Origin of the sequence: Bacillus sp. IS1, from assembly GCF_032461585.1 — a bacterium.
Classification (GTDB): Bacteria; Bacillota; Bacilli; order Bacillales; family Bacillaceae; genus Bacillus; species Bacillus velezensis.
The window spans coordinates 1-57,671 of sequence record NZ_JAWCWR010000006.1 but is presented as its reverse complement, the minus strand read 5'-3'; the positions used below and the strand labels follow the sequence as shown (position 1 = coordinate 57,671).

General features: G+C 49.1%; 55 protein-coding genes (1 of these 55 running past the window's edge). 20 read left to right on the top strand and 35 right to left on the bottom strand.

Translation table 11 applies throughout. The features are described 5' to 3' along the window. The 3 genes from RUW00_RS18300 to RUW00_RS18290 form a co-directional block, all read right to left on the bottom strand. Nucleotides 1-51, bottom strand: the start of a protein-coding gene (locus RUW00_RS18300; RefSeq protein ID WP_012116817.1) for a PTS mannitol transporter subunit IIA. Its footprint begins 381 nt before the window's first position; 51 of the gene's 432 nt are visible here — the first part of the coding sequence; it begins with the start codon at nucleotides 49-51; its stop codon lies beyond the left edge, outside the window. A 25-nt stretch (nucleotides 52-76) separates the two neighbouring features. Further along, nucleotides 77-1,516 (bottom strand): PTS mannitol transporter subunit IIBC, encoded by a 1,440-nt coding sequence (locus RUW00_RS18295; RefSeq protein ID WP_014720723.1) that lies wholly within the window; start codon nucleotides 1,514-1,516, stop codon nucleotides 77-79. A gap of 175 nt (nucleotides 1,517-1,691) precedes the next feature. After that, on the bottom strand, nucleotides 1,692-2,033 hold the full coding sequence (locus tag RUW00_RS18290; protein WP_003156306.1) for a hypothetical protein: 342 nt from the start codon (nucleotides 2,031-2,033) through the stop codon (nucleotides 1,692-1,694). A 176-nt stretch (nucleotides 2,034-2,209) separates the two neighbouring features. On the opposite strand from RUW00_RS18290, the gene RUW00_RS18285 reads away from it, so the two are divergent. From RUW00_RS18285 to RUW00_RS18275, 3 genes are read left to right on the top strand one after another with little or no spacing between them, the layout of a single operon-like run. Further along, nucleotides 2,210-2,782, top strand: coding sequence for a DeoR family transcriptional regulator (locus RUW00_RS18285; RefSeq protein ID WP_007609432.1), 573 nt, complete (start codon nucleotides 2,210-2,212; stop codon nucleotides 2,780-2,782). 32 nt (nucleotides 2,783-2,814) lie between these two features. After that, nucleotides 2,815-4,443: a copper resistance CopC/CopD family protein gene (locus tag RUW00_RS18280; protein ID WP_209387891.1), complete on the top strand. Its 1,629-nt coding sequence runs from the start codon at nucleotides 2,815-2,817 to the stop codon at nucleotides 4,441-4,443. Nucleotides 4,444-4,455: 12 nt separating this feature from the next. Beyond that, nucleotides 4,456-5,067, top strand: coding sequence for a YcnI family copper-binding membrane protein (locus RUW00_RS18275; protein ID WP_315956724.1), 612 nt, complete (start codon nucleotides 4,456-4,458; stop codon nucleotides 5,065-5,067). 45 nt (nucleotides 5,068-5,112) lie between these two features. Here the strand turns inward: RUW00_RS18275 and gdh are convergent, their stop codons facing one another. From gdh to gabT, 4 genes are all read right to left on the bottom strand, one after another. Continuing rightward, a complete protein-coding gene (gene gdh, locus RUW00_RS18270; RefSeq protein WP_007609424.1) occupies nucleotides 5,113-5,898 on the bottom strand; it encodes a glucose 1-dehydrogenase in 786 nt (261 codons plus the stop codon). A 20-nt stretch (nucleotides 5,899-5,918) separates the two neighbouring features. After that, the gene (locus RUW00_RS18265; RefSeq protein WP_014416913.1) at nucleotides 5,919-6,782 is read right to left on the bottom strand and encodes a RhaT/GlcU family sugar-proton symporter; all 864 of its coding nucleotides are present in this window, start codon (nucleotides 6,780-6,782) and stop codon (nucleotides 5,919-5,921) included. Nucleotides 6,783-6,937: 155 nt separating this feature from the next. Beyond that, complete coding sequence (gabD, locus tag RUW00_RS18260) at nucleotides 6,938-8,326, bottom strand: succinate-semialdehyde dehydrogenase (RefSeq protein WP_007410282.1); 1,389 nt, start codon at nucleotides 8,324-8,326, stop codon at nucleotides 6,938-6,940. Nucleotides 8,327-8,431: 105 nt separating this feature from the next. Continuing rightward, nucleotides 8,432-9,739, bottom strand: coding sequence for a 4-aminobutyrate--2-oxoglutarate transaminase (gene gabT / locus RUW00_RS18255; RefSeq protein ID WP_094296379.1), 1,308 nt, complete (start codon nucleotides 9,737-9,739; stop codon nucleotides 8,432-8,434). A gap of 107 nt (nucleotides 9,740-9,846) precedes the next feature. On the opposite strand from gabT, the gene gabR reads away from it, so the two are divergent. After that, nucleotides 9,847-11,256, top strand: a complete 1,410-nt coding sequence (gabR, locus tag RUW00_RS18250; protein WP_280144847.1) for a MocR-like transcriptional regulator GabR — start codon at nucleotides 9,847-9,849, stop codon at nucleotides 11,254-11,256. 26 nt (nucleotides 11,257-11,282) lie between these two features. Here gabR and RUW00_RS18245 read toward each other — a convergent pair whose 3' ends face one another. Further along, nucleotides 11,283-11,597 carry an ArsR/SmtB family transcription factor gene (locus RUW00_RS18245; protein WP_012116810.1) on the bottom strand — a complete coding sequence of 105 codons (315 nt, stop codon included), beginning with the start codon at nucleotides 11,595-11,597 and terminating at the stop codon, nucleotides 11,283-11,285. 141 nt (nucleotides 11,598-11,738) lie between these two features. On the opposite strand from RUW00_RS18245, the gene RUW00_RS18240 reads away from it, so the two are divergent. From RUW00_RS18240 to RUW00_RS18225, 4 genes are all read left to right on the top strand, one after another. Then, on the top strand, nucleotides 11,739-12,026 hold the full coding sequence (locus tag RUW00_RS18240; protein WP_014416909.1) for a putative quinol monooxygenase: 288 nt from the start codon (nucleotides 11,739-11,741) through the stop codon (nucleotides 12,024-12,026). Between the two features lie 16 nt (nucleotides 12,027-12,042). Beyond that, nucleotides 12,043-12,789, top strand: coding sequence for an oxygen-insensitive NADPH nitroreductase (gene nfsA / locus RUW00_RS18235; protein WP_014416908.1), 747 nt, complete (start codon nucleotides 12,043-12,045; stop codon nucleotides 12,787-12,789). Between the two features lie 160 nt (nucleotides 12,790-12,949). Beyond that, a complete protein-coding gene (locus RUW00_RS18230) occupies nucleotides 12,950-13,825 on the top strand; it encodes a TetR/AcrR family transcriptional regulator (RefSeq protein ID WP_015239157.1) in 876 nt (291 codons plus the stop codon). A 17-nt stretch (nucleotides 13,826-13,842) separates the two neighbouring features. After that, nucleotides 13,843-15,267 (top strand): MDR family MFS transporter, encoded by a 1,425-nt coding sequence (locus RUW00_RS18225; RefSeq protein ID WP_280144846.1) that lies wholly within the window; start codon nucleotides 13,843-13,845, stop codon nucleotides 15,265-15,267. A 41-nt stretch (nucleotides 15,268-15,308) separates the two neighbouring features. Here the strand turns inward: RUW00_RS18225 and RUW00_RS18220 are convergent, their stop codons facing one another. Genes RUW00_RS18220 through RUW00_RS18205 form a run of 4 tightly spaced genes read right to left on the bottom strand, consistent with a single transcriptional unit; the run spans nucleotide 15,309 to nucleotide 18,917 of the window. Continuing rightward, the gene (locus tag RUW00_RS18220) at nucleotides 15,309-16,253 is read right to left on the bottom strand and encodes a siderophore ABC transporter substrate-binding protein (protein ID WP_012116805.1); all 945 of its coding nucleotides are present in this window, start codon (nucleotides 16,251-16,253) and stop codon (nucleotides 15,309-15,311) included. Between the two features lie 21 nt (nucleotides 16,254-16,274). Then, nucleotides 16,275-17,033: an iron ABC transporter ATP-binding protein gene (locus RUW00_RS18215; RefSeq protein WP_012116804.1), complete on the bottom strand. Its 759-nt coding sequence runs from the start codon at nucleotides 17,031-17,033 to the stop codon at nucleotides 16,275-16,277. Then, entirely contained in the window at nucleotides 17,027-17,974 is a 948-nt protein-coding gene (locus RUW00_RS18210; protein WP_014416905.1) for an iron chelate uptake ABC transporter family permease subunit, read from the bottom strand. The genes RUW00_RS18215 and RUW00_RS18210 overlap by 7 nt, the downstream gene beginning before the upstream one ends. Further along, nucleotides 17,964-18,917, bottom strand: a complete 954-nt coding sequence (locus RUW00_RS18205) for an ABC transporter permease (RefSeq protein ID WP_015239156.1) — start codon at nucleotides 18,915-18,917, stop codon at nucleotides 17,964-17,966. The genes RUW00_RS18210 and RUW00_RS18205 overlap by 11 nt, the downstream gene beginning before the upstream one ends. A gap of 413 nt (nucleotides 18,918-19,330) precedes the next feature. Between RUW00_RS18205 and RUW00_RS18200 the strand changes: the two genes are divergently transcribed. Continuing rightward, the gene (locus RUW00_RS18200) at nucleotides 19,331-20,695 is read left to right on the top strand and encodes an aspartate kinase (RefSeq protein WP_072177353.1); all 1,365 of its coding nucleotides are present in this window, start codon (nucleotides 19,331-19,333) and stop codon (nucleotides 20,693-20,695) included. 79 nt (nucleotides 20,696-20,774) lie between these two features. Further along, nucleotides 20,775-20,885 carry a YjcZ family sporulation protein gene (locus RUW00_RS18195; protein WP_369878517.1) on the top strand — a complete coding sequence of 37 codons (111 nt, stop codon included), beginning with the start codon at nucleotides 20,775-20,777 and terminating at the stop codon, nucleotides 20,883-20,885. A gap of 150 nt (nucleotides 20,886-21,035) precedes the next feature. On the opposite strand, the gene phrC is transcribed toward RUW00_RS18195, so the two are convergent. From phrC to yclJ, 4 genes are all read right to left on the bottom strand, one after another. After that, the gene (phrC, locus tag RUW00_RS18190) at nucleotides 21,036-21,155 is read right to left on the bottom strand and encodes a phosphatase RapC inhibitor PhrC (RefSeq protein WP_003156334.1); all 120 of its coding nucleotides are present in this window, start codon (nucleotides 21,153-21,155) and stop codon (nucleotides 21,036-21,038) included. Beyond that, the gene (locus tag RUW00_RS18185) at nucleotides 21,139-22,287 is read right to left on the bottom strand and encodes a Rap family tetratricopeptide repeat protein (RefSeq protein ID WP_014304340.1); all 1,149 of its coding nucleotides are present in this window, start codon (nucleotides 22,285-22,287) and stop codon (nucleotides 21,139-21,141) included. The genes phrC and RUW00_RS18185 overlap by 17 nt, the downstream gene beginning before the upstream one ends. Before the next feature lie 158 nt (nucleotides 22,288-22,445). Further along, on the bottom strand, nucleotides 22,446-23,873 hold the full coding sequence (gene yclK / locus RUW00_RS18180) for a two-component system sensor histidine kinase YclK (protein ID WP_088056326.1): 1,428 nt from the start codon (nucleotides 23,871-23,873) through the stop codon (nucleotides 22,446-22,448). Continuing rightward, a complete protein-coding gene (gene yclJ / locus RUW00_RS18175; RefSeq protein WP_014416901.1) occupies nucleotides 23,860-24,543 on the bottom strand; it encodes a two-component system response regulator YclJ in 684 nt (227 codons plus the stop codon). Before yclJ ends, yclK begins: the two co-directional genes overlap by 14 nt. 212 nt (nucleotides 24,544-24,755) lie before the next feature. Between yclJ and RUW00_RS18170 the strand changes: the two genes are divergently transcribed. Then, the gene (locus tag RUW00_RS18170; protein ID WP_061861849.1) at nucleotides 24,756-26,189 is read left to right on the top strand and encodes an ABC transporter permease; all 1,434 of its coding nucleotides are present in this window, start codon (nucleotides 24,756-24,758) and stop codon (nucleotides 26,187-26,189) included. Between the two features lie 14 nt (nucleotides 26,190-26,203). Further along, nucleotides 26,204-26,887, top strand: coding sequence for an ABC transporter ATP-binding protein (locus RUW00_RS18165; RefSeq protein WP_022552585.1), 684 nt, complete (start codon nucleotides 26,204-26,206; stop codon nucleotides 26,885-26,887). 103 nt (nucleotides 26,888-26,990) lie between these two features. On the opposite strand, the gene RUW00_RS18160 is transcribed toward RUW00_RS18165, so the two are convergent. The 10 genes from RUW00_RS18160 to gerKA all read right to left on the bottom strand — a co-directional run bounded on the left by RUW00_RS18160 (nucleotide 26,991) and on the right by gerKA (nucleotide 37,777). Next, complete coding sequence (locus RUW00_RS18160; RefSeq protein WP_061861848.1) at nucleotides 26,991-28,337, bottom strand: MmgE/PrpD family protein; 1,347 nt, start codon at nucleotides 28,335-28,337, stop codon at nucleotides 26,991-26,993. After that, nucleotides 28,334-29,485, bottom strand: a complete 1,152-nt coding sequence (locus RUW00_RS18155) for a M20 peptidase aminoacylase family protein (protein ID WP_061861847.1) — start codon at nucleotides 29,483-29,485, stop codon at nucleotides 28,334-28,336. Before RUW00_RS18155 ends, RUW00_RS18160 begins: the two co-directional genes overlap by 4 nt. Before the next feature lie 16 nt (nucleotides 29,486-29,501). Continuing rightward, entirely contained in the window at nucleotides 29,502-30,251 is a 750-nt protein-coding gene (locus RUW00_RS18150) for an amino acid ABC transporter ATP-binding protein (RefSeq protein WP_003156349.1), read from the bottom strand. A gap of 13 nt (nucleotides 30,252-30,264) precedes the next feature. Continuing rightward, nucleotides 30,265-30,939, bottom strand: coding sequence for an amino acid ABC transporter permease (locus RUW00_RS18145; protein WP_007410261.1), 675 nt, complete (start codon nucleotides 30,937-30,939; stop codon nucleotides 30,265-30,267). A 22-nt stretch (nucleotides 30,940-30,961) separates the two neighbouring features. After that, nucleotides 30,962-31,753 carry an amino acid ABC transporter substrate-binding protein gene (locus tag RUW00_RS18140; RefSeq protein WP_014416894.1) on the bottom strand — a complete coding sequence of 264 codons (792 nt, stop codon included), beginning with the start codon at nucleotides 31,751-31,753 and terminating at the stop codon, nucleotides 30,962-30,964. A gap of 28 nt (nucleotides 31,754-31,781) precedes the next feature. Then, nucleotides 31,782-32,273, bottom strand: a complete 492-nt coding sequence (locus RUW00_RS18135; RefSeq protein WP_315956723.1) for a GNAT family N-acetyltransferase — start codon at nucleotides 32,271-32,273, stop codon at nucleotides 31,782-31,784. Nucleotides 32,274-32,286: 13 nt separating this feature from the next. Beyond that, nucleotides 32,287-33,612 (bottom strand): LLM class flavin-dependent oxidoreductase, encoded by a 1,326-nt coding sequence (locus RUW00_RS18130; RefSeq protein WP_172869109.1) that lies wholly within the window; start codon nucleotides 33,610-33,612, stop codon nucleotides 32,287-32,289. 168 nt (nucleotides 33,613-33,780) lie between these two features. After that, nucleotides 33,781-34,899, bottom strand: coding sequence for an endospore germination permease GerKB (locus RUW00_RS18125; protein WP_014416891.1), 1,119 nt, complete (start codon nucleotides 34,897-34,899; stop codon nucleotides 33,781-33,783). Between the two features lie 24 nt (nucleotides 34,900-34,923). Next, nucleotides 34,924-36,150, bottom strand: a complete 1,227-nt coding sequence (locus RUW00_RS18120; RefSeq protein ID WP_021495126.1) for a Ger(x)C family spore germination protein — start codon at nucleotides 36,148-36,150, stop codon at nucleotides 34,924-34,926. Beyond that, on the bottom strand, nucleotides 36,137-37,777 hold the full coding sequence (gene gerKA, locus RUW00_RS18115; RefSeq protein WP_280144845.1) for a spore germination protein GerKA: 1,641 nt from the start codon (nucleotides 37,775-37,777) through the stop codon (nucleotides 36,137-36,139). The genes RUW00_RS18120 and gerKA overlap by 14 nt, the downstream gene beginning before the upstream one ends. A 121-nt stretch (nucleotides 37,778-37,898) precedes the next feature. Here gerKA and RUW00_RS18110 point away from each other — a divergent pair, with 121 nt between their 5' ends. Further along, nucleotides 37,899-38,120, top strand: a complete 222-nt coding sequence (locus RUW00_RS18110) for a YczF family membrane protein (RefSeq protein WP_014720711.1) — start codon at nucleotides 37,899-37,901, stop codon at nucleotides 38,118-38,120. Nucleotides 38,121-38,212: 92 nt separating this feature from the next. Here the strand turns inward: RUW00_RS18110 and RUW00_RS18105 are convergent, their stop codons facing one another. Further along, entirely contained in the window at nucleotides 38,213-39,958 is a 1,746-nt protein-coding gene (locus tag RUW00_RS18105) for a right-handed parallel beta-helix repeat-containing protein (protein ID WP_280144844.1), read from the bottom strand. 278 nt (nucleotides 39,959-40,236) lie between these two features. Between RUW00_RS18105 and RUW00_RS18100 the strand changes: the two genes are divergently transcribed. Then, a complete protein-coding gene (locus RUW00_RS18100) occupies nucleotides 40,237-41,715 on the top strand; it encodes a peptide MFS transporter (protein ID WP_012116786.1) in 1,479 nt (492 codons plus the stop codon). A 42-nt stretch (nucleotides 41,716-41,757) separates the two neighbouring features. Here RUW00_RS18100 and RUW00_RS18095 read toward each other — a convergent pair whose 3' ends face one another. Genes RUW00_RS18095 through RUW00_RS18080 form a run of 4 tightly spaced genes read right to left on the bottom strand, consistent with a single transcriptional unit; the run spans nucleotide 41,758 to nucleotide 44,502 of the window. Next, nucleotides 41,758-42,219, bottom strand: coding sequence for a hypothetical protein (locus tag RUW00_RS18095; protein ID WP_021495129.1), 462 nt, complete (start codon nucleotides 42,217-42,219; stop codon nucleotides 41,758-41,760). Further along, a complete protein-coding gene (locus RUW00_RS18090; RefSeq protein ID WP_007410250.1) occupies nucleotides 42,219-42,446 on the bottom strand; it encodes a non-oxidative hydroxyarylic acid decarboxylases subunit D in 228 nt (75 codons plus the stop codon). The genes RUW00_RS18095 and RUW00_RS18090 overlap by 1 nt, the downstream gene beginning before the upstream one ends. Before the next feature lie 17 nt (nucleotides 42,447-42,463). Beyond that, the gene (gene bsdC / locus RUW00_RS18085; protein ID WP_012116784.1) at nucleotides 42,464-43,885 is read right to left on the bottom strand and encodes a phenolic acid decarboxylase BsdC; all 1,422 of its coding nucleotides are present in this window, start codon (nucleotides 43,883-43,885) and stop codon (nucleotides 42,464-42,466) included. Nucleotides 43,886-43,887: 2 nt separating this feature from the next. After that, complete coding sequence (locus RUW00_RS18080) at nucleotides 43,888-44,502, bottom strand: non-oxidative hydroxyarylic acid decarboxylases subunit B (protein ID WP_088005476.1); 615 nt, start codon at nucleotides 44,500-44,502, stop codon at nucleotides 43,888-43,890. A gap of 91 nt (nucleotides 44,503-44,593) precedes the next feature. On the opposite strand from RUW00_RS18080, the gene RUW00_RS18075 reads away from it, so the two are divergent. The 6 genes from RUW00_RS18075 to RUW00_RS18050 all read left to right on the top strand — a co-directional run bounded on the left by RUW00_RS18075 (nucleotide 44,594) and on the right by RUW00_RS18050 (nucleotide 49,342). Next, nucleotides 44,594-45,466, top strand: a complete 873-nt coding sequence (locus RUW00_RS18075) for a transcriptional regulator BsdA (RefSeq protein WP_003156371.1) — start codon at nucleotides 44,594-44,596, stop codon at nucleotides 45,464-45,466. A 129-nt stretch (nucleotides 45,467-45,595) separates the two neighbouring features. After that, the gene (gene tcyA, locus RUW00_RS18070; protein WP_020955311.1) at nucleotides 45,596-46,393 is read left to right on the top strand and encodes a cystine ABC transporter substrate-binding lipoprotein TcyA; all 798 of its coding nucleotides are present in this window, start codon (nucleotides 45,596-45,598) and stop codon (nucleotides 46,391-46,393) included. Then, on the top strand, nucleotides 46,380-47,084 hold the full coding sequence (locus RUW00_RS18065) for an amino acid ABC transporter permease (protein ID WP_003156375.1): 705 nt from the start codon (nucleotides 46,380-46,382) through the stop codon (nucleotides 47,082-47,084). Before tcyA ends, RUW00_RS18065 begins: the two co-directional genes overlap by 14 nt. Nucleotides 47,085-47,096: 12 nt before the next feature. Next, nucleotides 47,097-47,840, top strand: coding sequence for a cystine ABC transporter ATP-binding protein TcyC (gene tcyC, locus RUW00_RS18060; protein WP_121984539.1), 744 nt, complete (start codon nucleotides 47,097-47,099; stop codon nucleotides 47,838-47,840). A gap of 117 nt (nucleotides 47,841-47,957) precedes the next feature. Then, entirely contained in the window at nucleotides 47,958-48,569 is a 612-nt protein-coding gene (locus tag RUW00_RS18055) for a YczE/YyaS/YitT family protein (RefSeq protein ID WP_014416881.1), read from the top strand. 98 nt (nucleotides 48,570-48,667) lie between these two features. Then, nucleotides 48,668-49,342, top strand: a complete 675-nt coding sequence (locus RUW00_RS18050; protein WP_014416880.1) for a 4'-phosphopantetheinyl transferase family protein — start codon at nucleotides 48,668-48,670, stop codon at nucleotides 49,340-49,342. 35 nt (nucleotides 49,343-49,377) lie between these two features. On the opposite strand, the gene RUW00_RS18045 is transcribed toward RUW00_RS18050, so the two are convergent. The 4 genes from RUW00_RS18045 to RUW00_RS18030 form a co-directional block, all read right to left on the bottom strand. Then, a complete protein-coding gene (locus RUW00_RS18045; RefSeq protein WP_280144843.1) occupies nucleotides 49,378-50,688 on the bottom strand; it encodes an aminotransferase class I/II-fold pyridoxal phosphate-dependent enzyme in 1,311 nt (436 codons plus the stop codon). Between the two features lie 121 nt (nucleotides 50,689-50,809). Next, nucleotides 50,810-51,541 (bottom strand): surfactin biosynthesis thioesterase SrfAD, encoded by a 732-nt coding sequence (srfAD, locus tag RUW00_RS18040; RefSeq protein WP_014416878.1) that lies wholly within the window; start codon nucleotides 51,539-51,541, stop codon nucleotides 50,810-50,812. Nucleotides 51,542-51,560: 19 nt separating this feature from the next. Next, the gene (gene srfAC, locus RUW00_RS18035; protein WP_280144842.1) at nucleotides 51,561-55,397 is read right to left on the bottom strand and encodes a surfactin non-ribosomal peptide synthetase SrfAC; all 3,837 of its coding nucleotides are present in this window, start codon (nucleotides 55,395-55,397) and stop codon (nucleotides 51,561-51,563) included. A gap of 34 nt (nucleotides 55,398-55,431) precedes the next feature. Continuing rightward, nucleotides 55,432-57,671 (bottom strand): condensation domain-containing protein (locus RUW00_RS18030; protein ID WP_315956721.1); only part of this gene is annotated, 2,240 nt, incomplete at its 5' end.

Genomic DNA, 57,671 nt, shown 5'->3' with positions numbered 1-57,671 from the left:
TGAGTTCACCGTCTGGTTCAGTTTGATGTTCGCTTTAGCCAATACTTCCATGATGAAGATCCCTCTTTCTGTTTGATTAGTTTTTAAGCTTTTCAATCAGTTCATCGTATTTCGGACTGTTCAAGAAATTATCAACCGAAATGTGCACCGCCTGCGGCAGCTTCGCTTTCGCGCGGTCAGTCAGGTCCTTATGCGTAATGACGATATCCGCGTCATTCGGCAGATTATTGATCGACGTATTTGTCACATCAATATCCAGGTCTGCTTTTTTCACTTTGTTTCTTAAAATGGAGGCGCCCATTGCGCTCGATCCCATACCCGCGTCGCATGCGAAGATAATGCGGCTGACTTGGTCGGCGGAAATATCAGCGGCGCTGTTTTCCGGCTCTTCCTCTTTGTCTGCCAACGCGGCCGCCGCTTCGCTTTTCCTGCCTTTCATTTCCTGCATTTTTTCCGCCGCGGCTGTCAAATCTTCTTCACCCGCTTTAGACGATTTCAGAATAAGCGCCGAAACGATAAACGATACGGCCGCGGCAACGATGACGCCCGCCAGCACGCCGAGATAGCTTCCTTTCGGCGTCAGCGCCAAAATGGCGATGATGCTTCCCGGAGATGATGCGGCGACAAGACCTGCGTTAAAGATCGAGAATGTAAGCAGTCCGCTCGCTCCCCCGGCGATCGCCGCGAGAATCAGCATCGGTTTCATTAAAATGTAAGGGAAATAGATTTCATGAATCCCCCCGAAGAAATGAATGATCGCCGCTCCCGGAGCCGTCGATCTTGAAGAGCCTTTCCCAAAGAACATATATGCCAGTAAAATACCGAGTCCCGGCCCGGGGTTCGCTTCCACTAAGAACAGAATGGATTTACCCGCTTTGGCGGCCTGCTCGATTCCGATCGGACTTAAAATGCCGTGGTTGATCGCGTTATTCAGGAACAGGACTTTCGCCGGTTCTACGAAAACGCTTGCAATCGGCAGCAAATTCGCGTGGACAATGACTTCCACACCCGCCGCCAGCAATTTGTTAAGAGACAGGACGACCGGGCCGATCGCATAAAACGCGATAATCGTCAGCACAGCTCCGATAATTCCCGCCGTGAAGTTGTTGATCAGCATTTCAAAACCCTGTCTGACTTTATCTTTAAACACACGGTCTAATTGTTTAATGAGATAACCGCCCAAAGGCCCCATAATCATTGCCCCTAAGAACATCGGAATGTCCGCTCCGACAATGACTCCGATGGCGGCCGTCGCTCCGACGACTCCCCCGCGGTGATCGTAAATCATTTTTCCGCCCGTATATGCGATTAAAAGCGGCAGTAGATACGTAATCATCGGGCTTACCAATGTATTCAGCTGCGGATTCGGAAACCATCCCGCTGGAATAAACAGCGCGGTGATAATTCCCCATGCGATAAATGCGCCGATATTCGGCATGATCATACCGCTTAAATAACTGCCGAACCGCTGTATCTTCACTTTCATGCCAGCTTGCTGTTCTTGCTGCATGTTCATTCCCTCCCTGTTTGCTTGCCTTCAGATGAAAATAAATAAGACACGGGGTTTCTCTCTCCCCTGTGTCTTCATCATAAAACGCTTACAATCCCCATTCAATGAAAAGTAAAGAGGAGTTTGGCACAGAGACTGTGACAAATCCTTAACAAAAAAAAGACACCTCATCAAAGGTGTCTTACCGCTTTCTGTATATAATGTGTCCTTTTGTGACAACGAGTTTGGCAATGAGCCGCTCACTGACAATAAACACCGGATACGCACATACGAGCGCGAAAATGGCGGCCGGCACATACCGCGCTGCCGGAAACATCGGCATGACGGCGGTTCTGGCCATCTGCACAAGATAAATCAAAAGCACCGTGATCGCAATGGCCGCAGCCATAATCGGAGCTGATACTTTATATTCACGCAATTTCACATGGCAATGCCCGCACTGAAACTGGCACGGGATCATGGATGATCTGACCATGTCGCCTGTAATCGGCTTGCCGCAGTTCGGGCAGGTCGTTTCTTTCATGTTTATTCCTCCATTCAACTCTTCTATTATAACAGAGTCTGACTACGTCTTTTACATTTGTGATTGTTCAACATTTTTTCACATATTTTATCATCAGGCTCTTGTGTGCATTTGTGAAAACATCTACTCTTAGAGGGAGGTTCATCACTCATTCGCATAAAAAGGAGGATGCAGAATTGCTTCCGATTCACAGACAGCAAACCTTGCTTGAATGGCTGAAAGAAGAGGGCGCGCTTAAAATCTCTGACATAAGCGAGAGATTCGGCGTCTCCGAGATGACCGTGTACAGAGACGTCAATCAGCTGGCGGATGCAAACCGGATTATCAGGACACCCGGCGGCATTACGCTCCCGCCCGCTTCAGAACGAAGCGCCAATCAATGCGGCTATTGCCTGCGGCCGATTCAGCATTCGTATTCTGTTCAGCTTATTACCGTTTCACAAGCCGTTGAGCAGATGTGCTGCATTCATTGCGCGATTTTGCGGTATGAGGATAAAAAGGAAGAAGTGTCCCACGTCATTTGTAAAGATTTTCTTCTCCAGACGACACTGACGGCAGCTTCCGCATACTTTTTAGTCCATGCCGATATTGACCTTCACTGCTGCCGGCCTCAGGCGATTCCCTTCTCAACGCTTGATTACGCAGAACGGTTTCAAAAAGGATTCGGCGGGGTCATTTGCACCTTTGACGAGGCGGCGGACATCATCTTACACGACAGGCAGAAGGGATGCACCTGCAGCAAGACATAACAACAACCAACCGGAAGGCGGTGTCATCATCCATGAGACAGAACAAACGCTGGCTCATCTTTTTGCTGTTCCTTGTTTTGATTCCGAAAACAAGCTTCGCCCACGCCTACATCACAAACTCAAATCCGGGTGAGAACAGCGAATTAAAACAAGCGCCGAAGCAGATTGAAATTGAGTTTAATGAACAGATTGAAGAAGGCTTCCACTCCATTAAGGTCTATAATTCATCCGGCGAACGGGTTGACGCGGGCAAAACGGTGATTCAAAAAAATGATGCCCGCATCATGACCGCGGCATTGAAAAAAAACCTGCCGCATGATATTTACAGAGCGGAATGGAACGCGGTATCGGCCGACGGACATCCGGTATCCGGCGTCATCCCTTTCAGTATCGGAAAAGCCGGCGGAGAACTTCAGGAGCAGACATCATCGCAAGCGGCGCTTCATCCCGAAGCGGCCATCGACCGCGGTATTTTGTACACCGCTCTCTCCCTGTTTATCGGCACGGCTTTTTTCCATCTGTTTTGGTACAGAAATAATAAAGATTCATCAAAAGCAAAACGAACTGTAAAGCTGCTCGTGATTTCTTTATGTTTAACGGGGCTCGCGCTTATCTGCCAGCTCCCGATCCAGACGAAAGAAAACGCGGGCGGCGCTTGGAGCGCCGCGTTTCAGCCGGACTATGTAAAAGAAACGCTTCTGAAAACGGCAGGCGGGTACGTCTGGATGATCCAGATCAGCTTATTTATCCTGCTCGCCCTGTCCATGATCCCGCTGTTGAAGAAGAAAGCATTCCGGTCATTTGCGTACTGGACGGCGCCGCTGTTGTTCTTCTTCGCTTCGCTTTTGGCAAAAGCATTCGCCGGGCACGCGGCGGTTATCGACGAAAAAGCGGTCGGCATCGCAATGGACTTTCTCCATTTATCGGCCGCGTCTGTATGGATGGGCGGTATCGCCGCGCTTGTGCTGCTTCTTTCATCAGAGTGGAGAAAACCCGATAAAACCATCGCTTGGGAAACGGTCAGACGGTTTTCTCCTTGGGCGTTCGCCTCTGTCGGCGTGCTGTTATTTTCAGGTGTACTGAACGGATTTTTCATTATCCGCACGTTTGATTCACTCTTTCACACCGCTTACGGTAAGACGCTCCTTTTGAAAATCGGACTGTTTGTCATCATGCTTGCGCTCGGCGCCGTTCACGTATGGATGACGAAGTTCAGCAGAAAAAGGAGCATCAGCGCAACGATAAAGGCCGAATGGGCACTAGGCATCGCGGTATTATTCACAACCGCCGTCTTCACAAGCCTGCCCAGCCCGCCGCCGCCTGCGCCATTGCCTTTTAACGGCTCAGAAACGATCGGAAACGGGGAAACCCTGTCCTTGCACATTACGCCGAACCAGCCGGGGAAAAATGAATTTCAAGTCATTGTCACCGATCACAACGGCAGCTTGGTAAAAGACATTCAGCAATTTACGGTCACTGTTTACCAGACGGGCTTCAGCGGCAATCAGCATGAAAGCACCTTTGATTTGAAGAAGACGAAGGAAGGCACATTCGAAGCCGCCAACCTGTCCATCACCGAAAAGGGAAACTGGAAGATCAAAGTCCACGGGCTGACAAACGATTTTAATGAAATCAACCAAATATTCTCAACGACAAACTAAGGAGTGTATCTCATGTTGAAAAAAAAGGCTTTATTATTCATATCCGCCGTGACCCTGTCACTCGTCGATTTTACGGCGACAGCAAGCGCCCACGTCTCAGTCAAACCCGCGGAATCCGCGGCCGGTTCTTGGGAAACGTACACGATGAAAGTGCCTGTGGAAAAGAATGAGCCGACAACGAAAGTCGTGCTGAAAATGCCCGCCGGCGTTGAATTTCAGCAGTATCAGCCGATTCCGGGCTGGAAAACATCCGTATCCAAACATGATGACAAAGCGGTCTCCGTCACTTGGGAAGCAAAGGACGGCGGCATTCAGCCCGGCCAATTCCAGCAGTTCACGTTCGTTGCGAAAAATCCTGAAAAGAGCGGAGATGCCGCTTGGGACGCTTACCAATATTACAAAGACGGCAGCATTGTAGAATGGACGGGTGATGAGAAAGCCGACACGCCCCACTCAATTACGAAAATCACGAAATCGGCCAGCGTGACGGATGCGCACGGAGCTGAACAGTCAAACGAAGAAAGCAAATCCGGCGTATCAGCGCTTGATATTGCGGCCATCGTTCTGTCAGCCGCGGCGATTATCCTTTCCATCGCGGCGCTTGTAAAGAAAAAACGCGCGTAAGCAAAAAGCGATCCGGCTCTAAAGAGCCTGCGATCGCTTTTTTTCTTATCCGCGTCCTGCCTGGAATGACGGATATTTTGTCATTCCGCCGTCAGCAAACAGCGTAATGCCGGTTACGTAGCTTGATTCCTTTGACGCGAGCCAGACGGCGACAGCCGCGATTTCTTCAGGCTCACCGATATATCCCATCGGAATCATGCTTTCCACATCTTTTCTCTGAACGGGATCTGCAAATTTTTCCGCGTTGATCGGCGTATTGATGGCTCCCGGCCCGATGTTGTTGACACGGATGCGCTTCGGCGCGTACTCAAGCGCCAGCGTTTCCGTCATCAATTTGATGCCGCCTTTACTCGCCGCGTAGTGAACAAACAGAGGCCATGGAATCATTTCATGTACGCTAGACATGTTAATGACGTTTCCTTGAATATCATTCTCTACGTAATATTTAATGGCTTCGCGGCTTCCTAAGAAAGCGCCGGTCAGATTGGTATTGATGACTTTGTTCCAGTCTTTGAGCGGCATTTCATGCGACTGAACCGGATTTTCCATGCCGGCGTTATTGATCATGACATCCAATGTGCCGAATTCCTTCACCGCGGTCTGCACGATGTTTTTGACATCTTCTTCTTTTGTGACGTCTCCTTGAACGATGACCGCTTCGCCTCCCGCTTTTTGAATCTCTTCTTTAACGGTTTGGGCGTCTTTTTCATTACTATAGTAGTTAACCACGACTTTCGCCTGCTCCTGTCCGAAGCGGATCGCCATCGCTTTTCCTAATCCTGATGAAGCTCCCGTAATGGCAACGACTTTTCCTTTTAAATCCGTGTACATGTTCAAACCTCCTGCATATGTTATGAATTTGATTTCGCAACGCCTAAGAATACCGCGGCTACAATGATCAGGATAATCCCGATGGCAATGGCGACCAGCTGACGCTTCGTTTTGCTCTCACGGAGAATGAAGATTCCGCCGAGCGTGCTGATGACGATCCCCATTTGAGAAAGGGAAAAACTTGTCGCAACTCCGACGCGCGGCTGTGAGATGAACAGAAACATATTCCCGAGCGCCCAGATGATTCCCGGCAGAATGTTCTTGAGGGCGTACTTATTAAACGGTTTATGCTTGTACGTCAGGAGCAGTCCCCCGATGACCATCCCGATCGCCTGCGGCAGAAGCGCTGACCATCCGGATACGCCGAACAGCCGGGCCACAACGACATAGACCAAATAACCGAGCGTGGAGATCAGCAGGATGACAATGCCTTTTTTTAAGTTTCCCGGTTCTCCGTCCGCCCGCCCCTTTTTATCTTCTAAAGATGTGAGCACAATCCCGACGATGATAAAAATAAGGGCGAGAATACCCAGCGTAATCGCAATCGGGGTTGACCATTCTTTGAATACGATCACACCGAACAAAGAAGTCGAGACGAGCTGCATTCCCGTTGATATCGGCATCGTTTTTGAAACGCCCATCAGCTGTATGCTTTTAAGCTGATTGCTTTGGCCGAGCGACCAAAACAGCCCCGAGATGATGCCGACAATAAAAATGCGCCCAGACAGCACCGGGTGGACAAACAGATACAACACAAACGAAACGATGAGCGCCCCGATTGTCGTTCCCAGCGTCTGGCTGTAAGGCCCGCCGCCTAATTTGACGTTAAATAACACGATGCTCCCCCAAAATAAAGCCGGGAGAAGAGCCAGTAATATATCCATGATGGCGACCTTCTTTCAATCGTATTTGCTGTTATTTTGTCTGGAATCGAACCGATTATTCCCGCAAGATCAAAAAAGCCTGCCGGCGATATTCACCGGCAGACTGCTCAATAAAAACAGCCCCGCTTAGAAGCGGGGCTTTCTTTTCGGGCTCATTAAAGTCCGATAGACATGTATTTGGTTTCCAGGTACGGTTCAATGCCTTCCGTACCGCCTTCACGGCCGATGCCGCTTTCTTTCATTCCTCCGAACGGCGCTTGAACCGCGGACGGACCGCCGTCATTCCAGCCGATGATGCCGTATTCAAGCTGTTCAGAAATATAAATGCCGCGGCGGTAGTTTTCTGTGAAGAAATAAGCCGCAAGCCCGAACGGCGTATCGTTCGCAAGCTTGATCGCTTCATCAATATCTGAGAACGTAACGATCGGCGCAACCGGGCCGAATGTTTCTTCATGCATGATGTTCATGGATGTATCTACGTTTGACAGCACGGTCGGCGTCACGAAATAGCATCCTTTTTCATCGTTTTGGTCATACGTTCCGCCCGTCAGCACTTTTGCGCCTTTTTCCACGGCGTCATTAATTTGGCCGACGATTTTATCGAAGCCTTTTTTGTTGATGACAGGGCCGACGTTTACGCCTTTTTCAAGACCGTTTCCGACTTTGAGTTTCGCAGCTTCTTCACTCAGTTTTTTCGCAAACTCGTCTTTCACGGATTCGTGTACGATCAGCCGGTTTGCACAGACGCAGGTTTGGCCGGCGTTTCTGAATTTAGAGGCCATTGTTTGGGCTACCGCCAGATCAAGATCAGCGTCTTCATCCACGATCAGCGGCGCATGTCCGCCAAGCTCCATTGACATATGTTTTACGGTGTCGGCGCTGTTTTTCATCAGGATTTTGCCGACAGGCGTTGAGCCGGTAAAAGTAATTTTGCGGATTTTCGGGCTGCTGGTGAAGACGTTTCCGATTTCGGCTCCGTCACCGATCACCACTTGCAGCACGTCCTTCGGAATTCCCGCTTCATATGCGAGACGCGCAAGGGCGTAAGCGGAAAGCGGCGTATCCTCCGCCGGTTTGATGATGAACGTACAGCCTGCCGCCAAAGCGGGCGCGGCTTTTCTTGTAATCATCGCATTCGGGAAATTCCACGGCGTGATCGCGGCTACCGGGCCGACCGCCTGACGGGTGACGACAATCCGTTTGCCCGTTGTCGGCGCAGGTACGGTTCTGCCGTAAATCCGTTTTGCTTCTTCGGCGAACCATTCAATATAACCGGCGCCGTATAAAACTTCTCCGACCGCTTCTTCGTACGGTTTGCCGTTTTCTTTCGTAATTAATTCCGCAAGTTCTTCTTTATTTTCAACAATCAGCTCATACCATTTTCTCAAAAGTGAGGCACGTTCTCCCGCTGATGTTTTGGACCATGATTGAAACGCTTGATGTGAACGTTCAATCGCTTTTTCAACATCTTCGGCCGTCTGCTGGGGGATGCTTTCGATCGCCTCTCCCGTTGCCGGGTTGTACACTGTTAATTGTTCTGGCATATTGAACATTCCTTTCTTTGCTATAGTAAAGCCATTGAATGCTTGTTGATGTATCTCACACTTTCATGATAGCAGACACATCCGCCGGCATTCCAATAATTGAACTCACAGAGCTGCTTCGATAATGGAAAGGCCTTCTTTGAGCTGCTCATCCGTCACGACAAGCGGCGTCAGGAATCTGATAATGTTGCCGTTAATGCCGGCCGTCAGCAGCAGCAGTCCGTTCTCGTTCGCCGTTTTAGCGATCGCCGCGGCTTTCGCTTTGTCCGGTTCCCGCGTGTCCGGATCTTTGACAATTTCGATGGCCGCCATCGCACCGAGTCTGCGCACTTCTCCGATGCAGGCATGCTCTTTTTTCCACTCGAGCGCTTGATGCTCGATGATCCGGCCGATCTCCTCGGAACGCTGATTCAGCCCTTCTTCTTCAATAATATCCAAGACCGCAAGCGCAGCCGCACAGCCGAGCGGGCTTCCCGCATATGTGCCCCCGAGTTCACCCGGCGCGGCGGCATCAAGCATTTCCGCCCGGCCGATGACGCCGCTCAGCGGCAATCCGGCCGCAAGTGATTTGGATACGGTGATCAAATCCGGAACGGCCCCGAAATGCTCAATCGCAAAATACGTTCCCGTTCTGGCAAAACCGGTTTGAATCTCATCCGCTACAAAAACGATGCCGTGTTTTTTACAAAAAGCGGCGACGTGCTGCACGAAACGTTTTGACGGAATGATGAAGCCGCCTTCTCCCTGAACCGGCTCCATTACGACACAGGCGACGGTTTCCGGTGCAACTGCGGCGATAAAGAAATCCTCAAAAGCGCTGATGATAAAGTCGTCATACTGCTCGTCGCTCATGCCGGCCGGCTTTTGATAATAGTAAGGAAACGGCGCCTGATACACCTCTGAGGCAAATGGGCCGAAACCGAATTTATAAGGCTTCACCTTGCTCGTCATGCTCATCGTCATGTTCGTGCGGCCGTGGAACCCTCTTGTAAATGACACGACAGCCTGGCGCTTCGTATATTTTCTGGCGATTTTCACGGCGTTTTCCACCGCTTCCGCTCCCGAATTGAGAAAAATCGCTTTTTTCGCATGATCTCCCGGCGCAAGGGCGCAAAGTTTTTCGGCCAGCTCAATATAAGACGGATACATCATGACGTTAAATCCCGGGTGAATCAGATCCTCCGCCTGTTTCTTCACGGCCTCCACCACTTTCGGATGGGAATGGCCGACATTCAGCGTTCCGATCGCTCCGGCAAAATCAATGAATCGTCTGCCGTCCAAATCGTACAAAAGCGCCCCTTCCCCTTTTACCGCCATGCCGCGGTTTCCGTTGCCGACCCCCTTGGAAACGAATTGATCCCGTTTTTGCTGCCACTGGGCAGTTGTCACTTCCGTTGATGCTGTTCGACTCATAGATTCCATCCCCCTGCATTGTTTTCTTATCATTCTGACTTCTTTTTGGTATGATGAAAAGTACCAAAATTAATTTATCCATGGTATCAGAAAGGGGCAGGGTCTGGATGCTGACGATTTCCATTGATCATTCGGAAACGGCGGATTATATCTATCAGCAGATCTATCAGCACATAAAAGCGGCTGTTTTGAAGCGCAGCCTGATGCCTCATACAAAGGTGCCGTCTAAACGGGAGCTTGCCGAGACGCTGAAGGTCAGCGTGAATTCAGTGAATTCAGCTTATCAGCAGCTGCTTTCGGAAGGTTATTTATATGCAGTCGAAAGAAAAGGCTTTTTCGTGGAGGAAATTGATACGGTTTATCATGAAGAAGCGCCTTCGCTCCTATTGCCTGATGATTTGAAAGAGCGGGAGACGGATAAAAGCGGCTGGATTTCGTTTTCTCATATGAGCGTGGATACGGCGCATTTCCCCCTGAAAAGCTGGTTCCGCTGTGAGCATAAAGCAGCCGCCCGTTCATTTCATACACTCGGAGAACTCGTCCACCCGCAAGGTTTATATGAAGTCCGTGAAACAATTTCGCGGCTTATTTCCCTGACAAGGGGCGTTACATGCCGCCCGGAACAAATCGTGCTCGGGGCGGGCACGCAATTGCTGGTGCAGCTGCTGACTGAACTGCTGCCAAAAGACGCGCTCTACGCCATGGAGAACCCGGGATATATGAGGATGTACCGGCTGCTGCAAAACCTCGGGAAAAAGGTTGCGACGATCAGCCTTGATGAAAAAGGCATGTCCATGGACGAAATCGAAAAACGCCGGCCCTCTGTATTGATCACCACGCCTTCCCATCAATTCCCCTCAGGCGTGATCATGCCCGCTTCCCGGCGGATTCAGCTTTTAAACTGGGCCGCCGAACAGAACGGCCGCTTCATCATTGAAGATGATTATGACAGTGAATTTAAATATGACGCCGATACGATACCGGCGCTTCAAAGCCTTGACCGGTTTCAAAATGTCATCTACATGGGGACCTTTTCAAAATCCCTTTTCCCAGGTCTGCGCATCAGCTATATGGTTCTGCCGCCCGGGCTTTTGCGGACGTTCAAAGAGAGAACGTATGACCTGCATACGTGCAGCACGCTTGCCCAGCTCGCGCTGAAAGAATTTATCGAATCAGGTGAATATCAGAAACATATTAAAAAGATGAAGCAGCATTATAAGAACATGCGGGAACGCCTCATTTCGGCTTTGGAAGAAACATTCGGAAAAAGAATCAGTGTAAAGGGCGCCAATGCGGGGCTTCATTTTGTCACTGAGTTTGACTGCGCCCGTTCAGAAAAAGAGATATTGGCACGGGCGGATGCAGAACAGCTCGATCTGTTTGCGATGAGCCGGTTCCGTCTGAAAACGGGAGGCGATTCAAATAAGCCGCAGCTCATTCTGGGATTCGCCCGCCTGAAGGAGAGCGATATTCAAGAAGGCGTCTACAGGCTTTACCGGGCAGTTTTCGGCGCATAAAAAAACCCCCGGAATTCGGGGACTTATTACCAGCGGTCCGGCTCTGTCTGCAAAATCGCCTCCAGCAGGCCGGGAAACGCCGCTTGTAAATCATCTTTGCGCAGGGAATAATAACGGTGCTTCCCGTCTATGCGCACTTGGGCGATCCCCGCTTCCCGCAGCACTTTGAAGTGATGGGACAGCGTTGATTTAGCGACCCGGACATCAGCGCAGGTTCCGCACGTTTTTTCTGTTGTTTCCGCCAATTGTTTGACCAGCTCTAAGCGGAGCGGATCACTCAGAGCATGAAGAACCTTTGTCAGCTGTAAGCGTTCGGTTTCAGGATGGTTTGGAATGTTCATGAGTCAAATGTAACACATAAAAGCGGCGGGTGACAATTTAGGCGGTGAGGGTTTTTCCTTTACCATTCGCAGCGAAACATGTTACAGTTAGTTCGATAATATTCGAACTATAACAAATTAACCCAATCAGGAGGAATAACAATGATCGTCTTACAGGCTTACATGAAAGTAAAAGCGGATAAACGCGAGGAATTTTTAGGAGAAGCGCAATCACTTGTTCAGCATTCACGCGCGGAAGAAGGAAATGTGCAATACGATCTTTTCGAAAAAGTCGGTGAGGAAAATACATTCGTCATGCTTGAGCAATGGAAAGATGAAGAAGCGATGAAATTCCACAACGCAACTGACCATTTCCAAGGATTTGTGGCAAAAGCAAAAGAACTGCTGAGTGCGCCGCTTGACGTCGTCCGCACAGAACTGTCAGAGTAACGAAAGGATGAATGACATGAACGAAGTCCTTCAATTATTAACAGACCACCGTTCCATCCGCAGCTACACAGATGAACCCGTATCGGATGAACAGCTGGATCTTATCATCCAAGCCGCTCAAGCAGCGCCGACTTCCATTAACGGCCAGCAATTTACCGTTATTGCGGTGAAAGATAAGGAACGGAAGAAAAAAATATCCGAATTGGCTGGCGGCCAGCCGTGGATTGACCAAGCGCCGGTTTTCCTTTTATTCTGCGCTGATTTTAACCGCGCCAAAATTGCGCTTGAAGAATATAATGATACACCGCTTGAGATCACGAACGGTTTAGAGTCCGTCTTAGTCGGAGCCGTAGATGTCGGGATTGCGCTGGGTACGGCAACGGCTGCGGCTGAATCAATGGGACTCGGCACTGTGCCGATCGGCGCCGTGCGCGGCAAGCCGGACGAACTCATTGAATTGCTGAAACTTCCGAAATACGTTTTCCCGGTTTCCGGTCTCGTCATCGGCCATCCGGCAGACCGCTCCGCGAAAAAACCGCGTCTGCCGCAAGCAGCCGTTCTGCATCATGAAACGTATCAAGAAGAAGATGTAAGAACACATATCGAGGCCTATGACAAGCAGATGTCCGAATACATGAAAAAACGCACCGACGGACAGGAAACGAGAAACTGGTCACAAGGCATCACCTCCTACTATAAGCAGCTTTATTATCCTCACATTCGTGAAATGCTTGAAAAACAAGGGTTTAAGACGGATAAATAAGCGGATCAGCCTGCCGGAACACTCCGGCAGGTTTTTTCTATTTCTCAAACAAAAGCGTTGACACTATGTAAAAATTTTTGTTAATATTTTCATCATATACTCATTGGTTTTCTGTGAACCGATGGGTTTTCTATTGTGACGAAAGAAGGAATCTGGGCTTATGAATGATAAGAAAACGGATATTCTGCTGGCGGCAAGAAAGCTTTTTTCCGGGAAAAGCTTTTCGTCAGTTTCGATGCAGGCGATCGCAGAGGAGTGCAAAGTCTCCAAAGCATCTTTATATAAGCTGTTTGAATCAAAGGAAGACCTGCTTCTGGAGCTGCTCGACTTTAACCAGAAACAGATGGTAGCCGCCGCTTCATTACTGAATGAAGAAACAAGCCTCTCCCCTGAGGAACGGTTTGCCAAAAAACTGATGGCTGAGCTTGAAGGCTTCAGGCGCAATCAGCAGTTTTTTAATATGCTGATGTACGGAAGCCCCTCTTCCATTAATGAGCGGGTAAAACGGCATATTCACAGGGCCCGCTCCACCTTTATCTGCTGGCATCGCGATTCACTGATTCAGACGTACGGCGAAGACATTATTCCTTATGTATGGGAGCTGGTGATCGTCCTGCAGGGGCTCCTGAGAGAATGCATCACGCTGATTAAGCTGGAAAAAGAACCGCTCGCCCTGGAGCCGCTCACGGAGTTTATCATCCGCCATCTCAATCTCATCGTCGAAAACAGGACAACCGAAACCGCTTTGCCTCAGGAGATGATTGACCTTTATATCGCCTCCGCTTCCTCATTTGAGCCGAAAGACAAAACCGTATTGCTGGCTGAAAGCCTGAAGGAACTGAAAGAAGCCGTCTCAGCCCTTCCGGAGGAAAAATATGACGCCGCAGGACTCGCTTCCGCGGCGGCTATGCTGGAGAAAGAATCAGCGGACAAACAGCCGCGGGATTTTCTCATCAAAGCGCTCATCGGTTATTTGGAGCAGGCCGGACCGCTGCACCAGCCGCTTGCAGCCGTTAAAACATTGCTCAAACTATAAAGAAAGAAGGAATCAGCTTGAATAAGAGTATTAAAACTGCACCATACAACCGCTCTGTCATTGTCGGGATTCTTTTGGCGGGTGCGTTCGTCGCCATTTTGAACCAGACACTGCTTATCACGGCGCTGCCGCACATTATGAATGACTTCAATATAGACGCCAACAAAGCGCAATGGCTGACAACGTCGTTTATGCTGACGAACGGGATTTTGATTCCGATTACCGCATTTTTAATAGAGAAATTCACAAGCCGCACCCTCTTGATTTCCGCCATGAGTATTTTCACGGCGGGCACCATTGTCGGCGCATTCGCCCCGAACTTTCCGGTGCTCTTAACGGCCCGGATTATTCAGGCGGCCGGCGCCGGAATTATGCTGCCTCTCATGCAGACGGTATTTCTCACGATTTTCCCGATGGAAAAGCGCGGCCGCGCCATGGGTATGGTCGGCTTGGTTATTTCGTTCGCGCCGGCGATCGGCCCGACGCTTTCCGGATGGGCGGTCGAAGCATTCTCTTGGCGGTCTTTGTTTTATATTATCTTCCCGATCGCAGTCATCGATTTGCTTTTAGCGATTATTCTGATGAAAAACGTCACGACATTACGAGAAACACAGATTGATATTTTATCTGTGATCTTATCGACCCTCGGATTCGGCGGTCTGCTTTACGGCTTCTCAACCGCCGGTTCATCAGGGTGGACCAGTACTGAAGTGCTGACTTCACTGCTTGTCGGAGCGGCCGCGCTGATTTTCTTTATCGCAAGACAGATGAAGCTCAAAAAACCGATGCTGGAATTCCGCGTGTTTTCTTTCGGGATTTTCAGCCTGACCACCCTGCTCGGAACGCTTGTCTTCGCGCTGCTGATCGGAACGGAAACCATTCTCCCGCTTTACACGCAAAAAGTCCGGGGCGTATCCGCGTTTGATACCGGATTAATGCTTTTGCCGGGCGCGATTGTGATGGGGATGATGTCTCCGTTTATCGGCCGGGTGTTTGACAAAATCGGCGGAAAAGGCCTTGCGATGACCGGATTCTTCATCATCCTGCTCACGTCCCTGCCGTTTATGAATCTGACGGACTCGACGTCTCTCATTTGGATTGTCGTCGTTTATACCGCGCGGCTTTTGGGAACAGCCATGATTATGATGCCGGTGACGACAGCGGGGATCAACGCCCTGCCGCGCCACTTAATTCCGCACGGCACAGCCATGAACAATACCGTCCGCCAAGTCGGCGGTTCTATCGGTACGGCGCTGCTGGTTTCCGTGATGAGCAGCCAGGCCGCGCACGCAAATGCGTCAACTCCGGCAAACGCCGCCCTGCACGGCATGAATGCGGCATTTGTCGTAGCCGCCTGCATCGCGCTGGCCGGCTTCCTCCTATCTTTTATATTGAAGAAAAAACCGCGTCAGCCCGAGCAGCAGCAGGCCGTTACGCGGTAAACCAAAAAGAACCCGATCACGTATGTGACCGGGTTCTTTTTTTACTTCTCGATTCCGTCTTTTACTTCTTTCACCATTTGCGCCATGGATTCCAGGCCGCCTCCTGATAAATACCATGTAGCTGAATCAAGGTAGACAACATGGTTGTTTTTCACGGCTTTCACCGATTTTACATAATCATTCTCAACCACTTGTTTTGTTGAAGATTTTGTGCCGATCGCTGTTCCGCGGTCAACGACAAACATGTAATCAGGGTTTGTTTTGGCGATATATTCATAGGAAATGCTTTGTCCGTGCAGTGAGGCTTCAATGTTTTTGTCAGCCGGTTTGACGCCGAACACATCATGAATGAAGCCGTATCTTGATTTAGATCCGAACGCGCTGATTTTGCCGTCGTTCGCCATCACCACTAACCCGTTTTTATCCGTGCTGCTTGTCTTTTTCTTCAGATCCGCAATAGATTTGTCAATTTTCGCTAGCTTATCTTTCACTTCATTTTCTTTGTTAAAGATTTTGCCGATCACTTCGGTGTTGTGCTTGAATCTGTCAACGTAGTTTGTATAGTCATCATCAAGATAAATCGTCGGCGCGATTTTTGAGAACTCTTTATAAGAATCAGATTGTCTGTGGGCGATAATGATTAAATCCGGATCAATATCCGCGACTTTTTCAAAATCCGGTTCTTTTAAACCGCCGGTATTGGCGTATTTATCACTTTTATATGAAGATAAGTATTTTGGAAGGTTTTGTTTCGGAAGTCCCGCCACGTGATCCTGTAAACCGAGTTCATCCATCGTGTCCAGCATTCCGAAGTTGAATACGACGACTTTTTTCGGATTCTTCGGCACTTTGACTCCTTCTTTGTTCAGGTCATCTTTGATTGTGATTGTTTCTTTTGATTTGCCTGATGTTTTGTCCCCGTTTCCGCATGCAGAAACAACAAAAATCGTAACTAGCGCAATGAATAGCAATGCGAATTTTTTCATGATTTTCACCTCATCTGGTTTTTAAGAAAAGTACACACCGATCCGCTGACTGTCAATCTCTTGAATCGGGATGGTCATATCATAAATATCTTCAAGCACGGAGGTTTCAATGATCTCCTCCGCCGGCCCTTCTTTGACGATCCGGCCGTTTTTCAGAGCGACGATATGGTCTGAATATACGGATGCGAAGTTGATATCGTGAATCACTACGACGACCGTTTTTCCGAAGTCTTCCACAAGCCGCTTCAACAGCTTCATCATTTCAACGGAATGCTTCATATCTAAATTGTTCAGCGGCTCGTCGAGAAAAATATAGTCCGTATCCTGAGCGATGATCATCGCGATAAATGCCCTCTGGCACTGGCCTCCGCTGAGCTGATCGAGGTATTTATCCTTTAATTCATCCAGCTTCATATAACTGAGGGCCTGGTTGATATGCACCCAATCTTCATCCGTCAGTTTCCCTTGGGAATACGGAAATCTGCCGAAGCTGACCAGGTCTTTAATTGTCAGTCTGATATTGATTTGGTTCGTCTGCTTCAAGATGCTGATTTTTTTCGCCAGATCGTTGCTTTTACAGGCCCCGATCTCTTGCCCGTCGACCGTGATTTCCCCGGAATCCGTCTTAATCAGCCGGCTCATGATAGACAGCAGCGTGCTTTTTCCCGCGCCGTTCGGACCGATAAATGAGGTGAGCCTGCCCTTTTGAATGGATAGAGACGTTTTCTCAAGGACGGTTTTCCCTCCGTATTGTTTGCTTACATTTTTGACCTCTACCATGATTTATTCTCCTTTAACAGCAGATAGATAAAATAAATCCCGCCGGCAAAATTAATGATGACGCTCAGCGTCGTGGAAAACGTGAACACTTTCTCCACGACGAACTGGCCCCCGACGAGCGCGACGATGCTGATCAGGACAGAACCCGCGATTAAATACGTGTGCCTGTAGGTTTTTAAAAACTCTCTCGCCAGATTGACGACAAGCAGTCCTAAAAACATAATCGGCCCCACAAGAGCCGTAGAGACAGACACAAGAATGGCGACGACAATGAGCATCTGTTTCACAAGCTTATCGTAGTCAATCCCAAGGTTGACGGCGTGCTCTCTGCCGAGGGACAGCACGTCAAAAAACCGCGTGAACCGCCAGACATAAATGCCCGTCAGAAGAAAGACAGCACCGGCAAACCATAAAAGATCGGTGTTGATATTGTTAAAGCTGGCAAACATTTTGTCCTGAACAACCTGGAACTCATTCGGATCAATCAGCATCTGCATAAAGGATGACAGACTGTTGAACAGCGTGCCGAACACGACGCCGACAAGCAGAAGAAAAAACACGTTCCGCCCCTCGCCTTTAAACATGAGCTGATACAAAACGAGTGACAAGAGCACCATCAGCCCGACGGAGATGACGAAATTAAGATTTTTGTTCATCATGACGATATTCATTGAACCGAACAGGAACACGATGACGGTCTGAATGAGCATATACAGGGAATCGAGGCCTAAAATGCCCGGTGTCAGTATGCGGTTATTTGTAATCGTCTGGAAGATGACCGTTGAAAACGCGATCGCTCCTCCGGTGAGCATCATGGCAAGCACTTTGAAGCATCGTCTCGGCAGGGAGTATTCCCAATTGCCCAGTCCGTAGAACAGGAAGAATCCGATACATATCATGGCGAGCGCTGCCAGCAGCGTAATTTTTTTATTATGACTCATATGCTTTTCTCCTTAACAGCATATACAGGAAGATGCCGCTGCCGATAACACCGACCATCAGGCCGATGGAAATTTCATACGGGAAGATGATCACCCTTCCCAAAATGTCGCAAAACAGCACAAAAACAGCGCCCAGCAGAGCGGTGTGAGGCAAGCTGCTCCTCAGGTTGTCCCCTTTGTAAATCGACACCATATTGGGAATGATCAAACCGAGAAACGGCAGCATCCCGACGGTCAGGATCACCAGTGAAGCGATGAGCGACACGATAATCAGACCGATATTGACGACGCGTTTGTATTTCAGGCCGAGATTGACGGAAAAGCTCTCTCCCATTCCCGCCACCGTAAATTTATCCGCATACACATAAGCGATGATCACCAGCGGGATACTCAGATATAAAAGCTCATACCGGCCTTTGACGACCAGTGAAAAATCTCCCTGCAGCCAAGATGACAGGTTTTGGATCAGATCGTATTTATATGCGATAAACGTGGCGATTGAGCTGACGATGTTCCCAAGCATTAAACCGACGAGAGGAATAAAAATCGCATCATTGAACTTGATTCTCTCGAGGATTTTCATGAAAAGGAAATTTCCCGCCAACGCGAAAACGAAAGCGATAGACATTTTCACAAGCGGACTCGCTGACGTAAAAAGCATTAATGAAATCAAAATTCCGAGCCTTGCCCAGTCCATCGTTCCCGCAGTCGTCGGCGATACAAATTTATTCCGGCTGATCTGCTGCATGATTAATCCGCAGATGCTCAGGCTCATGCCGGCGATGATAATGCTCACCAAACGCGGCAGCCGGCTGTCAAATAATGTACCTGCCTGTTCTTTATTTAAATGAAAAATATCCAGCGGCGACAAATCTTCTACACCGATAAATATAGAAGTACACGCCAAAACCGCCAGTAGCAAAAGTAAGTAACGTAGCTTCATGCTGCCTCCCTGCACCCATCACAAACGGTATGACTGATTGCCAAACAACTCCCATATATCCCACTCGTAATGATTATCATTATCAACGACAATTATAATCTTATCATCTTTCCAAGCGCAGTCAATACAGTTTTGCTTTCAAAAGCGGTCATCCGCGGGCCGTACACTAAATTGTCTTACAATCAGTCTATCAAGAATTTGCAGGATTTTCTATAACCTTCATTTGGCTGCTTATCATTTTTTGCACATGATGACACGCTTGAGGGAAACAAATCTGACAAACAGCGGCAAAATTCCTCCATGAAAATACAAATGTTCTCCCCACGTAGAAAAAATCCTTGATTTACATGTTTGAAAGAGAGATAATAAAAATTAAATTTGTGAGAAAATTTAAATATTAGGGGATGTAAATCATGAAAGTTGTAAAATTCGGAGGCAGCTCTCTTGCGTCAGGAGCCCAGCTTGAGAAAGTGTTTCAAATCGTGACGGCTGATCCCGCGCGGAAAGCCGTCGTCGTATCGGCACCGGGAAAACGCTTCTCGGACGATACAAAGGTGACGGATCTGTTAATCCGCTGTGCGGAGCATTATTTACAAAAAGGTGCAGCGCCCGGGCTTGCCGAAACGGTCATTGAGCGGTACGCCGCCATCGCGCGTGAGCTGAACCTGGATTTCTCTATTATAGAAAGAATCCGCAGTGACCTATTCGCTCTCTTAAACAGCTGTAAAACCAATCCCGAACAATATATGGATGCGGTGAAGGCGAGCGGCGAGGACAACAACGCGAAGCTGATCGCAGCCTACTTCCGGCGCCAGGGCGTGAAAGCGGAATACGTAAGTCCGAAAGAAGCGGGGCTGTTTGTGACGAATGAACCCGGAAGCGCGCAGGTGCTCCCTGAGTCTTATGATCATTTGTACCGCCTGAGAAACCGGGAAGGCTTGATCATTTTTCCGGGATTTTTCGGTTACACGAAGGAGCATGAGATTGTGACGTTTTCCCGGAGCGGTTCTGATATTACCGGCTCCATTCTCGCCAACGGCTTAAAAGCTGACCTGTACGAAAACTTTACTGATGTGGACGCCGTCTATTCCGTCAACCCGTCAATCGTGCGGCATCCGAAAGAAATTAACGAACTGACGTATCGGGAAATGCGTGAGCTCTCCTATGCCGGATTTTCCGTTTTTCATGATGAAGCGCTGATTCCCGCATTTCGGGCCGGCATCCCCGTTCAGATTAAGAATACGAATAATCCGGATGCGAAAGGAACACGCGTCGTCAGCAGCCGTGACAATACGAACGGGCCAGTCATCGGCATCGCAAGCGACACGGGCTTTTGCAGCATTTACATAAGCAAATATTTAATGAACCGGGAAATCGGTTTCGGCCGCAAAGCCCTTCACATTTTGGAGGAAGAAGGATTGACGTATGAACACGTTCCATCCGGCATTGACGACATCACAATCATCCTTCGGCACAATCAGATGGACTCAGAACTGGAACACAGGCTCGTCACCCGTCTGAAGCAGGAGCTTCAAGCAGATGAAGTCACAGTCAGGCACAATCTGGCGCTGATTATGGTCGTCGGGGAAGCGATGCGCCATAATGTCGGCACAACCGCCAGGGCATCCAAAGCACTGTCGGAAGCCGGCGTCAACATCGAGATGATCAATCAAGGGTCCTCGGAAGTCAGCATGATGTTCGGAGTGAAAGAAGAACAGGAAAAACACGCGGTGCGGGCGCTGTATGACGAATTTTTCGCCGGAGTCTTACTCTCATAGGACACCGCCTCTTTTTTCTCTTGTCCACTAATATCCCTTACAAAGCAGCTTCTTTTACATATTGTATGGTATAGACAATATGGAGGTGAAGCTCATGTCAGGATATTCAGGAGTCAGCTCTTTCGCTTTGATCGTTGTTTTATTTATCCTGTTGATTATTGTTGGTACTGCCTTCGTTGGCGGTTTCTAAGCATCACTCCGTCTATATGAGGACGCTGCGGGTTTTGACCTGCGGCGTTTTCTTTTGTTTTCCGCCGCTGTCCGAGCCCGGCCGCGCAAAAAAAAAGACTGCCGGGAATATTCCCAGGCAGTCTTTTCCTTTGTTCAGGTTATTTTCTTCTCACGTCATTCCTCTTTCAGCTACATGGAATTCAGCCTGATCTGTCTGGCCTGCACCTGTCACTGTAAAAATCGCGGCGGCTGCTAAACAAATAACAAACCATTTAGATTTCAATTTCATACAAACCCTCACTCCTTTGTATTTGTTTCCTTGCCTCTTCGACTTTCAGAAAATAGTCAGAAGAAATTTTAAAGCAATTTTGTTCATAGTAATATTTAGCTGCTTCTAGTGCTAAATCCTCTATATCGGCGTATAAATTTTTATCTTCCAGGTAACGGAAACACGCGCTGATTGTTTCCTCATCCGGTTTCGCCTGATACAGAGCCTGCAGCCATTCGAATTTTACCGTGTAAACGGGATCGTCTGTTTCTTTAGCATATTCATATCCCCGCTTGTGATATTCCGACGCTTTTTCTTTTTTTCCGAGTTTAAAGTAAATGAGTGTGATTAGAAAATATGCTTGAGGAAGAGAATTGACGATTCTTTGTGATTCAAATGTATCGACCGCCCGTTCAAAGTACGGAATCGCTTCACCGATGCGGTCCTGATTGTAGTAGCACAGTCCGAGGTTATACAGCGCCCTCCCGACAAGCTGCGCTTTTTGTTCTTTTTCGGCCATTTGCAGAGCGTGCTGAAAATGTTTGGCCGCCTGTTCAAAGCGCCTTTCATCCATTAAATTGACGCCGAATACAAAATGGCATTGAATGATCCGGACGTTATATGTGTCCTGCTCTACGTAAATTTCATAAGCGTTTTTTATATGTATCAAAGAAAAATACGTTTGTTTCATATGATAATAAGCTTCGGCCACTTTAAAATAAAACTCCGCCCGTTCCACGTGGTCCGATACGAAGGCCAGTTTTTTCTCAGCTTGTTTATAATATGTAATCGCTGAGATAAATTCTCTTTTATCAAATTCAAACATGCCTTTGAAAAAGTTGACATAATAATCGAGAAGCCCTTTGAGGCCGGCCTGGCTGTTATCAATGTTATCAAGAATTTCCGACAGGGTCGGCTGGTCTTCTATCTTCAGTTTTTCCAGCGGCTCCAAGTAGTCCAGCATCAGCTGATGGCGAAATTCCATGAGGGAATAATAAAGCACTAAGTTTGAATCAGGCTCCATACGGTCAAGCTCTTGTTTGATCTCGGCTTTCAAGATCTCCGCATCCGGCACGCTGAATGTTCTGATGTATCGATACCACTCGTTAATTTTCTGCCCGACTGCTGAAGAAGGAATTAACCCGCTCTTCATTCCTTCACCCTCCCCATCCAAGACCTGTTTACCAGTTATTTTATCACGTTTCCGTCTCTTTCCATCCCGAAAAACACGCAAACTTTGTTTCGGCAGAGCGCAATTTTCCGAGTGGAGTTAAAACAGACGGCGGCCAGACGGGACCGCCGGTTTCAAGATTATTCATTTTTCGTATTCAGCGGAAGGCGGATTGTAAAGGTCGTGCCTTTTCCTTTTTCGCTGTCAATATCTATCGTACCCTTGTGCATTTCGACGAGCTGCCTGACGATGGACAGGCCGAGTCCGTATTCGCCGTATGCCGTATTCCTCCGGGACACGTCCGCCTTATAAAACCGCTCCCATATATGCTCAATTTCTTCTTTGGAGATACCGATCCCGGTGTCTTCGATTTCAATCACCGTTTCTTTATAGCCTTCATACCCGCGCAGCGTGATGTCTCCCTTTTGCGTAAATTGAATACTGTTTTTCGTGATGTTGACGAGAATCTGGATCAGCCTGTCATAATCGGCGAACACTTTGACGCCGTCCTCCACTTGAATACGCAGCTGATTTTGTTTTTCCTCCGCCTGCTGATTGAGATGCTCTTTAATAATTTCAAACACCTCGATGAGCGGCAGGCTGAGCTTGTCCAGTTTGATTTGCTGGGATCTGATTTTTTCATAATCCAGGTTTTCTTTCACGAGCCTGAGCATCCGCTTCGTTTCTTCGCTGATCAGCGAGAAGCATTTCTCTTTATCTTTTTCCGGGATGGTGTTGCTGTTAAGCCCCTCCACAAGTCCGTTAATGGTCGTCAAAGGCGTTCTCAGCTCATGGGAGACATCGGCGATAAATTGGCGCCTCCGTTTTTCAAGGCGGTCAATCTGCTCTCTCGATTGCTTCAGATTTTTGGCCATGATGTTGAAATCGGACGCCAGCATGCCGATTTCATCGCCGCCGCTGTTTTTAAGAGAAATATCGTAATCACCGGATGCCACTTTTCCGGTCGCATCCCGCAATGTCTGAATCCGCTTGACGTGAAATTTAGATAAAAGCCAGCTCAGCAGAATCGTGATGATAAGGGTGCTGATGATCGCGTAAATCATATAGCGGTTGACCTGGCTGATCATCTGCTCGACCCCTCTGACGGGAGACACGAGCAGCACCGCTCCTTTAAATTGATCGTTGATAAAAAGCGGTTTTGCGACAAGCGATACTTCTAAGCCTTCCGTATTAAAACGGTTCATCTCCGCTCTGATCTGAACGGTTTTCCCTTGCTTCAGCATGTGCCACTCTTTACTTTTCAGCTTCTCGCGCGGCGGCATATCGTCAGGAAAAAAGTAAGGCTGCTGATGTTCATCAAAAATAATAAACCTGGTCTCGCGCGTTTTTAACATGTCCTGATACGGATACAGGCGGCGCAGATCAAGATCGCGGCCGTTCAGCTCACTTGTGATCTGCTGGGCGTAAGATGACAGCTCATCCACTTTATTTTGATACGCAAAATCTTTCACAAAGTGCGAAAACAGGGAAATGATGATGAAAAAGGCCAAAATCAAAATGCTGACATGGCTTAACAGCAGCTGATATAAGTATTTAATCCTCATCAAATTTGTATCCTACCCCCCACACCGTGTATAAAAACGGTTTTTCGTCACTGGACAGTTTTTTGCGCAGCCGTTTAATATGAACATCAACCGTACGTTCATCGCCGTAAAATTGATAGCCCCACACCTGCTCAAGCAGCTGCTCTCTCGAAAAGACCTGGCGCGGGTTTTGTGCGAGATAAAAGAGCAGATCGAATTCCTTCGGCGTCAGATTCTCGACAGGTTTTCCGTGCAGAAACACTTCCCGCGTCTTCTTATTGATTGAAAAACACGCCGTTTCGATCAAGTCGTCGCTTTTTACGGCCTGCCCCGTCGCCCGGTATCTTCTGATCACCGCTTTAATCCGCGCTACCAGTGTCAGCGGGCTGAACGGCTTAGTGACATAGTCGTCGGCCCCCATTTCAAACCCGATCACCTGATCAGACTCCGTGTCCTTGGCGGTCAGCATAATAATCGGCACACTGCTCGTCTCTCTTATTTTCCGGCAGATCGTCACTCCGTCCATGGATGGGAGCATAATGTCCAGAATGACCAAATCCCAGTCCTCTTCCGTGAACCGCTGATAGCCTTCCACTCCGTCATGGACAAATTCGGCTTCAAACCCTTCTTTAAAAAAGAACATTTCCGTCATGGTGCATACGCTTATATTATCTTCTATCATTAATATCTTCATTTGTTCCTCCGCTTATCTTGACGCTTTTTCTTATAATAGCACCATTTTACCCGGATGTTTTCGGGTTTCACAAATGTTAGTTTTTATTTCATCACCCGGAAATAGTTTGTTCATATTTTTTTCATACATTTCTCCTACTATATACATATCGGATGGCCGGTGCTAAAGAAGGCCGGTTTTACAAGATCTGACATCCATACGGAGGAACAGACATGAACTTTATAAAAAGAGCCTTTTGGAGCATGAAGGCAAAAAAGGGAAAAACATTTTTGCAGCTGGTTGTGTTTTCAGTGATTTGCATTTTTGTCCTGTCCGGTCTTGCGATCCAGTCAGCGGCAAAGAAATCAAGCGAACTGGCAAGGCAGCAGCTCGGCGGGAGCGTCACACTCCAGGCTGACCGCCAAAAGCAAATGGCGCAGCAGCAAAAAGACGGTGAAAAGAGGACGTTTGAATCAACACCGATTTCCGTCTCAGATGCCAAGAAGCTTACATCTTTACAGCATGTTAAAAATTACAACTTCCTCACGACAGCGTCAGCAAATGCAGAAAGCTTTGATGCGATAAAAAGCTCAGGCGAATCAGCCGATAACAGTTCCGGCGCCGGCCGTTTTCAAGGCGGCGGAAGACAGATGATTTCAGCGGATATCTCGATCGAAGGCGTGCTCTCTACGGCATTGCTTGATGATTTCACGGACGGGAGCTCAAAAATCACTGACGGACGCGCCATCACAAAAACAGATGCGGACGCAAAAGTCGCCGTGATTAATGAAACGCTGGCAGATCAAAACAAGCTGAAGGTCGGCGGCTCCATTACCGTTTCTTCAGCAGCGGATGATTCTGTGAAAACGAAGCTTAAAATTGTGGGAATCTATAAAACAACATCATCAGGAGACGATCAGGCACAGCATTTTTCATTCTTAAATCCTGACAATAAAATCTATACGCCTTACACCGCCGCGGCGGCGTTAAAAGGGTCTGATAACAAAAACAAAATCAGCTCAGCCGTTTATTATATGGATGATGCCAAATATATTGACTCATTCGTTGCGGCTGCGAAAAAAACATCTGTAGATGATAAAACCTACGCGCTGACGACAAATGATCAGGTGTATCAGCAAATGGTCGGCCCGATTGAAAATGTCACGTCATTTTCTAAAAACGTGGTATACCTTGTATCCATCGCGGGCGCGGTCATTCTTGGGTTGATCGTGATGATGTCGATCAGGGAACGTAAGTATGAAATGGGTGTCTTGATGGCGATCGGCGAAAAGCGCTGGAAGCTCATCGGACAATTCTTAACGGAAATTCTGGTTGTCGCGGTTATCGCCATCGGGATCGCATCCGTCACGGGCAGCCTTGTGGCGAATCAGCTCGGAAATCAGCTTCTTTCCCAGCAGGTCAGCTCAGCCGGTGATTCGCAGCAAACAAGCGGCTGGGGCGGAGGAGAAATGCTGCGGGGAGGCGGCATGTTCGGTCAGCATTCATCCGGCGCGGATGTCATCAGTACAATGCAGGTAAACGTCTCGCTGAATGACCTTCTGATTCTTAGCGGAATCGGCGTCGCAATTGCCGTCATTGCCACATTACTGCCGTCTGTATCAGTCATGCGGCTTCACCCTAAAACGATCCTGACCAAGCAGGAATAAGAGGAGGCAGCATAATGAGCCTATTAACCTTTCAACAGACCGGCTACTGGTACCAAGACAAATCACAGCCGCTGTTTCAGGATATAACGATCAGCTTTGAAAAAGGGAAGTTTTATACAATTGTCGGCGCCTCCGGAACGGGAAAAACAACGTTTCTGTCTCTGGCGGGCGGCCTTGACACACCTAAAGAGGGAAGCATCCTTTATAACGGAGAAGACATCTCCAAAATCGGATTAACCAAATTCAGAAATCAATATGTCTCTATCGTCTTTCAATCTTATCATCTGATCCCGTATATGACGGCGCTCCAGAATGTCACAACGGCGATGGAGATCACCGGCTCTAAGGAGAACAACAAAGATGCGTTCGCGCTCAGCATGCTGAAAAAAGTCGGCTTCACCGAACAGCAGGCCCGTCAGCGGGTGCTGACATTAAGCGGCGGACAGCAGCAGCGCGTTTCAATTGCGCGGGCTTTCTGCTGTGACACGGATTTGATTTGCGCGGACGAGCCGACGGGAAATCTCGACGAGGATACGTCAAAGGAAATCGTCCGGCTCTTTCAGGACTTGGCGCATAAAGACGGCAAATGCGTCATCATGGTTACGCACGACGAACAAATTGCCAAAGTTTCGGATATCAACATCCGCTTATCAAGAGGAGGTTTCACGGTAAAAGAAAACGGCACGGCCGTTTCCTGATACCGCGCCCCTGCCAGCGCAGACAGGGGCGCACCCTATATCCCCCTATTCAATAGAAGTGAACGTAAAAAGAGCGAGGGCTGCATCCCCCCGCTCTTTTTATTTATATCAGCTGTAAATAACGGTCAATATTTGATTGTCCGGCTGCTTTGATCAATTCTGCCGCCTTTTCCTCTTCCCCCGGCAAAGCGAGCCGGAGTTTGTCTTCAATGTCTTTTTCAGAAAGGCCGTTTCCCGGCGCTCCCTTCGGACAGTCGATACGTGTTTCATAGACATGACCGCCGGAAGCCGTAACCCGTACAATTGTAAAACGGCCCTTCGGAACGGCGTTTTCAGCCGGCTGAATTTGTTCATCGCAGCTGCGGTGAATCCGCTCAAATCCTTTTTGAAAGGATTCCGGAATCGGCTCGGATGTGAAATGTTCAACTGAAAAATCCTTACCGTGCAAAGCTAAGGTGATCACATATTCTACGCTGAACCGTCCCGCTTCGCCTGTTTTCGGGCGCCGTTCTGTCAATGCGGCGTCACCGCCCGGCGGATAAATCACGTCGATCCGTTCCGTTTGGCCGAAAGTGAGACCATGTTCGGCCTTCAGCTTGAGAATGGCGTCCGCCGCATGATGAGCCGCCGAGCAAAACGGATAAACCTTAAACCAAAGTCCCGGGCTCACGATCCGCCAAGGTTTTCCCCACCCGTTTACAAGCAGGGTTTCTGCCCGTTCAAGATCGCCGTACAGTCCGAAAAAACCTTTCTCCCCGTCGAGCGCATGAACTGAGCCGCCGAAACCGGCCTTTGCAAGCTTTACGGCGAACAATCCGGCTTGAGCGGCCAGTCCGGCGTGGAGCGGCTTCATTTCTGTCCCGAATTGCACTCTCATGCCTCCGGAACGGGCAGCCGCAAACCCGATTGCTTTCTGCAATTGGGTTTGATTCAGATTCTCTGCGAATCCGACGGCGCACGCGGCCGCAATGGCACCTAACGTTCCTGTATTGTGCCAGCCTTTCTCGTAATGATGCCTTCCAGCTGACTCGCCGAGCCGCGCCATCACTTCGATCCCCGTCACATAAGCACCGAGAAAACGGCTCTTGTCTATCCGGCCGGCTGATGCGGCTGCAATCAAAGCCGGAAGGATGACTGCGCTCGGATGTCCTCTTACATCAGAATGAACATCGTCAAAATCAAGCGCATGTGCGATGAATCCATTAATGAGCGCGGATTGGGACGGCGTGGTTTTTTGATTTCTGCCGATAAGCGGCGCTATCGGCACCCCGCCTTCTTCTTCGGCCAGTTTTACCAGCTTCTCAACCCCTTTATCCCGTCTCCCCGCAAAGGCTGCCGCTGTAAAATCAAGCAGTCCTTTGCGCGCTTCTTTCATCGCTTCAGCGGATGTTTCCGGCACAGACGACATGACGGCCTGAGCAAGCCCGGCCGTCAGATTTTCCGTATTCAATCCGTCTGCTCCAATACGTTGACGGCCAGCCGGGCGAAAAACTCAGCCGCTGCCGGGAGCGCTTTTTCGTCGAGTGTGAAGGCGGGATGGTGCCATTCTTCTGTTCCGTTTGTTCCCATCCAGACGAAAAAGCCGGGGATTTTTTCTTGATATAACGCGAAGTCTTCGCCGCCGGGCGACTGTTCTGCCCGAACGGTTTGAAGCCCGAGATCTTCAGCCGTTTGTTCCGCCGCCTGAATGAAACGGGCGTCGTTCATCACTGACGGAAGGTAAGGGTACCAGCGGAATTCGGCCTCTGCCCCGAACCCTGCCGCGATTCCTTCGGCAACCCGCTTCATATGTTTCGGAACAGCGGCCCGCGCTTCTTTTTGAAACGTCCGGACGGTACCTTCCATTTCAACATGGTCCGGGATGACATTCCAAGAGCTGCCGCCTTGAACTCTTGTGATGCTGACGACGGCATTGTGAAGCGAGCTGATATTTCTGCTGACAACCGATTGCAGGCCGCCGATGATCTGTCCTGCCGCCTGAATCGGATCAATGCTGTTGTCGGGGATTCCGGCGTGGCCGCCTTTTCCTTTAACAGTGATTTCAAAGCGGTCGACACTCGCCATCAGCGGGCCTTCTTTCAGACCGACCGTGCCGACGGGGAGGTCAGGTTTGTTATGCATGCCGAATATCGCCGATACACCGTCAAGCGCGCCGGCTTCAATGACCTGTCTTGCTCCGGCGGCGATTTCTTCCGCGGGCTGAAAAATAAACCGCACCGTTCCTTTCAGCTCATGCTTTCTCTCATTTAATAAGAAAGCCGTGCCGAGAATAGATGCCGTATGGAAATCATGGCCGCAGGCGTGCATCACGCCGCTGTTTCGCGAAGCAAACGGAAGGTTTGTTTTCTCTTCGATCGGCAATGCGTCGATGTCCGCTCTGACGGCGATGACGGGGCCGCTTTTGTCTCCTTTGATTTCAGCGATCACTCCGGTTTGAAGTTTCGGCACATCAAGAACCGTGATTCCTTCTTCCTCCAGCCAGCGGCGGATTTTATTCGTCGTTTCGTATTCCTCGCCTGACAGCTCAGGGTGTTCATGAAGGTCGCGGCGGATATTGATTAAACGTTTGTTTAATGATTCATACGTTTCATTTGCCATTTCTTCTTCTTCCCTTCTAGACAAGTTCGGCGGGCTCTCCCACTTGCTTAATGAATTTTTTCGTCCGTTCGTTCTGCGGATTGTCAAACAGCTCTTCCGGCGTTCCCTGTTCGATGATGCGTCCGTCCGCCATAAATATGACCTTGTCGGCCACTTCACGAGCAAAAGCCATCTCATGCGTGACAATGATCATGGTTGTCTGTTTTTCGGCAATTGATTTGATGACTTGGAGCACCCCGGCTACAAGCTCAGGGTCAAGGGCCGAAGTCGGTTCATCCAGTAAAATCGCGTGAGGATCAACGGCCAAGGCGCGCGCAATCCCGATCCGCTGCTGCTGTCCGCCTGACATCGTAATCGGGTAGCTGTCCGCTTTGTGTTCTAAACCGACTTGCCGCAGCAGATCCATACCGATCTGTTCCGCTTCTTTTTTCGGTTTCTTTTGCGCGGTGATCAGCGCCTCTGTCACATTTTGCAGGGCGGTTTTGTTTTTGAACAGGTTGTAATTCTGAAACACCATCGCCGTCTGCTGGCGAAGCTTATGAACGTCTTTGCGCGAATAGGACGCTGCATTCAGTTTTGCATCACCGATTTCAATGATGCCGTCATCCGGGCGCTCCAGCAGATTCAAACAGCGGAGGAGCGTTGATTTTCCCGAGCCTGACGGGCCGATGATGGCCGTGACTTCGCCGCTTTTGATCTCAAGATCGATCCCGTCAAGTACGGTAAGGTCTTTAAATGCTTTTCGAATATGTCTGACTTGTATCATCCTGAGCCTCCTCCTATGTGCGATAAGGCTTGCTGATCGCCCGTTCGAGCAGATCCTGCAGCACACTGTAAATAATCGTAAGAATCCAGTACATGACCGCGACGGCTAAATACGTCTCAAAATATTTGAGGTTGCCTGATGCGTACATTTTTCCTTGGGCGAACATTTCCATCACTCCTAATGTAAAGGCGAGCGATGTTTCTTTTAACAGGCCGATAAATGTATTTCCCGTCGCGGGAAGCGCGTTTCTGACGGCTTGCGGGAAAATGATCCGTCTGTACGCCTGGGATTTTGTCATTCCGACAGACAGACAGGCTTCAAGCTGCCCCTCATCGACTGAGTTGAGCGCCGCGCGGAAGATTTCAGCCAAGTAGGCGGCATTTTTCAGGCTTAACCCGATAATCGCCGCAGTTAACGCCGTCATCTTGCTCATTCCGGGAAAGAGCTGAGGCAGGCCGTAATAAATTAAGAAAAGCTGCACGAGCGTCGGCACGCCCCGGAAAAATGAAATATACACCTTTGACAGCTGGTGAAGCACAGGAACACGATTTTTTGTGATAAGCGCTAATATAAGGCCGCCGATCACGGCAAATACCATGGCCGCGACGGCCATTAGTAATGTGATCGGCAAGGCTTCGATTAACGCGGGAAAAGCTGAAAACATAAATCCCCAATCAATGCTGTTCATTCTCGATTTTCACCGCCGTTTCTTAATGCTTTGCTTCCGTTGTGATATCTTCGTTAAAGTACTTTTCAGACAGCTTTTTCAGCGTGCCGTCTTTTCGCAGGTCTTCAATGGCTTTATTTACTTTTTTGCGGATTTTATCGTGAGCCGCATCTTTCGCAAACGGGAAAGCGACTTTTTCATAGACAATCGGGTCTCCTGCTAATTTCAGAGGCAGACCGGTCTTTTTGATCTGGGCGATCAGGACGCTGCGGCTGTTTACATAAGCGTCAACCCGTCCGTAAGCCACGTCTTTCAGCGTGCCTTCTTGTGTTTCATACGTTTTAATGTTGATTTTTTTATCCGGGTCCTTGCTCTCAAGGTTTTTCGCGTGGTTTGAGCCCAGAACGGCCGCCACTGTTTTTCCTTTTAGATCGTTGACTGATTTGATGTCTTTGTTATCGTTTTTGACGACGATTTGAGTGCCCGCATACGAATACGGTTCTGTGAAGTTATACGTTTTCTTGCGTTCGTCCGTGACAGCGACCTGGTTAGAGATGGTATCGAGTTTGCCGGTCTGGAGCTCTCCCATCAGACCGCTGAATTCAAGCAGCTTCCAGTCCAGTTTCATGTTGATTTTTTTCGCGACGGCTTCCATGACATCCACGTCAAAGCCGGTCAGCTTGCCGTTTTCTTTATATGCGAACGGATAGCTTTGTCCGGTGGCGCCTACATGCAGTACGTTATCGCCGCCTTCGCTTTCTTTTCCGTTTCCGCATGCTGATAAAACCGCCAAAAGCGCGGCAGACAGCAGCAAAGCCCATGTTTTCTTCTTCATTGAAATCCCGCCTTTTCCTATTAAAATGTTAATCCTGCAATTGTTTTTTTAAATAAATGGTGATGTGCCCTTTTCCTAAATCCTTTTCGCCTGCACGGACGTAGCCTTTCCGCTCGTACATGCCGATCAGCCACGGATGCTTGTCCGCTGTGCCCAGTGACACGAAAGGCGCTTTTAATGTATCGCGGAGCACTGTATTCTCCAGCCACTCCAGCATGTCCGAGCCCGTCCCTTTCTTTCCGGTTTCAGGATCGACGGCGAACCACCAAATATGAGGGACACCGTACAGCCCGGGATTCGGCCCCCACGGCATCCGCAGAGAAATCGTCGCCAGAATCCGTCCGTCTTCTTCCAAAACGTAACAGGCGTTTTTTTGTATGTTATTTAAAACGAGTTCCTTATCCGCCGTGGCAGCGGCAAAGTTGATGCCGAGCTTGCGGATCGGTTCATACGCCCGCAGTGTCAGTGAAAGCAGCTCATCAGCGTCTGCCTCCGTTGCGAGCCGGTATTGTCTTGACATGATGAGCCCTCCTTTAGCCGGCATATCGGTTTGCCGGTTTTTCCAGTCCGAAATGTTCTCTGAGCGTCGTTCCTTCATACTCTTTTCTGAACACGCCCCGTTCTTGTAAAATCGGAATCACTTTGTCTACAAAAAGAGTGAGACCTTCAGGCAAAAGCGGCGGCATGATGTTAAAACCGTCACAAGCTTGTTTTCCGACCCATTCTTCCATCTTATCGGCAAGCTGTTCTGGCGTTCCGACAAAGATATGATGGCCTCTTGAACCCGCCACATATTTGTAAAGTTCGCGGATGGTCATGTTATCGCGTTTGGCCATCTCCTGAACGAGCTTGAACCGGCTTTTAACGGCATTCGACGCATCCGCATCCAATTCAGGCAGCGGGCCGTCAAGCGGGCAGGCGGAAAGGTCGACGCCGCCCAGATAGTTTTGCAGAATGTTCAGGCCGACAGACGGAATGATGAGGTCTTGGAGCTCTTCATATTTTGCCTGCGCTTCTTCTTCGGTATCGGCGATAACGGGAAAAATCCCCGGCATGATCGCGATTTTTTCAGGATCACGGCCGAAAGAAGCCGCTTGTTCTTTAATAGATTGATAGAATTCCTGCGCGGACTCCAAATGATTTTGCGCGGTGAAAATGACCTCCGCCGTTTTGGCGGCCAGCGCTTTTCCGTCTCCTGATGATCCGGCCTGAATAATGACCGGGCGCCCTTGAGGTGTGCGGGCGACATTTAACGGCCCTCTCACGGAGAAATATGTTCCTTTATGGTTCAATTCATGCATTTTGTCTTTATCGAAAAATGCTCCTGATTCTTTGTCACGGATAAAGGCGTCTTCCTCCCACGAATCCCATAATCCTTTGACGACTTCAACGAATTCTTCCGCGCGCTGATATCTGAGATGGTGCTCAAGATGCTTTTCGCCGCTGAAATTAAGCGCGGTCGATTCAATCGAAGATGTGACGACATTCCAGCCCGCGCGGCCGTTGGAAAGATGATCAAGCGATGCAAATTGTCTCGCGATATGGAACGGTTCGCTGTATGTGGTAGATGCGGTCGCCGTCAGACCGATGCGGGATGTGACCTGAGCGAGCGCCGACAGCAGCGTAAACGGCTCAAAGCGCGTCAGCACATTCGGATGTGATTTGCCGTCTATTGATAAACTGTCCGCCAAAAACAGCATGTCCAATTTCCCCCGCTCAGCCGTTTTCGCCAGTTCTTTGAAATAATCCAAATTCATGCTCGCGTCCGCCGGTGCCTGAGGATGTCTCCAAGAAGCGACATGATGGCCGGTGCCCGCGAGAAACACACCGAGTTTGATTTCTTTTTTCTTTGTCATGATGGATCTCCTTCTATTCTGAAATACGGTTCGGAAAATATTAACACCACTAAACCTATATTTCCTAGTAATTTTATAAGAATAAATCAAAATGTACAATTGTCAGGCAAGTTTGTCAATGCATTAAGACAAAAATCATGATATTTAAAAAAACCCGGCGCACCGGCCGGGTTATTTCTTCGAAACTGTATAGACGGTCCCTTTGACCTTTTTCTTAATAACGGCAATGATAAGCAGCAAAACGGGGAACAGCACTTGAAACGGAAGATGAATATAGATCGGCACAATGTTTAAGCCTTCATTCATGTGTTCCGAAAAATTGCTTGCGATGCTGATGGAGAGAATCAGCACCCCCAATCCGACCGGGAAGGCCAGCTGGGACGGATTTTTTTCTTTAAACAGCGTGGACACGCCCACGACAACCGCATATGTAAAAAGGCTGACTTTGAAAAAACCGCCGATGACGAGCACGAGCATGAAAAAGACATCCAGCCGGTCTAAAAACTCTTCCACTTTAATTGTCTGTATGGTGCTCAGCAGCGGAAATTGAGAGCGGAGCATTAAGTTGACGTCCAGCACACAAATATTAATCGCCACTGACATCGCCAAAAACAGCCCGCTGATGATAATCGCCAGAAATCCGGTTTTCTTCACCTTTTTCCGATCTTTTAAATAAGGGAAAATCATGACAAACACGATTAATTCACCGAATGGGATGAACATCGTCTGTTTAAACACGGAATAAATGACCGTTCCTGCACCCTCCGCTAAAACGGGCTGGAGAAATCTGAGGTTTATCGTGCCTGAGCTGATAATGAGGATCAGCCCGACGGCTGTCAGGAAATACATAATGCCAAACAGCAGCTCGCCGGCTCTCGCTATCACTTCAATTCCCTTTCTGACCGCAAATATCGCGGCGATCATCAGCATGGCATTCACAATTAAAAGCGGCGTGTCCTGGTAGGCGAAGGTGACAAGCATTTCGCCAAAATCCCGCAATACGCGGGCCGCGATATAAGCAAAATAGAGAATATAAAGAAGGGAGACAGCCCAGCTCAGATGTCTGCCGATCAGTTCGTTCATGTAATCTCTCGGAGAAGACTCAGGAAAAAATTGATACAGCGCCTGATAAACGTAGAAAAGCCCGAGACCGATAACGCACCCGAGAAGCACGGACAGCCACGCATCCCGCCCGGCCATCGTTCCCGGCGGGATCAATAACGAACTGCCCAATTCAAACAAAATGATCATAATAAACAGCTGACGCGTGCCGATTTTCGCATTTTCCATACGCTTCGCTCCTTTCTCCTCAAATCAATCATGCTCAAGCTTGTCTGAGAGAGGATTATTCCGCAAGCCCGTTCTTCTGATAATGACTTCCGTTTTGACATCTACGGGGAGATTGGGGAAATATTCTTCATCCCACTTCCCTTTGAACTTTTTCCATTTGTCCGGATGCTTCCGATAGATCAGGTCTCCGAAGCCGACGAAGTCATTCTTATGGGCTTTTATATCTTCAATCGATTTGGTGATATCTTTCTCAAGCTGCACGCTGAGCGCCTTTTGCATCGTCATCAGCACTTGCGGATCAGACAGATGGAAAGGGTATCTGACAGCGTCCACCAGCCCCTCGACCTGAGCATGCACGTGAATATACGGTTTTCCGTTCGGAAAAGTGGCCGTCACCTTTGTATTCTGGCGGGTGACCTGCAGACTGATTGCATGCTTCACGTTCTTCCAATCCGCATTGATGAACGTATGTTTGATCCTATTGAGCAGCCATACAGCCCCCACACTGTCGTCATCCTCAATCCAGTAATCCAGCCTCCCATCCTTTTTGAACACCGCCAGTCCGTCCGCTGACAGCACTGCTTTCGGTTCAGTCGTCTGCGTATTTTCCATCGTAGGACCGGCTTTATCGTCTCCGTGCATTTCATAACCAGGAATAAACGGCGACCCGGTCGGAGAAGCGAGATCAATCAGAACGTCCTGAAGGCTGGTTTTAATGACTCTGCCGTATTGTTCCTGCGTGAAGCTGAGCGTCTTGTTTACTTTATTGGAAGGGATTTTATCAATCGGCGTCAGCACTTTAATAATGTCTTCAGCCTTGCAATTATGCGCGATCACAACGGTTGCGGTCGTCCTGAATTCGGTGTCGCGGTCAAGATTGTCCAGAATAAAACTGAGCCCTTCCTCTTTCGCCAGCTTTTCACTGAACACCACGAGATTCGTATGGGCAAAATAGAGCCTTCTGGACACTTTCATCGAGCCTTTTCTCAAAGCTTCCGTCATATTGTCTCCGGACACCGAATAGACGGAAACCGGAGGCCGGTCTCCCGCTCCGCCGCCCTGCAGGCCGCCGGCCACATTTCCCGGATTGATAATTTGAAAATGAAGGACATATTTTCCCGTTTCGGTCCGGTCAATACCGATGGCGGAGATCACCGCCAAATCGGTCAGCTCCCTTTTATCCCAGCATCCGGATACAAACATAAGGGAAACCATCGTACAAAGGATAAGCATCCATTTACGTCTTTTCATTACCGTCGCCCTCTTCTAGATCTTTATTAACCATTCCTCTGGATGTCTCCGGTTTCGGTCTTTGATGTTCCCCTTGGCGCCTGTTGTTTTCCTGCACGAGCAGTCCCGGCCTTTTTTCATCCGCCCATAACGGGGCGCGGAGGAGGGAATCCTTCAGTCCGCCCGGGGTTAAAGGAGCGAGCGGGGACATATACGGAAATCCGAATGAACGCAGGCCGCACAGATGGACAAACATCATGATAATGCCCAGAATCAGTCCGTAAAATCCCATAACCGCCGCTGACAGAATAAAGAGAAACCGGATCAGCCGCGCAGATATCGCCATGTCAAAAGCCGGGGTCGCAAAGCTGGCAATCGCCGTCAGCGCGACGACGATAACCATGGCCGGGGAGACGATGCCGGCCTGCACGGCGGCCTGGCCGATGACAAGCGCTCCGACGATGGAAACGGCGGAGCCGACAACTCTCGGAAGCCGGACACCCGCCTCCCTGAGAATCTCAAAGGCCACTTCCATCGTCAGCGCTTCAATCACGGCCGGGAACGGCACCGTCTCCCGCTGGGCCGCGATGACAATCAGCAGCTGGGTCGGAATCATTTCCTGGTGAAAGGTCGTCGCCGCCACATAAATCCCCGGCGCCACCAGTGAAATGAAGAAGATCAAAACCCGCAGCACCCTGATGCTAGTGGCGATATCAAATCGTGAATAATAATCCTCAACGGATTGAAAAAATTGAATAAATAAGGCCGGCGCGAGGAGAACGAACGGCGTTCCGTCCACGATAATCGCAAATCGTCCTTCCAGCAGATTCCCCGCCACAACGTCCGGCCGCTCTGTATGATATACGGTGGGAAACACAGAAAACGGCGCGTCTTCAATGAGCTGTTCAATGTAGCCGGATTCCAGAATGCTGTCGATGTCAATGTGCTTCAGCCGCTTGCGGACTTCCTTAATCAGCTTTTTATCGCAAATTCCGTTAATATACATCAGCGCGACATCCGTATTCGTTTCGTGTCCGATCTCCATTTTTTCAACCCATACATCAGGCGTTTTTACATACCTGCGGATCATGGAAATATTGGTTTGCAGAGATTCAGTGAATCCCTGCCGCGGGCCGCGGAAAGAGACCTGGGTGCTCGGCTCTTGAATGGACCGGTGCTCTCCCCCTTCCGTGCTGGCGATCAGCGCCTTGTCAGCCCCGTCGACAAAAATGAGCGTGCTGCCCGCCACCAGCCCGGCATAAAGACTTTTCCATTTTTCTTCCTCTTTCACCCCGCCGATCGCAAGCGTTTTATCGTATATCAGGCAGACCGCTTGTTCCGGCTGAACGGACGGGATGTCGATTAAATCCTCCAGAAGGGATTGGCTGACGAGCTGTTCGTCTACCAAACCGGCGATATACACAATTGCGGCCGGAAGCTCTTCTTTTCCGATTTTCAGCCGGCGGATGACGACATCGGCACTGTTGCCGAACCTCTCAGACAGCTTCTTCATATTTTGCTTTAAGCTGAGGGAGATCGGCTCATCCCGCTCTTTGTCCGGCTGGCTGTCCGCTTCTTTTCTGCCTTCATTGTCACGGTCTTTTTGATCGGCTTTTTTTTGTTTCTTCTGCTTAAAAAATGGCGGCATATCGCAAAAAACCTTTCCTCGTTTTTTTCATATTCTTCCTGTACGGCAAAAGATTATGCACGGCGGAAAGTCTGTATAAGTTCTGCGTAATCGAAAAGGATAAAAAGGGAGAGTGATGCGCATGAAAATATTGGGGGTTTCATTTTTTTTGCTTGCTGCCTGTCTGATCATTTCAGTGACGATGGATATGCTGCAAGGTTTCAGTTTCTATGGAGCGGTCCAAAACAACCTGTCCGCTTTTAAATTGACCACCTTCTCAGAATGGCTGATGCTGTTTTTATTCGCCCTCTTTTTAATCAGAGAAATGATCGTTTTATATAAATCAGGTAAAAAAGATGCCTGACAGGCGCACGGCTGTATTGTGTCAAAAAAGAACACATCCCTCCTTCTTTCGGAGTTCATGTGTTCTTTTTATGTTTCCGGCGCAGATTGTTTTCAGATGACGATATTTCCGCTTTCCGTATCTGTCGTGTGTTTCACAATGACGCCTTTGATAATGCGGTTGCCGATGATTTTAGTACTTGCGGAGGAATTGGTTTGGATGGCGGAAGCAGAAACGGCGGAAAGGTTGTTGATGGTATTGCCCGAAACGAGGGAATTGGAGGCTCCGTTCAGATAGATGCCGATCGGGCTGCCCGCCGTTCGGTTGATCGTGAGCGTATTGTCTATGACTTCATGCGTGCCTGAGTTCAGATACACGGTAACGATAAGCGGTGATGATTCAAAGCGGTTGCTGATGACAGAGGTTCCAGAGGATGTTGAACTGAAAATGGGATAGTTTTTGTAGCTTTTGAAGAGATTTCCCTTGATGACAGCCCTGGCGTCATTTGTCACAGATACGGCATAGGACTCCGCGGCGCCCTGATACGCATTCGGAATGAGCGTATTTCCTTCAATAACGGCATTTCCGCCTGTGACCCATATGCCCCGGCTGAATGATTTCAGCACATTCTGTTTTACGGTGATATTGCCGGCTGACATGCTGATTCCGTCTGTCACCTGATTCAGAGTGTTATTCATAAAGACGGCGTTTTCCGACAGCGTCGCCCGCATCCCCGTGCTTCGTCTCGTTTCGGAACGTCCGTTTTCAATGACATTGCCGTCAACGGTCACATCTTCTGCCTGATAGACGGAAATGCCCGTATTTTCAAATTGATTGATTTTGTTATGGGTGACGAGGACGCTTTTTCCCCTTACATCTATTCCGGTGGAAAAACCGGTAATCAGATTGTTGGAAATGACGGCATTGCTGCTGTCCTGTCCTTGTGACACACCTTGTCCGGCGACTGCGGTCCTTGAGCCGCCGTCTGACCGAAAGAAAACATTCCCCGAAATGACGGTATGTGCCCCATACCCGTAGCTGATTGTGTTATCGGAATGATTTCCTTCAATTAACACATTATATCCGTTAAAGTTGGTGACTGAGCTTGCGGCGTTTCCGGAAAAGAAGTTGTTGCGGACCGTAATATGAAGAGCTTCTTCATAATCAATATCGCCTTCTCCGTACGATTCAATATCGATTCCGAATTTCGGAGCCGTTCCGTTCCCTTGCCCGGCGTCTTCAATTACACATTCTTCCACCGTAACGGTATTGCAGCCGGTGATTGAAATGTTGTTCCGCCTCGATTGCCTGATCTCACAGCGGCGGATGGTCACCTGTTCTGAAGTTTCGTAATCACTGTTTGTTTTTAACCCGAGCGGGCTGACAATAATGCCGTCTCCCGTAAAATCGGAAATCTTCACATTTTCGATCAGCACATTGCTGCTGCCTTCAATACAGATTCCAAACCCCCATTCATGGGTCGACCGCAAAGGGACATTGGTATACGTGTGTTCATCCCGTTCCCCGATAATCCGGCCGCCGGTGATGGTGACATTTTCACGCCTGCCTATATAGAAAGCCGAGTAGCCCCAGGAGCTGTTCGGCGCCACTTTAATCGTGCATTCCGGATCTAAAACGATGGTGAGATGGCTCGGCACGTTAATCCCGGCGTTCCGAAACGGCTGGCTGCTGTCCCCGCCAAGCGTGCCGTTGATTTTATACGTTCCGGGCGGAAAAAACACCGTATGACAGCCTTCGCTTACGGCTCTGGCCAAGCATTGGTTGATGGCGCCCGTCACGTCGGTTTTTCCGTCTGCCGCCACACCGCAATCCGTAATATCCAATATACGATTCGGCAAGTGATAATCTCCTCCTTCCTCTCTTATTGTCATCTTATTCCGCCATATCCCGCTCCGCCTGTACATACTTTAAATTTTATTAAAAAAGTTTATAAAGATAGTTTCGTCAGATAATATAACAAAATAAGTCATTGGAATTAGGAAGATTCGTCTATATTCAACGTTTTAATATCTTTTCATTCTGGAATTTTTTGAATTCAGTATAAATTATATTGACACAAGTATTATATAAGAATATGATTTTTGTAATACACTTTTTTAAGAAAGGGTTGGCTCAGGTGGCATCTATTGATAAGGACTCTATAACAGAAACTGTGCCGCAACGAGGCTTTTTCGGTCATCCCCGCGGCTTGTTCACACTGTTTTTCACCGAATTTTGGGAGCGTTTCTCCTACTATGGTATGAGAGCCATATTGCTTTACTATTTATACACGGAAGTCGCTCATGGCGGTCTCGGCTTTGATAAAACGACCGCAGTTGCCATCATGTCCATATACGGGTCTCTCGTATACATGTCGAGCGTCATCGGCGGATGGCTGGCCGACCGGGTATTCGGCACGGCAAACACCGTATTTTACGGCGGAATTTTAATTATGTTCGGGCACATCGCTCTTGCCTTCCCTGGCAGCACGGCGGCGTTTTTTACCAGCATGGCTCTGATCATTATCGGAACCGGCCTGCTTAAACCAAACGTATCCAGCGTTGTCGGAGATTTATATACGAAGGAAGACGAGCGCCGCGACTCAGGTTTCAGCATCTTTTACATGGGCATCAACCTCGGCGGATTGCTTGCGCCGCTAATTGTCGGAACACTCGGACAGAAGTACAACTACCACTTAGGCTTCGGATGCGCCGCGGCCGGTATGTTCCTCGGACTGATTGTTTTCGCTCTTACGAGAAAGAAATACCTCGGCAAAGCAGGCTCCAATGTACCGAATCCGATTTCTAAATCATCAGTGATCGGCACGGGAATCGGAGTGGTCATCGCAGCAGCCGTTATTATCGTTCTGATCCAAACCGGCTGGCTGACGATCCAGCGTGTGATTGACACCGTCAGTATCCTCGGCATTGTCATTCCGGTTATTTACTTTATCGTGATGTTCACAAGCAAAAAAGCGACGAAAACGGAAAAATCACGGCTTGCGGCTTATGTTCCGCTGTTTGTTGCAGCGGCAATGTTCTGGGCGATTCAGGAGCAGGGCGCGACGATTCTTGCTTTATATGCGGATCAGCGCACGAGACTTTCCTTTGCGGGCATGCATCTTGAGTCTTCATGGTTCCAGTCTCTGAACCCGTTATTCATCGTTATTTTCGCGCCGGTGTTCGCCTGGATCTGGATGAAGCTCGGCAAACGCCAGCCTTCAACACCGATTAAATTCGCGATCGGCATTATCCTTGCCGGATTATCATTTTTAGTCATGGTGCTTCCGGTTATGGGCGGAAGCGGCGAGCTTGTGAGCCCGCTTTGGCTTGTGCTCAGCTTCCTTTTGGTTGTGCTTGGTGAGCTTTGCCTTTCACCGGTCGGTTTATCCGTCACAACAAAACTTGCGCCTGCCGCTTTCTCAGCGCAGACGATGAGCATGTGGTTTTTAACAAACGCCTGCGGTCAAGCCCTGAACGCAAAAGTAGTCGGTTTGTTTGATAAGATTTCTGAAGCGGCCTACTTCGGCTCAATCGGTCTTGTTTCGATCATTCTCGGTATTATTTTGATTCTTCTGTCTCCCGTCATTAAACGGGCGATGAAAGGCGTACAATAAAAGAAAAGCCTGCGGAATCGTCCGCAGGCTTTTTTTATGCGTCTATCGTTTTAACTCCTCAAGTGTTTCTCTCCATCTCTTCAAGACATCTTCCGGTTCGTGTAGCTGGATGGCCGGTCCGGATGTCAGATCCGCGTATTTCGCCCGATCTTCCTTGACGGTGATCACGCGGCAGCTGAACCGTTCCCGCTCGTGTTTCGCCTCTTTCAGCGGCGGAAGCGCCTCACATTCCAATGTGACGTAATATGCGGCTCCGCCGTGCCAGGCGATGAAAAGCGCTTGTCCCGAATGCAGCAGGCTGCTTACGGTCGTCGTGTTTTTCCATAAGGCAAGCCGGAGATTCGTTCTGCTCACGGCCACGATTTCACCGGCGCTGATCATGGCCGCGTGCGGACGGCCTTCTTTTGTCACGGATTGGAGCACAAATGCGTCGTGCTGCTTTTTTTCAAGCTCCGTCCCGTCTAAAAGCGTGTAAAGCGCCTCCGGCAGCTGCTCCGTCAGCATTACGCTTTTCTTTCCGGAACAGCGGGAACATGTGCGGCCGTCTCCGTTTCTTTCGGATCAATTTTAAATGCCGGGTTGAATGCCGCCGGATTCGTGATGCTTTCCGGTTCACAGGATCTCCATGTGAAAAAGCAGGTTTGGCATTGGTATATTTCCCAAGCGCCTTTGACCGGCGATTGGCTGACAGTTTCTCCTTTTTTCGATTCACAGCGCGGGCATGTTTTCATTGCAATCTCATCCTTTCTTATTGATTCATTAAGTCCATCAGTTTTTGTTCCCACTCTTTCGTTGTCAGCGGAGAATCAAGCGGCTGAGAATAATGGCCTCTTGTTTCCGGCGCGACAGGCGTTGTCGCGTCAAGAATCATTTTGTGTGTCATCCCTGCCGGATCAGACCCCGGGTCAAGCGGAAGGACGGACAGGTCAGGAATGATGACTGCATCGTGTTTCGGATGCATTTTCGTTGAGAGCGCCCACATGACTTGCGGGAGGTTAAACGGATCGACATCCTCATCCACGACAATGACCATTTTGCAGTAGCCGAGTCCGTGCGGCGTGGTCAGAGCGCGCATGCCGACCGCCTTGGCAAAGCCGCCGTAGCGCGTTTTCGTGGAAATAATGGCGATCAGCCCGTGCGTATACATCGCGTTCACGGCGACAATTTCGTTCGGATAAGCTTCCTTGAGCTGCTGGTAAAGCGGCACGCACGTATTAATGCCGATCATATAATCGCACTCCGTCCACGGCATGCCTAAGTATAAATGTTCAAAAATCGGATTGTTTCTATGATATACCCGTTTGATTTTGATCACCGGCATGCTGCGGCCGCCTGAATAATGGCCCGTGAACTCACCGAAAGGTCCTTCGTATTCCCGTTCTCCCGCAAGGATCTCTCCTTCCAGAACGACTTCAGCGCCCCAAGGGATGTCTAAATCAGACAATTTAGATTTGACGATTCTGTAGGGCTCCCCTTGAATCGCGCCGGCCATTTCATACTCGGATTGATCGTATAACAGCGGAGTTGACGCAGCTGTCGTAATCACCGGCTCACAGCCGAGCGCGATCGTAACGGGAAGATTCACGCCGCGTTCTTCAGCTTGGCGAAGATGAATCGCAATATCATGCTGAGGCACGGGCTGAATGCCGAGGCGGTCTTTTCCCTTTACCTGCATTCTGTAAATGCCGACATTCTGCTTGCCGAAATTGTCCGGATCTTCAAGATCGCGGGAAATGACACACGCTTTATCCAAATAGTAGCCGCCGTCCCCCTGGTTGATTCTGAATAGCGGAAGGATGTCAAAAAGATTGATATCTTCCGTTATTTCATTTTCATGAAACGGCGCGGTTTCTTCCCGTTTGACCGGCACCGGAAATGCATCGTACCGTTTGGCAAACTCAAAGAATTGTTCTTTTACAGGCGTATCTTTCGGCATGCCGAGCATCATCGCGTGATTCGGCCACGAGCCGATGACATTCAGAGCCACCTGCGCATGGTGATGTCCGTAAATATTGTTAAACAAAAGCGCAGGGGTTTTATCCCCGAGATTGCTGGCTGCACGCGCAGCGGCGCCCAGATCCGGCTCCGGTTTTACCTCTTCGTTGACTGTTAAGAGCTGCCCTTCTTTTTCAAGAGCGGCGAGAAATTCCCTAAAATCCTGATAGGCCATTATCAGATTCCTCCTTTTTGTTTTTCAATTCCGTACCACCGTTTCGCTTCCGGCAGACGGATGCCGAACTGATCGAGCGTCCGGAACACAATATGGTCGATCAATTCATCCATGTCAGCCGGCTTGTTATAAAATGCCGGCATCGGCGGAAGAATGACAGAACCCATTTTTGTAAGCGCTAGCATATTTTCTAAATGGATTTGGCTGAGCGGCGTTTCTCTAGTCAGCAGCACAAGTTTTTTCCGCTCCTTCAGAATGACGTCAGCCGCTCTGGTCAGCAGATTGTCAGCCATTCCGGTGCGGATGCTTGCCAGTGATTTCATGCTGCACGGAGCGATGATCATCCCGTCCGTTTCAAACGAACCGCTTGAAATCGCCGCCGCCTGGTCTTTGTGAGAATACGTATAGGATGCGAGTTTCTCGACATCTTTTAACGTATAATCGGTTTCATGTGTAATGGTGACATTTGCCCAAGGAGACACGACAAGATGGGTTTCGATCTCCGCAGCTTTTAAATATTCTAAAAGCCTGATCCCGAATATGGCTCCCGTTGCCCCGGTCATTCCGATGACGAGCTTCATATTGACCCCTCCTTTACGCTTGAAATGTGGTGTCAAAACCATCATACTCCTGATATATCCATATGAAAAATATTCGTTAAATCTATGTATCATACCTTAAAGGTATAAAAGAAAGGAGCGCGTTCTCATGGATATCCGGCAATTGCGTTATTTCATCACCATTGCCCAAGAGCAGAAAATCACGACGGCCGCCAAAAAGCTTCATATGGCACAGCCGCCTTTAAGCAGACAGCTGAAACAGCTCGAAGAAGAATTGGGCGTCATTCTGTTTGACCGCAATAAAAAGAAACAAATGACCCTTACATATGAAGGAAATGTCTTTTTGAAAAGAGCGAAAGAGATTCTTCATAAGTTTGAGGATGCCATAATCGAGGTACAAGAGCTGAAGGAAGAAGTGGCCGGCACACTTGCCGTCGGGTCAACCATTTACTGCGCAGCGCTCATGCTTGAGAAAGTGTCACAGATGAAAGAGCGGTTTCCGCATCTCACCTTTAACATTTGGGAAGATGAACCCGTCTCACTGCTCGAGCTTCTGGAAACCCGGCAGATTGACGCCGCCGTGACCACCACCTTGATTAAAAACGACGGCATTGAATCGAAGGAGCTTGAAGACATTCCGTGTGTATTGGTGCTGTCCGAGCATTCAAAACGACTGTGCGGTGAAACGATTAAACTGAATGACATCGCCTCTTTGCCTCTGATCCTTTTGCGTACCGTCAATGGAAGAGGTGTGTATGACCAAGTCCTCCAAGTTTGTGAACAGTACGGTCTCGACCTTCAGGTTGTCTGTGAATGTCATGACTCCGCGACGCTTTTGAGCCTCGTATCGTCAGGGTTCGGCGCCACGATTCTGCCTTTGACGATGATTCCCGTCCATATGCGCTCGCATGTCAAAACGGTTATCATCGAAGACAACCCGTTTGTCATGACACCGGCCGTCATCTGGAGGAAAGACAGCTACCTGCCGAAGCCTGTCAGACAGTTTTTGGAATTATTTTGATCTCAGAACACGAAGAATTCCCGCTTATGAAAACCAATTACTTGACTCATACTAAAAAAAAGTTATCCTTTACAATTGGGAGCTATTTTTTCTCAATAAAACTACTCAGAAAAGTGGGGAATAAAGAAGATGAAAAAAGCATTATTCGCTTTGTTCATGATGGTCAGCATCGCAATGCTTGCAGCCTGCGGAAACTCACAGGACAGCGGATCTAAGTCAAAAGACGGCGATCTTTGGGCTTCTGTCAAGAAAAAAGGCGTACTGACCGTCGGCACAGAAGGAACGTACGAACCGTTTACCTTCCATGATAAAAAGAGTGACAAACTGACCGGATATGATGTTGAAGTGATTCAAGAAGTCGCGAAACGCCTCGGTCTGAAAGCTGACTTCAAAGAAACGCAATGGGACAGCATGTTTGCCGGATTAAACGCGAAACGGTTTGACGTCGTCGCCAACCAAGTCGGCAAAACAGGCCGTGAGAACCAATATGATTTTTCTGATAAATACACAACGTCAAATGCAGTCGTCGTGACGAAAAAAGACAGCACGATTGCGAAAGAGGCTGATGTCAAAGGAAAAACAGCGGCTCAGTCATTAACAAGCAATTACAATAAATTAGCGAAAGAAGCCGGCGCGAAAATTGAAGGCGTTGAAGGCATGGCTCAATCCCTTCAGCTCATTCAGCAGGGCCGCGCTGATCTGACTTACAACGATAAGCTTGCCGTACTGAACTACTTAAAAACGTCCGGCAATAAAAACGTGAAAATCGCGTTTGAAGCAGGCCAGCCGCAGCAGACGTATTTCGCATTCCGAAAAGGAAGCGGCGAACTTGTGACTCACGTCAACAAAGCGTTAAAAGAAATGAAAGAGGACGGGACTCTTTCTAAAATAGCGAAAAAATGGTTCGGCGAAGATGTTTCTAAGTAACATGCCGGAGCCTGTGATTGCAACAGCCATTCCATGGGATTTGGTGCAGCAGTCATTCTGGCCGATTCTTTCCGGGGGAATCTATTACTCGATTCCCCTTACCATTCTTTCCTTTATTTTCGGAATGATCATCGCGCTGATTACGGCGCTCGCCAGAATGTCAAATATGAAACCATTGAGGTGGGTGTTCAGCGTATACGTATCAGCGGTGCGCGGCACTCCTCTTCTCGTTCAATTGTTCATCATTTTTTATCTGTTCCCGACATTTAATATTACGCTGGACCCTTTCCCAAGCGCAGTCATCGCGTTTTCATTAAACGTGGGCGCCTACGCTTCTGAAATCATCCGGGCATCTATTTCATCCGTGCCGAAAGGGCAATGGGAAGCCGGTTATACGATCGGCATGACCTATCGCAAGACATTGTTCCGCGTGATCCTGCCGCAGGCATTTCGCGTGTCCATTCCGCCATTATCAAATACATTTATCAGCCTGATCAAGGATACATCTCTCGCGTCACAGATTCTCGTCGCGGAGCTGTTCAGAAAAGCGCAGGAAATCGGCGCGCAAAACCTTGATCAAATCTTGGTCATCTATATTGAAGCCGCCTTTATTTATTGGATCATCTGCTTCTTGCTGTCAATCGTACAGCATGTGATCGAACGGCGTCTCGACCGTTATGTGGCCAAATAAGGAGGTTTCGATATGCTTTCCGTCAAAGGATTAAATAAATCATTCGGACAGAATGAAATTTTAAAAAAGATAGATATGGAGATAGAAAAAGGGAAAGTCATCGCCATTCTAGGGCCGTCCGGTTCAGGAAAAACGACGCTTCTGCGCTGTCTGAACGCGCTTGAGATCCCCAATCGCGGCGAGCTGGCATTCTCAGATTTTTCAATAGATTTCTCCAAAAAAGTGAAGCAGGCTGATATTCTTCGCCTCCGCCGCAAATCAGGCATGGTCTTTCAGGCGTATCATCTGTTTCCTCACCGCACGGCGCTTGAAAACGTCATGGAAGGACCCATTCAAGTGCAAAAGCGCGACAAGGAGCAAGTCAGAAAAGAAGCGATGGAGCTTCTGGAAAAAGTCGGACTGAAAGACAAAATGGATTTATATCCGTTCCAGCTTTCCGGCGGTCAGCAGCAGCGGGTCGGCATCGCCCGCGCGCTTGCGATTCAGCCCGAGCTGATGCTGTTTGACGAACCGACATCAGCGCTTGATCCGGAGCTGGTCGGCGAGGTGCTCAAAGTGATTAAGGATCTGGCGAACGAAGGCTGGACGATGGTTGTCGTCACGCATGAAATCAAATTCGCGCAGGAAGTGGCCGATGAAGTCATCTTCATTGACGGCGGCGTCATTGTGGAACAAGGACCGCCGGCCCACATTTTTTCCGCGCCGAAAGAAGAACGCACGCAGCGGTTTTTAAATCGAATACTGAATCCTTTGTAGGAGCGGGAGAAGAAGCGAAACACTGATTTCGCTTCTTCTTTTTTTTGGCGGTTATGCTACAATGACAATTAATGAAATTTTATGAAAGAAGGGACCTCTTTGAAGCGGGAATTCTTGATGCGCTGGACGTTTTATTTTGCCGGTCTGTTGATTTTGTCTTTCGGGGTATCGTTAACCATTAAAGGAAAAGCTCTCGGCATCAGCCCTTGGGATGCCTTTCATTATGGGCTTTTTCAGCATTTCGGGCTTTCTGTCGGACAATGGTCCATCGTGGTCGGCGCGGTCATCGTCGCTTTAACCTGCCTGTTCACGAGGACACTCCCGAAAATCGGCGCTATCTTAAACATGGTGCTGATGGGAATGTTTATTGATTTCTTTTCGTTTCTGCTTCCTGAGGCGCACGCTTTTTCCTTAGCGGCCGTGTTCTTTTCTATCGGATTGCTGCTGATCGGCTGCGGCGTCGGTATTTACGTATCAGCAGGGCTCGGCGCGGGCCCCCGGGACTCTCTGATGATGCTGATATCTGAAAAAACGGGCTGGAACGTACAATGGGTGCGGAACGGCATTGAGCTGACGATTCTTGCCGCAGCCTGGATGATGGGCGGACCGATCGGCGCCGGAACCATTATTACGGCTGTTTTGACGGGGCTGATTCTGCGTTTTTCTTTGCCGCAGTCCTCTAAACTGTTAACATACGCGATCTCCGGGCGGGCAACGTCCGTTCATTAAAAACAAAGCCGAAACGGTTTTGTTTTTTTATTTTCGGACAGCTTTCGTCTGATATGATAGGATGGTTTTGACAATATTTTCAGACGGAGGATCTGGACATGAAGATTTACGGAGTATATATGGACCGCCCGCTTTCTGCAGAGGAAGAGGATCGGATGATGGCGGCCGTGTCCGCCGAAAAGCGGGAAAAATGCCGGCGCTTTTACCATAAGGAGGATGCTCACCGCACCTTGATCGGCGACATGCTGATCCGCACCGCTGCGGCGAAGGCTTACGGACTTGATCCGGCCGGGATTTCATTCAGCGTCCAGGAATACGGAAAGCCGTACATCCCCGCGCTTCCGGACATGCACTTTAACATTTCCCACTCCGGGCGCTGGATCGTGTGTGCCGTTGATTCAAAACCGATCGGCATAGATATTGAAAAAATGAAGCCCGGCACAATTGATATCGCCAAACGTTTTTTTTCGCCGACGGAATACAGTGATCTGCAAGCGAAACACCCCGATCAGCAGACCGATTATTTTTACCACCTGTGGTCGATGAAAGAAAGCTTTATCAAACAGGCCGGAAAAGGGCTTTCCCTGCCGCTTGATTCATTCAGCGTCCGCCTTAAAGACGACGGCCATGTGTCCATTGAGCTCCCGGACGGACATGAACCTTGTTTCATCCGCACATATGATGCGGACGAGGAGTATAAGCTGGCCGTTTGTGCGGCGCATCCCGATTTTTGTGACGGGATTGAGATGAAAACGTATGAAGAGCTGCTGTAAGCATAGAAAAAGGAGGGTGTCCCCCTCCTTTTTTGTCAGCCTGATATTTCCGCCTGTTTCTGCAGCTGCTTTGCTTCTTGATAAATTTCTTCGAACAGATCCGCGATGTGTTCTTCTTCAACACATGAAAATGCGATTCGCAAATCGGTTTCATTAATGGATATCGTTCCGATTCCTCTCTTTTCAAGCAACGACACTCTCAATTCGCCGGCGTTTATGTCTTTCAGCCGGACACACATGAAATAACCCGAGTTAAACGGATAAGGCGTCCATACGTCTTCATAGTGCTTGTTTTCTGCAAGAACGGCTTTCACTTTGTCAGCCCGTTTTTTCATGATGTTATATTTCAGCGATTTTTCTTTCTCGTATTCCGGTGACTGCATCGCCCGAAGCATGAATGTTTGGGACGGGTGCGGGGCGCTTGAAATCGTTCCCCTGATAATCCCTTTTGTTTTTTCCTCGAGCACGCGCAGCGCTTTTTCGCTTTTTGTGCTGTACGTAATAAAACCGACGCGGAAGCCCCATGCGTAATTTTCCTTCGTCGCGCCGTCTATTTTCACGCAAAGCACCCGGTCGTGCACTTGGGCGAGTTTGCTGAAGATGGATTCCTGAATGGCCGTTTCATCGTAAAATAGATTGTAATACGCATCGTCTACGAGCACGACAATCTCTTTGCCGGCCTCCGCCGCCTCCAGAATCACGCTGACGATTTCTGACGCTTCCTCTTCCCCCGGCGTATAGCCTGTCGGATTATTCGGGAAATTCAGCACGACAATCGCCTTTTCTTCCTGCTTTTTCAGCAGCTCGGACAGCCCCGCCGCATTAAAACGCCCATCCTGCTGAAAAAGCGGGTACGTCTCAATGGATGCCTTGCGCCGGACACCGAAAATGAAATTGTAATTTCCCCAATATTTATCAGGCAGAAGCAGCGTATCCCCTTCATTGACGAACAAGTCGGCGGCAATGCTCAGCCCGTGTGTTAAAGCGTTTGTCACGATCGGCGTGCTGATGTCTTTGCTGGCTAATGAAGGATTTTCGAGACGCATTTTTTTCAGCCATTCCTGTCTGAGCGGCTCTTTTCCCTGCGGCGGAGCATAATCGTAGATATCATCGGGGTTATAGGCGGACAGTGTCTCTTGAATATGGGAAAAGTGCATGGACTCGCCTTGTGAGGTGGCAATCCCGATCGTGGCATTATACTTTCCGGCCTTGGCTTTCGCTTCCGCCGATTGTGTCAGCACCCCTTTCGGATAAAACAACTCTCTGCCCAAATCAGAAAGCATATGAAGCACGTGCGGGTTTTCTTCAGATAATGTTCTGTTCAGCTCTTTTGCTGCATCATTCATGTACGACAATCCCTTCAAAATTATATTCCATCAAATCATAACATAAAATTTTTGATAAATGAGAAAACTCGCAGGCGGATTTTGTTACAAAAAACAGACAGCGAATGCTGTCTGTCATATCCTATAACAATTGGCCTGCAGTGCTCCTGTTAATAATCTCATAAATTCGTTCCGCCACTTTTTCAGTTTCACTTAATATGAACATGTGGCCGTCCGAAAACTCATGAAATACGGGATTGCCGGCCCATTTTTTCCATCCGTCCGCATCTTTGATACATTTTTTATCCTTCCGCCCGTTAAAAATATGGACGGGTGATTGAATGATGTGAGAATCAGACGGACGGAAGCTTTCAAGCGCGCGGTAGTCGGATCTGAAAGAAGGCAGGAAAAATGACATGACCTCCTTATTCTCCACTAACTCCTGCGGCATTCCGCCAAGTTCGATAATATGGGCGAGAAATTTTTCATCATCAAGATGAGACACTTTTTTCCTTTCCACATGCGGCGGCTGAATGGCTGAGATGATCACGGCCTGCGGGTAAATGCCCTCCCGCTCCAGCTTTTGCGCCAGCCTGAAAGCGACCATGCCTCCCATACTGTGGCCGAACAGCACAAACGGGCGGTCAGGATGGAGATTCAACTCCTGCTTGTATAAACTGACAAGCTGTTCAAAATCCTCAACGGGGGACATTTGATTTGTTCCGTGTCCCGGCGGTTCCGCGGCAAGCATCTCACACTCACCTTGAAGATAGGTGTGGAGCGGGCGGAATGATGCGGAATAGCCTCCTGCGAACGGAAAACAGATAAGCTGCGTTTTTTCCGTGGTATCGAACGATTTAAAGAGCTGGACCATTGGCGGGCTTCCTCCTTTTCTATCGTGAAGTTGTCAGCTTCGGATGTTCCTTCCTTAGGAATTCGAGCAAATATGCCGCATTCCTTTCGAGACATTCTCCCTGAAGCATTTCTGCGTGCGTGCCGCAGCCTTTTTTCACACGGCATTCACCTGTCGTGGCTTCCTCCCACGCAGCGAGCCACGGCGGCATCGCAAAGTCCGGTTCTGACGTTAATAGATCTATATCCGCATTAACCGTGCCGGTACTGACGGTATGCACGAAATAAGAATAAAACGCGTTTGTTTTTTTGGCGAGACCTTCTTTGACGGCTTCGTTATTCAGCGCTTCATTGTCCCGGTTTACCTTCATCAGCGCCTGGACATCACTTTCTACGGTGCGGCCTTCTAAGTCGCTGACGCCTTGTTTTTTATAAGAATCAACCATGATCAGCCGCTCCACTTTACGTCCTTCGGCTTCAAGCCGTTTGGCCGTTTCAAAGGCGAGCGTGCAGCCTGCCGAGTATCCAAACATCTTGACCGGTCCTTCCGGCTGGAGCTGATTGATCAGCTCTGTGTAGCGTTCGATGCGGTTGTCTTCCTCGATAAAATCAAACGCACAAATTCTATAGCCGGACAGCTGTTTTGCCAGCGGCTGGTACATCAGCCCGTAACCGAGAACCGGCGGGAACGCAAACAGTGTGTCAGACTGATTTTTATTCATGATGGTGAGATCTTTCATACCTTTTTCTTCACCGTGAAGCAGATAACCGGCAATGTCTGCGATTGTCGTCGCTTCGAATAACAGCTGCACCGGAATGTCCGTACCGAGCTCTTTTTTAATGCGCGACGCTGCCGTCATCGCTTTTAAGGAATGGCCTCCGAGCGCGAAGAAATCATCATGAATCCCAATCTGCTGTCTGCCGAGGATGTCGGACCAGATGTGTGCAATTGTTTCTTCCGTCGCGTTTCGAGGCCCGATCCATTCTTTCGCCAGCTGAGTCTGATCCGGTTTCGGCAGCTCCCGTTTATTGACCTTCCCGTTTGCCGTTAACGGAAGCTCCTCTAAGAAAGTAAAGGTTTGCGGCACCATGTAAGCAGGAAGCTGTTTTTTCAAGTGCCTCTTTACGTCTTCAGCTGAAAGCGGCGTCCGGTTCACGAGGTAGGCGTTGATTGATGCATCTCCGGACTCATGAAGGTCCGCAACAACGATCGCATCTTTCACACCCGGGTATTCCTGCAGCTGCTTTTCGATTTCTTCAAGCTCAATCCGGTGTCCGCGTATTTTGACCTGGTCGTCAATGCGGCCTGCGTATTCAATTGTTCCATTCGGCAGCCAGCGTGCTAAATCCCCTGTGCGGTAAAGCGTTTCTCCCGGCTTGAACGGATTTGGGATAAACGTTTGCTTCGTCAGGTCATGACGGTTCAGATACCCTTTTGATACACCCATTCCGCTGATGCACAGTTCACCGACAGCCCCAAATGGCTGAAGCTGATTTTGCCCGTTAAGAATATAAACACTTGCATTGCTGATCGGCTTTCCGATCGGCAATGAGGAAATGGAATCCGGGATATCATGCACGACGTGAGCTGTCGCAAACACCGTGCCCTCAGTCGGCCCGTAGCAATTAATCAGCTTGCCAGGCCCCATGATCTCAAGCGCCTTTCTGACGTGAGGCACTGACGCGCGCTCACCCCCGAATAACACACAGCGAAGCCCCTTCAGCCACTCCTCTCCCGCATCGGTGAGAAGATTAAAAAGTGCGGTTGTCGCAAACATGACATTGACATTCTCCTGCCGGATCAGATCAGTGAGCCGTTCTGTATCAAGCAGTGTATGTTCATCTGCGATAATGAGCCGTGCCGCATTCAGTATTGATGCGTAGAAATCAAAGGTAAATGCGTCAAAGGCGTAATTGGAAACAGATAAGAACGTATCTTTTTCAGAAAATGCCATGTAATCTACATGCTTGACCAATCCTTGAATATTGGCATGAGTGGTGATATTGCCCTTCGGCTTTCCGGTTGTGCCGGATGTATACATAATATACGCCGGATCATCGGGATCAATTGCGATTGCAGGATCGCTTGCCTGTTCCTCAAACCGTGCTTGATCATCGATGATGAGTGTTGTTCCTGTATACGGCAGCTGAGCCGCTTTTTCTTTCATCTCCTGATGTGTCAGCAGACAGGCTGCCGCACTGTCAGCCAGCATATACGAGATTCGGTCTTCCGGCAGCTTCGGATCAACCGGCAGATAAGCCGCTCCCGCTTTTAATACGCCGAGAATGCCGATCACCAGTTCAAGCGAGCGCTTCGTGTATAACGCGACAACGGAGCCTTTGCCCGCACCTTGCTTTTGCAAACGGCGCGCAAGACGGTTCGCTTCCTCATCTAATTCACGGTAGGAAAGAGTCTGGCCGGAATACGTAAGCGACGGCGCATCAGGATTTACATTCACCGCTTCCTTGAACCAATCCGTCAGAGGCTTCGCCTGATGAGTCTGAGCCGGCGGGTTTAAGCCGGTAAGCAGAAGCTCTCTTTCCTTTTCATCAACAAGTCTGATCGTATTGACAGGCTGATCCGGCTTCTGGATGAGCTGCTGAATCGCTGTGAGAAGCTGAGATTTTAAGCGCAGGATAAACGCCTCATCAAACACATTCCCGTTATAGGCAAGCTTAATCAGCATTTCATCACCTGGAGAAGCCATCAGGTTGAGATCATAATTCGATTTCTCAAAAACATGGACGTCCTCCATATCAAAGCCGTTTTCACTGTTCTCTTCATTTTTTGCATCCTGAAGCGGATAATTTTCAAACACAATGATGTGGTCAATCAGCTTTGGCTGATCGGCTTGGCTTTGGATGTCATAGAGCGGCACATATTGATGCGGCTCAGACTGCAGCGATTGCTCCTGCAGCTGCTTGAGCAAGCCGTTAAATGTGGTATCCCCAGACAGCTTCACCCGCCTCGGAACAGCATTGATAAACAGCCCGACCATATGTTCAACGCCTTTGATTTCTGCGGGACGCCCGGAAACGACTGTGCCGAAGATCAAATCGCCGGACTGCTGGTAGCGGCTGATTAATACACTCCAAACCGCCTGCAGCGCCGTACTCAAAGTGGTATGCTGCGATTTTGCAAGCTCGGTAAATGCTTTTGTTTCCTCCTCCGGCAGTGAGAAGAGCAGCTCTTTCGGCTCATAGCCGTCCTTTTGTTTCTTTCTTTGCTCCGCAAATGTCGTTTGTCCTTCAAAATCTTCTAAGTACCCGCGCCAGTAATGCAGTGATGCTTGTTTATCCTGCTTTTCAAGCCACTTGATATAGTCTTTATACGGTTTGACCGGCGGCAGGCTGTACGGCTTTTGTTCGCGCAGGGCATTGTATACCTTAAACAGATCCTGCACGACGATGCCGAAGCACCAGCCGTCCAAAATGATGTGGTGGTAGCTCCACACCCATTCAAAGCTTTCTTCTGATTTTTTAAAAATGGCTGCCCGCATCGGAATATCCCGCGTCAAATCAAAGCCCTTGATCTTATCCTGTTCTTTGTATTCATTGATTTTGGCTGTTTGCTCGCTGTCCGTTACATGTGTCAGATCGATTTCTTCTATCTGAAACTGCCGTTTTTTCAATACGACTTGGACCGGCCTTTTTACTTTTTCGTGAATGAACACGGTACGAAATACATCGTACCGGTCCATGATCACATTCATGCTTTCTTCAAGGCATTTGATATTCAAGCTGCCTTTTACTTTCATTGTCATTTGTTCGATGTAAAAACTTTGGCCGGGATTCAGGAGAGTATGAAACAGCATTCCCTCCTGCATCGGCGACAAATAATACATGTCCTGAACTTGATCTTTTTTGAACTGGCTCATCTGCTCCGCTCCCCCCTTCTGTGATCTGTTTTTGTCACGTTAAATTCTCCTCAAGCATGTCAAAGATGTCTCCCATTTCATCCATCTCAAGATCCTGCGCGCTGAAATCGCTCGGCGTAAATTCTTTCTCCTCTTTGGCCGTGCAATGGCGGATGATCATTAAAAGATTGTCTCTAAACCGCTGCATCTGTGTTTCGACGGTGCTTCTTTCATATTCTTCCTGATTGTATGAGCAGGAAATGACGAAGCGGCCGCCTGTAACCATCCCGCTGAAGCTCAGTGCGTATAACGCCTCTGACTCTTCGCTGACTTGACGTCCCATATCATATGGAGACGGCTCAAACCATTCCGTTTTCACTTCATTGTCAAACTGCCCCAAGTAGTTAAAACTGATTTCAGGCGCGGCGCCTCTTTCTGTTTCATCGGATGACAGATACCGGAGAATCCCGTATCCTACACCTTTATCAGGAACGCGCCGCACCGTCTCTTTTACCGTTTTAATAACGGAAGAGACGCCGTCTTCCTTGCTGATCTGCAGAATCAAAGGATATTGGGCCGTAAACCAGCCGACCGTCCGTGAAATATTGATATTCGGTATGATTTCTTCCCGGCCGTGTCCTTCTAAGTTGATGCCGACTTTGCCGTTTTCCGTCCATTCACCGATCGTTAAGCCGAGCGCGCTGAGCAGAATGTCGTTGATTTCCGTTCCGTACGGATGATGAACATCTGTGAGCAGCTGTGCCGTTTCTTCCTCAGTTAATTCACATTTCACGGCCGCCGTATGTTTGACGAGCCGTTTGTTCGGATCATGATCTTTCGGCAGCGGCTGGAGTTCTTCCGCATCTGCCTGCGTCCAATAATCCGCCTGCTTTTTCAGCTCTTCTGATTGCGCAAATGTGTTCAGCGCCTCCGCCCAATCTTTAAAGGAGTGGGTTTTCTGCGGGAGGACGATGCTGTTTTGCTGCTGCGCCTGTTTATAACCTGAAGCGAAATCCTCAAGCAGAATTCTCCATGAAACCCCGTCCACGACGAGATGGTGAATCGCGATTAACAGATGATCGCCTTGTTCTGTCCGGTATTGCTCCGCTTTTAACAGCGGACCGTTCTCCAGATCAAGACTTCCCTGAAGATGATCGGCAAGCCGCTGAATCTGGCTTTTCAGCATATCCTCGTCAGTTCCGTACAGATCAACGATGTCAAAGCTTGCCTTGCATTCTGTGACAGGGAGGTATGTCTGAATGATGCCTTCCCTTTCTTCACGGTAAACCATGCGGAGCGCATCATGGTGTTCAATCAATGCTTGCAGGGTTTTTTCCACCAGGTCCGGATCAAAGCCGTCTTTCGCGTGAAGCATGACGGATTGGTTCCAGTGGTGTTTGTCCGTGAAGTTTTTCTCAAAGAACCAGCGCTGTATCGGCGTTAACTCCGCTTCGCCTTCGACAGGTCCCTGGTCGGCCTGCTTGCCTTCCGTCCGCTCCACATAAGAGACGAGTTCTTCGATGGTTGGATGCTGGAAGAGGTCTTTCATCTCCAGCTTGTAGCCATGCTGGTTCAGGCGGCTCGCCATTTGGATGCCTTTGATCGAATCGCCGCCGAGCGTGAAGAAATTATCGCTTACGCCGATCTGGTCAAGACCGAGCACTTCCTGCCAAATGTCGGAAAGCAGCGTCTCCATCTCCGTTTCCGGCGCTTTATATACGGCGCTTCCCGCTTCAATGTCAGGCGCCGGCAGGGCTTTTTTGTCAATCTTTCCGTTTGCGGTGACCGGAAGCTCGTCCATCTCCACCCAGAACGCCGGCACCATGTAGTCAGGCAGCGTGTCTTTCAACGCGGATTTGAGCGCTTCAATATCGTCCTGCTGAGGCGCGACATAGGCGCAAAGCGCGGTATTGCCCGCTTTGTCTTCCACCGCCGTCACCGCTGCGTCATGAACGTCCGCAAGCTGGGCGAGGCGGACTTCGATTTCTGAAAGCTCGATTCGGTAGCCCCGCACTTTGACCTGCTGGTCGATACGGCCGATGTATTCGATGCCGCACTGCGCGTTCCATTTGACGAGGTCGCCGGTCCGGTACATGCGCTCGCCGAGCACGAACGGATCTGCGGTAAACCGCTTCGCCGTTTCTTCTTCACGGTTCAGGTATCCGCGTGCCAGACCGCGGCCGGCCACACACAATTCACCGGCAATGCCTTCCGGCTGCACCTGATCGCCGTCGCCGAGAATATAAACTCTCGTATTGGCAATCGCCCGTCCGATCGAAAGCGATCCTTCCTCCG

Bases quoted from the DNA above. Each gene is read 5' to 3' on its own strand.
- RUW00_RS18295 (WP_014720723.1), bottom strand. From the start codon at position 1,516: ATGAACATGCAGCAAGAACAGCAAGCTGGCATGAAAGTGAAGATACAG.
- RUW00_RS18290 (WP_003156306.1), bottom strand. From the start codon at position 2,033: ATGAAAGAAACGACCTGCCCGAACTGCGGCAAGCCGATTACAGGCGAC.
- RUW00_RS18280 (WP_209387891.1), top strand. From the start codon at position 2,815: ATGAGACAGAACAAACGCTGGCTCATCTTTTTGCTGTTCCTTGTTTTG.
- RUW00_RS18275 (WP_315956724.1), top strand. From the start codon at position 4,456: ATGTTGAAAAAAAAGGCTTTATTATTCATATCCGCCGTGACCCTGTCA.
- gdh (WP_007609424.1), bottom strand. From the start codon at position 5,898: ATGTACACGGATTTAAAAGGAAAAGTCGTTGCCATTACGGGAGCTTCA.
- RUW00_RS18265 (WP_014416913.1), bottom strand. From the start codon at position 6,782: ATGGATATATTACTGGCTCTTCTCCCGGCTTTATTTTGGGGGAGCATC.
- gabD (WP_007410282.1), bottom strand. From the start codon at position 8,326: ATGCCAGAACAATTAACAGTGTACAACCCGGCAACGGGAGAGGCGATC.
- gabT (WP_094296379.1), bottom strand. From the start codon at position 9,739: ATGAGTCGAACAGCATCAACGGAAGTGACAACTGCCCAGTGGCAGCAA.
- gabR (WP_280144847.1), top strand. From the start codon at position 9,847: ATGCTGACGATTTCCATTGATCATTCGGAAACGGCGGATTATATCTAT.
- RUW00_RS18245 (WP_012116810.1), bottom strand. From the start codon at position 11,597: ATGAACATTCCAAACCATCCTGAAACCGAACGCTTACAGCTGACAAAG.
- RUW00_RS18240 (WP_014416909.1), top strand. From the start codon at position 11,739: ATGATCGTCTTACAGGCTTACATGAAAGTAAAAGCGGATAAACGCGAG.
- nfsA (WP_014416908.1), top strand. From the start codon at position 12,043: ATGAACGAAGTCCTTCAATTATTAACAGACCACCGTTCCATCCGCAGC.
- RUW00_RS18230 (WP_015239157.1), top strand. From the start codon at position 12,950: ATGAATGATAAGAAAACGGATATTCTGCTGGCGGCAAGAAAGCTTTTT.
- RUW00_RS18220 (WP_012116805.1), bottom strand. From the start codon at position 16,253: ATGAAAAAATTCGCATTGCTATTCATTGCGCTAGTTACGATTTTTGTT.
- RUW00_RS18215 (WP_012116804.1), bottom strand. From the start codon at position 17,033: ATGGTAGAGGTCAAAAATGTAAGCAAACAATACGGAGGGAAAACCGTC.
- RUW00_RS18210 (WP_014416905.1), bottom strand. From the start codon at position 17,974: ATGAGTCATAATAAAAAAATTACGCTGCTGGCAGCGCTCGCCATGATA.
- RUW00_RS18205 (WP_015239156.1), bottom strand. From the start codon at position 18,917: ATGAAGCTACGTTACTTACTTTTGCTACTGGCGGTTTTGGCGTGTACT.
- RUW00_RS18200 (WP_072177353.1), top strand. From the start codon at position 19,331: ATGAAAGTTGTAAAATTCGGAGGCAGCTCTCTTGCGTCAGGAGCCCAG.
- RUW00_RS18195 (WP_369878517.1), top strand. From the start codon at position 20,775: ATGGAGGTGAAGCTCATGTCAGGATATTCAGGAGTCAGCTCTTTCGCT.
- phrC (WP_003156334.1), bottom strand. From the start codon at position 21,155: ATGAAATTGAAATCTAAATGGTTTGTTATTTGTTTAGCAGCCGCCGCG.
- RUW00_RS18185 (WP_014304340.1), bottom strand. From the start codon at position 22,287: ATGAAGAGCGGGTTAATTCCTTCTTCAGCAGTCGGGCAGAAAATTAAC.
- yclJ (WP_014416901.1), bottom strand. From the start codon at position 24,543: ATGAAGATATTAATGATAGAAGATAATATAAGCGTATGCACCATGACG.
- RUW00_RS18170 (WP_061861849.1), top strand. From the start codon at position 24,756: ATGAACTTTATAAAAAGAGCCTTTTGGAGCATGAAGGCAAAAAAGGGA.
- RUW00_RS18165 (WP_022552585.1), top strand. From the start codon at position 26,204: ATGAGCCTATTAACCTTTCAACAGACCGGCTACTGGTACCAAGACAAA.
- RUW00_RS18155 (WP_061861847.1), bottom strand. From the start codon at position 29,485: ATGGCAAATGAAACGTATGAATCATTAAACAAACGTTTAATCAATATC.
- RUW00_RS18150 (WP_003156349.1), bottom strand. From the start codon at position 30,251: ATGATACAAGTCAGACATATTCGAAAAGCATTTAAAGACCTTACCGTA.
- RUW00_RS18145 (WP_007410261.1), bottom strand. From the start codon at position 30,939: ATGAACAGCATTGATTGGGGATTTATGTTTTCAGCTTTTCCCGCGTTA.
- RUW00_RS18140 (WP_014416894.1), bottom strand. From the start codon at position 31,753: ATGAAGAAGAAAACATGGGCTTTGCTGCTGTCTGCCGCGCTTTTGGCG.
- RUW00_RS18135 (WP_315956723.1), bottom strand. From the start codon at position 32,273: ATGTCAAGACAATACCGGCTCGCAACGGAGGCAGACGCTGATGAGCTG.
- RUW00_RS18125 (WP_014416891.1), bottom strand. From the start codon at position 34,899: ATGGAAAATGCGAAAATCGGCACGCGTCAGCTGTTTATTATGATCATT.
- RUW00_RS18120 (WP_021495126.1), bottom strand. From the start codon at position 36,150: ATGAAAAGACGTAAATGGATGCTTATCCTTTGTACGATGGTTTCCCTT.
- gerKA (WP_280144845.1), bottom strand. From the start codon at position 37,777: ATGCCGCCATTTTTTAAGCAGAAGAAACAAAAAAAAGCCGATCAAAAA.
- RUW00_RS18110 (WP_014720711.1), top strand. From the start codon at position 37,899: ATGAAAATATTGGGGGTTTCATTTTTTTTGCTTGCTGCCTGTCTGATC.
- RUW00_RS18095 (WP_021495129.1), bottom strand. From the start codon at position 42,219: ATGCTGACGGAGCAGCTGCCGGAGGCGCTTTACACGCTTTTAGACGGG.
- RUW00_RS18090 (WP_007410250.1), bottom strand. From the start codon at position 42,446: ATGAAAACATGCCCGCGCTGTGAATCGAAAAAAGGAGAAACTGTCAGC.
- bsdC (WP_012116784.1), bottom strand. From the start codon at position 43,885: ATGGCCTATCAGGATTTTAGGGAATTTCTCGCCGCTCTTGAAAAAGAA.
- RUW00_RS18075 (WP_003156371.1), top strand. From the start codon at position 44,594: ATGGATATCCGGCAATTGCGTTATTTCATCACCATTGCCCAAGAGCAG.
- tcyA (WP_020955311.1), top strand. From the start codon at position 45,596: ATGAAAAAAGCATTATTCGCTTTGTTCATGATGGTCAGCATCGCAATG.
- RUW00_RS18065 (WP_003156375.1), top strand. From the start codon at position 46,380: ATGTTTCTAAGTAACATGCCGGAGCCTGTGATTGCAACAGCCATTCCA.
- tcyC (WP_121984539.1), top strand. From the start codon at position 47,097: ATGCTTTCCGTCAAAGGATTAAATAAATCATTCGGACAGAATGAAATT.
- RUW00_RS18055 (WP_014416881.1), top strand. From the start codon at position 47,958: ATGCGCTGGACGTTTTATTTTGCCGGTCTGTTGATTTTGTCTTTCGGG.
- RUW00_RS18050 (WP_014416880.1), top strand. From the start codon at position 48,668: ATGAAGATTTACGGAGTATATATGGACCGCCCGCTTTCTGCAGAGGAA.
- RUW00_RS18045 (WP_280144843.1), bottom strand. From the start codon at position 50,688: ATGAATGATGCAGCAAAAGAGCTGAACAGAACATTATCTGAAGAAAAC.
- srfAD (WP_014416878.1), bottom strand. From the start codon at position 51,541: ATGGTCCAGCTCTTTAAATCGTTCGATACCACGGAAAAAACGCAGCTT.
- srfAC (WP_280144842.1), bottom strand. From the start codon at position 55,397: ATGAGCCAGTTCAAAAAAGATCAAGTTCAGGACATGTATTATTTGTCG.